We start from the raw sequence: 57,671 nt of genomic DNA on the forward strand, positions 1-57,671 counted from the left end.
GTTATAGAAACCTTCTTCCATCAATTGATGTTCGTCCATACGTGTTGGTGGAGCCAACCATAAACGAGTAGACAATGAACCACCAGGTACTTTATCAAGTAATTTACCAGCAGCACGGAAGTGACCAATATTCGTCATACAAGAACCAACGAACACTTCATCGATCTTAACGCCTTGAACGTCAGAAAGAAGTTTAGCGTCATCTGGATCGTTCGGGCAGCAAAGAACTGGTTCTTTAATGTCAGCAAGATCAATTTCATACACTTTAGTGTATTCAGCATCAGCATCAGCTTGAAGAAGTGATGGATTTGCTAACCATTTTTCCATGTTCTCAACACGGCGTGCCATAGTACGTGCATCGCCATAACCTTGAGAAATCATCCACTTCAACATTGTGATGTTAGAGTTCAAGTATTCAGCAACTTTCGTTTCAGAAAGTGTGATTGAACAACCAGCAGCAGAACGTTCAGCAGAAGCATCAGAAAGTTCGAATGCTTGCTCTACAGTTAGGTCAGTTTCCATTTCTGTTAAGTCGATTTCTAAGATACGACCAGAGAAAATGTTTTTCTTACCTTTTTTCTCTACAGTTAAGTCACCCGCTTGAATCGCGTAGTAAGGAATTGCATGTACAAGGTCACGTAGCGTGATACCAGGTTGCATTTTACCTTTGAACTTAACAAGTACCGACTCAGGCATATCCAACGGCATAACACCAGTTGCAGCAGCAAACGCGACTAGACCAGAACCCGCTGGGAATGAAATACCAATTGGGAAACGTGTATGTGAGTCACCACCAGTACCAACTGTATCTGGAAGAAGCATACGGTTTAACCAAGAGTGAATAATACCGTCACCTGGACGTAATGAAACACCACCACGGTTCATGATGAAATCAGGAAGCGTATGTTGCATTTGAACGTCAACTGGTTTTGGATATGCAGCTGTGTGACAGAAAGATTGCATCACAAGATCAGCAGAGAAACCTAAGCAAGCTAAGTCTTTCAATTCATCACGAGTCATCGGACCAGTCGTATCTTGCGAACCAACAGTCGTCATTTTCGGTTCACAGTAAGTACCTGGACGAACGCCTTGACCTTCTGGAAGACCACAAGCACGACCAACCATTTTCTGAGCTTGAGTAAAGCCTTTACCAGTGTTTTCAGGTTGAACTGGAACACGGAATAAAGTAGATGCTGGAAGACCTAAAGCTTCACGCGCTTTAGTTGTCAAACCACGACCAACGATTAAGTTGATACGACCACCCGCACGAACTTCGTCAAGAAGAACAGGCGTTTTCAACTCAGATTCAGCGATTTGCTCGCCTGCTTTAAATGCAGTTACTTTTGCAGCAGCATGATCAATTTTAAGAACGATTTCATCGCCCATGTTCATGTTAGCAACATCAATCTCTACAGGTAATGCACCAGCATCTTCCATTGTGTTGAAGAAAATTGGAGCGATTTTAGAACCTAAGCAGTAACCACCGTCTTTTTTGTTCGGGATGTGAGCAATGTCATCACCAAAGAACCAAAGCACTGAGTTAGTCGCAGATTTACGAGAAGAACCCGTACCAACAACGTCACCAACATAAGCAACTTGGTTGCCTTTTGCGATGAGTTCTTTGATTTGGTTTAATGGACCAACTTCACCAGGAACTTCTGGGTTGATACCATCACGTACGTTTTTAAGCATTGCGTTTGCATGCAATGGGATATCTGGACGGCTCCAAGCATCTTGTGCAGGAGACAAATCATCAGTATTTGTTTCGCCAGTTACTTTGAAAACAGTAAGTTTGATTTCTTCTGGAACGTCTTTACGGCTAGTAAACCATTCAGCATCAGCCCAAGATTGCATAACGGCTTGTGCATTTGCATTACCCGCTTTGGCTTTTTCAGCAACGTCATGGAACGCATCAAATACAAGAAGCGTTTTTTTCAATGCTTCAGCAGCTAAGCTTGAAAGTGCAGCATCATCAAGCAATTCAACCAAAGGTGCTACGTTATAACCACCAAGCATAGTACCTAGTAAGTAAACCGCACGCTCTTTAGAAACCAATGGAGAAGTCGCTTCACCTTTAGCAACAGCAGTCAAGAAAGCAGCTTTTACATATGCAGCTTGGTCAACACCTGCTGGAACACGGTTTTCAAGCAAATCTACTAAAAATGCTTCTTCACCCGCTGGTGGATTTTTTAGTAATTCAACCAAGTCAGCAGTTTGAGCATCGTCAAGTGGCTTCGGTGGGACTCCGAGTGCGGCACGTTCTGCAACGTGTTGGCGGTAAGCTTCTAGCACGGTGTAATTCCTCTTTTTAAAAATTTACCTGTGAATTCCTGCTTATTAAAGCTTCACAGGCAATATGGACTGTCAAATTTTACTAAAAATCAAGCCAAAAGTTAATGCAATGAGCGTATTAATTCGTGATGACCATTATTTTATAAATAAATACTCATCACTTTTCGCTTCATTTAACTACAGATCTACACAGTACGCTTTCATCAGACGTTTATGTAAATTATTTCTCAAATTAATTTGAAAAAGCTCTAAAAATATAATCTTTGTAAAACATGAACTTCACTTTAATAAGATTGAAGTTATGTTTACCTTGCCTTTAGACTATTTCAGCCATAAAAAAAGCAACATATGTTGCCTTTTTTTTAGAACAAAGTACATTCCACCTTAGTGGACTGTCGTACTGTCTACATACTTTTGGAATTCTGTACGACAACCTTCAAATTTCATTTGCACTTCATCTTCATGAAACATTGAATGTTCAGTACACGCAAATGAAATTTTCACTTGGTATAACTTTGCTCGTTCATCAATGACTTCTTGGAAAAAAACTTGATCACCTAAACTCAGCACATAATGACTGCCGCTAATCACAGCGACACCATTGTCATCTTCTAAGAGCAAATCTGCATTATGTAAATAAGCAACTACTTCCATTGTCTCACTCCTATGCTACTTTTTGTTTTCTATTTCTATATTGTATATATGCTTTTCAATTTTTATGCTAATCATTTTTTGTGACGAGGCTTGTCGATTACTTATATATTCTCGATAACTCAACATAAAAAAACCACGTCATCGTAATCTTTATTCAAAAATACACTTAAATGGTTTAAAAGAATCAGGACTCAAAAGCCTGCATGTACTGATTACTCAAACTTCACGTTTCTAATGTACACAAATCGTATTCTTTCATTGTCTGCTAACCAAGCATATCGCCTGCTGTTGTGCTTTAAGCCATAAAAAAACCGCTCCTTAGAACGGTTTATAATCTGGCATTTTTGTCGGATCATGCGGTGTATTTAGACATTGTTCAAATGCTTCGTTCTTAAACTTTGCTTGAACTGCATCTTTATCCGCTTTTAGCTCTGCATCTGATAATGCATAGACTTTCTCTAAATACTCAAGTACAAAGCCCTTAGTTGTTGGATCAGTGACTTTATTTGCATATTCAATTGCTTCTTTCTTGGTAATCCCATTTTGACGATCTAAAGTAATAGAACGTGCAGCATTACCAATACTGGTACAGTAACCTTTCCAAATTTCTTCAGGAGTTGCAGGCTTTTTCTCAGTACAACCCGCCATCAATAAAACAGTGCTTATCGCACCTAAAATTACGAACTTCTGCATTAAAAAATCTCCAATTCCACACTATGATACTTAATTTTTCAGTAAATTGGAGAGTTTCTTGCTTTGAAATCTTACATTCCTCGCCAATCCACACGTGCATTGCGCTCAGTGGCGTAAATTCTTTTCACGTATTGCCCTAAAGGCAGTTCTAACAAATGTTGGCTAAATTCGGTAAATTCTTGAGAAATATTTTCTGCATATTCCTTTTCCCATGGTGTCGCAGGTAATTCTAATAACGGTGCAAGAATTGAACATACTGAAATATCTGCCAAACCAAGGCGATCACCAACAAAATAGCGACAACCGTTATCAATCAAGATCTTATTTAAACTGTCTATCGTCAGCTCTAAATTGTATTTAGATTCTTCGACTTTCTCTTTGTCCAATTGATAACTTTTTGAAACCATGGTTTTAAGAATAGGCTTTGAAATTTTTTCAAATTGACGTAAATAGCCTTTTTCACCAATCATAATTTCTAATGGTTCATCGCCTTCTGCTAAAGCATGTGCCAATCCCCAACGGCGTACATGAATACCTAACTCATTGGCAATCAAATCAATTTCTAAGGTTTTTTCGCGAAGCGTGTGATCTGTACGAAGCAGTCGATGTTCAGGATAAACGTCATCTAGATACAATGCGATTTGAGTCGACCCCGCAATAAAACGTTCTCCATCTTTTAAAATAGGCAGCTTGTTTTGCCCTGTTTTAAGTTGTGCAAATGCACGATGGACACCTGGGATTAAATTCTGCGCAACAAAATCCAATTCTTTATGATCAAGCAACCAACGGGCTTTTTCACAGTAATGCGAGAGTGGGAATTGGTACAACGTACGCATGTAGTCTCCAAATTATTTTTTTAATTAAAAGCTTAGATAAATCTAAAAGTTAAGATTAATCCTGAGTAATCTTGTGTACTTTAGACATTCATCACCTGAATTACAATGTACTTTTTACTTCAATCGCTCGTCATATGACCCAATGCTTATTCTATGGTTATATCAGTTTCTTTATTCTTTATTCGTGATAGGAATAACAAAGCTGCTTCAGACTAAGAGTTCGACCAGAGAAATTCAAAACAAGTTATAAATTTCAATTATTTAACATATATTCAATATTAAAAAACTTTGCGATTTTTATCCTAACAATAATTTTAGATAAGTTAAGCACAATAGTTCGTTTAATTTTTACCACAATATTGCTTAGCGTTTTGGTATCTATTGAAAGGTGCCAATATGTCTAGTTTGAATTCTTCTACCTCAGCCTTTGTGATCCAAAACGATCAACAAGCGATAAATGCAGCTTACCAAGTTGCTGATTTTGCTTTGGTAGAACGAAATATACGTGATCAACAACGAATTTTACCTGTTGATGTCATACAAGAATTAAGCCTCAAAGGATTAGGTGGAATTCGTATTGCCAAAAAATATGGTGGTGCTCAAGTTTCAAATAAAACCCTTGCGCATGTTTTCCGTATTTTATCCAAGGCAGATGCCAGTGTTGGACAGATTCCTCAAAATCAATTTGGCTTGTTAAATGCCATTGAGCATATTGCCAATCAACAGCAAAAACAGTTTATTTATACTGAAATTTTAAATGGTAAACGGCTTTCTAATGGTGGCCCAGAACGCAATACCAAAGATACCCGCACCATTGAAACACGTTTAGAACAGATCAATGGTCAATACCTTTTAAATGGTGAAAAGTTTTATTCAACGGGTTCATATTTTGCCGATTGGTTGGCGATACGCGCAATTCACCCAGATGGTCATATTGTTTTAACAATTATTGATGCGAAAGCTGATGGTGTTGAAATTGTTGATGATTGGGATGGCTTTGGACAACGTACAACGGCAAGTGGCACAGTACGTTTAAAAAATGTTGTGGTTCACCCAGATCTTATTATGGATGAAAAACCACTTGCCGATGCGTCAAAATATCGTGGGGCGTACTCACAACTGATTCAGGTTGCGATTGATGTTGGCATTGCAGAAGCTGCATTTGCAGATACTTTATCTGCAATCCATAAAGCGCGTCCAATCATTGATGCCAATGTGGATAAAGCCAGTTTTGAAGCGTATACCTTACAAGAAGTCGGTAAGCTAAATATCTTACTCGATGCATCTATTTTATTGCTCGATGAAGCTGCAGAATATTTAGATCAATTAGATTCACAAGACACCGTAAGCCCTGAACAAGCCAGTAAAGCCTCCATTATTGTTGCTGAGGCAAAAGTGTATGCCAACGATGCAGCACTCCTTATCTCTGAAAAGCTACTTGAATTAGGCGGAAGTCGTTCAAGCCTAGAAACTCATAATCTCGATCAACACTGGCGTAATGCTCGTGTACATACCTTACATGACCCTGTGCGTTGGAAACTTCATGCCATTGGAAATTATTACTTAAATGGTACGCAAAATCAGCGCCATGCGTGGATTTAAAGTTAAACGACTTTGTTACTTAACAGGGAAATATATATGACAACTTATCAAGATATCAATAAAACATTGGATGTAAACAATCATCCCTTTGCGCAAGCACATATTATTCAAAATGATCAAGAGGCTTTAGAAATCGCGCAACAATTGAGTCAGCAATTTAAACAAAATGCAGTACTCCGTGATGCTGAAAGAATTTTACCTTTTGATGAGGTTGAAGCTTTTAGTCAATCAGGGTTATGGGCGATCACAGTACCGCGGCAATATGGTGGTGCGGAGGTATCTAGTCATACTGTCGCTAAAATAATTGCTTTATTCAGCGGTGTAGATGGTTCTATTGGTCAGATTCCACAAAACCATTTTTATGCACTGGAAGTATTACGTAATACGGGTACAGAGCAGCAAAAGGAAAAACTCTATAGTGAAGTACTTCAAGGCGCTCGTTTTGGCAATGCGCTCGCTGAATTTAAGACCAAGACTGCTGCACAAAAGCATACCCAAATTAGTCAAACTGAACATGGTTATGTGGTCAATGGGGAAAAGTTCTATTGCACGGGCAGTCTATTTGCCCATCGTATTCCGACATTAGTCCGTGATGCTGAAGAACGTGAATATTTGGCTTTTATTTCTGCAGATGCACAAGGCTTACAACGTATCAATGATTGGTCAGGCTTTGGACAAAAAACCACAGGCAGTGGCACCGTTAAATTCAATCAAGTTTTTGTTGAATCTGAATATGTCATTCGTTTTGACACTGCATTTTCTAAACCCACCCTCGTTGGCCCATTTGCACAAATTATGCATGCTGCGATTGAAACAGGCATTGCGCGTGCAGCATTTGAAGAAACAATAGAACGGGTTAAAAAAGCACGCGCATGGATTGATGCCAATGTAGAACGTGCAGACCAAGATCCACTGACCATTTATGAATTAGGCCGTGTTGCTGCTGATGTAAGAGCAAGTGAGGTTTTATTAAAACAAGCTGCTCAATCTATTGATGCAGCAAAACCACAACCTACAGTTGAAAATATTGCCAAAGCCTCACTAGATGTGGCTAAAGTCCGTGCACACAGTACAGAAACAGCATTAAAAGCGTCTTCAAAATTGATCGAGTTGGCTGGAAGTCGTGGTAGTCAACGTGCCGATGGTTTAGATCGACATTGGCGCAATGTACGGGTACATACACTGCATGATGCATCACGCTGGAAATATTATTTTATTGGAAACTATGTATTAAACAACATCCTTCCACCACGCAGAGGGACATTGTAATGACAATTACATCTCAACATACAGCACCTAAAAAACAAATCTTACTCAATGCTTTTGACATGAACAGTGTCGGCCATATCAATCACGGTTTATGGACCCATCCACGTGATGAATCTCATCGTTTTAATGAGCTCAATTACTGGACTGATCTCGCCAAGACTTTGGAGCAAGGTTTATTTGATGGGTTGTTTATCGCAGACATTACCGGTGTTTATGATGTCTACCAGAATGGTATAGATTTAACCTTAAAAGAGTCCATCCAACTGCCGAGTCATGACCCATCTACCCTGATTTCCGCAATGGCAGCGGTAACCAAAAATCTAGGTTTTGGCGTGACCGTAAACTTAAGTTATGAAACACCGTACCAATTCGCACGGCGCTTCGCGAGTTTAGATCATCTGACACAAGGTCGGATTGGCTGGAATATTGTGACGGGGTATTTGGACAGTGCTGAACGCTTAATTGGGCAAAAAGGTTTAAAAGATCATGACTTACGTTATGAACAAGCTGAAGAATTTTTAGAGCTTTGCTATAAGTTTTGGGAAGGTTCTTGGGAAAATGATGCAGTACAAAAAGATAAGCAAAAGCGTATTTTTACTGATCCTAAAAAAGTTCATCAAATTAACCATCAAGGGCGCTTTTATCAAAGCCAAGGTGTTTTCCAAGTCTCACCTTCACCACAGCGTACCCCTGTGCTCTTTCAAGCAGGCGCTTCACCACGCGGTTTAGCATTCTCCACACGCCATGCAGAATGTGTCTTTATTGGAGGTGATCAACCTGCAAAAATCAAACAACAAGTGGATAAGATTCGAGAATTGGCTGTGCAGCAAGGCCGTAATCCAGAAGATATTAAAATCTTTGTGGGAATCACAGTGGTTACAGCAGAAACAGATGAATTAGCACAAGAGAAATTAGCTGAATATGCCCGCTATGCAAGTCCAGAAGCAGGTTTAGCACATTTCTCAAGTTCAGTCGGTATAGACCTCTCCAAATATGCTGATGATGAAGCCATCCCATATCAACAAACCAATAGTATTGCTTCAGTCAATAATAAATTTAAGGAAAACCAGATCACGCCTAACGATCTTAAAGCACAGCATCAACTCGGTGGTCGTTATCCTCTGATCGTTGGAAGCGGTGAAACAATTGCTGAAAAATTAATTCAGTTGATTGATGAAACAGGTATTGATGGCTTTAACCTAACTCGTACTGTTGCGCCTGAATCACATCATGACTTTATTCGTTTTGTTATTCCTGAACTGCAACAACGTGGCAGATTTAAAACCAAATATGAAAATGGTTCTTTACGCAACAAAATCTTTAAACAGGGTGATCATTTAACCCAACAACACCCTGCTGCTGATTTTCGATGTCAAAACTCAAATCATAACAACAGCATCGAAACGGCAGTTCAGCAAAAGCAAACTGCCTAAATAACCTAATCAGCAAACATGATGAATTGAATAATTTCACTTTAAGGGGTGTCACATGACTCAAATAAACTCACCTGCAAATGGTAATCCATCCAAAAAATCAGGCTCCAAGAATAAATTTATTTTGCTTGGTGTGATCATTATTGCAGTGATTGCAGGACTTTTTTATTGGAACCAACATAAAAAAGCCGGTTCAGAAGAAATCACCATTGGTATTAGCCCACCCTTTGCCAAGCCTTTACAGGTTGCAGCAGAGGAAGCCAAGAAACAAGGGATTCATATTAAACTGGTGGAATTTTCAGATTGGAACACACCGAATATCACACTAAATCATGGTGATATTGATGCAAACTATTTCCAACACCAACCATTTTTAAGCAATGCGTTAAAAGAAACTGATTTTAAACTGAAACCGATTGCCACAGGTGTTGCAACTCATGTGGGCTTATATTCTAAAAAATATGATTCTTTAGCGGCGGTACCTGAAAATGCACGTGTAGTAATTCCAAATGACCCAGTCAACCAAGGTCGTGCACTGTTACTTTTACAACAGGCTAAACTCATCACCTTGAAAGATCCGAATAACCATTTATCAAACTTACAAGACATTAGCTCAAATCCTAAAAACTTTAAATTTATTGAAGTTGAAGGACCTCAAACTGCGCGTGCTGTAGATGATGCTGATTTAGTATTTAGCTACCCACTTTATTTACGTCTTGCAAAAACCATTGATCCAAACAAAGCATTATTACTCGATGATAATACCAATACACGTTATGCCATCTTGTTTGTTGTAAAAGATGACTATGAGCAAAAGCACCCAGAAAAAGCCAAACAGTTAAAAGAGTTTGTAAAAATTTACCAAACTTCAGACAAGGTCAAACAGGCTTTAAATGATGATATTGGTGAAAATTTATGGTTCCCAGGTTGGAAATAAGGAATAACTCATGTCCCAAGTTTCCAAACTCAAAAACAAGAACCTGCTGATTGGTCTTGCTGTTGTCATCGTATTATTAGGACTTTTTGCCTATCGTTATGTACAAAATCAACAAAAGGATAATGTACTCACGATTGGCATTAGCCCACCTTATGCCGAATTACTACAAACGGTTGCCAAAGAGGTAGAGAAAGATGGTATCCATGTCAAACTGGTCGAATTTTCAGATTGGCAAGCACCCAATGTTGCGGTACAAAACCGTGACATTGACGCTAACTTTTTCCAACAAAGTGTTTTTTTAAAGAATGCCATTAAACAAACCAATTACGATTTGCATGCTTTTGGTACAGGTAGCGGCAGTCATGTCGGTTTATATTCAAAACAATATAAATCCTTAGCGGCTTTACCTCAAAATGCTCGTGTTGTCATCCCGAGTGACCCCGTCAACTCTGCGCGTGCTTTGATCTTGTTACACCGTGCGGGGTTAATTCAAATCAAAGACATCAACAATGAACTTTCCACACTTCAAGATATTGTTTCAAACCCAAAACAGTTGAAGTTTTTAGAAGTTGAAGGTCCACAAACAGCTTTAGCTTATGATGATGCAGATCTGATTTTTGGTTTTCCGCATTACTTAAATATGGCAAAAAAAGCCGATCCGCATAGTGCCCTGTTTTTAGATCCCATTGATAAAAAGTACGCCATTCTTTTTGTGACACGTACCGATTATCAAGACAAAAATCAAAAGTTAGAGAAATTTATTCAAGCTTTCCAAAACTCACAGCAAGTTCGAGATATTTTAGATAAAGATTTCGGCAAAGATATGTGGTTTGCAGGCTGGAAATAAGGAGAATAGAAATGGTGAGTTTCGGTTCGCATGTTGATTTTTCAGTCCCTCATATCAAAATTCGTGATCTGAATAAATACTATGATGGGCAAGATCAACAGATCCATGCGTTAAAAAATATCAACTTAGATATTCCTCAAGGCAAGATTTTCGGCATCATCGGTAAAAGTGGCGCAGGTAAATCTTCCTTGATCCGAACCTTAAATGGTTTAGAAGGTATTTCTGAGGGCAGTATTCATATTCATCAACAAAATTTGGCTGAACTCAGTCATGCTGAGTTGATTCAAACACGTCAAAGAATCGGGATGATTTTTCAGCATTTTAATTTAATGTCTGCCAAAACAGTTTGGGACAATGTGGCTTTGCCCTTAAAAATTGCCCATGTCGATAAAGCTGAAATTGAAACACGTGTCAACGATGTTTTAGAACTGGTCGGATTGGGAAATAAAGCGCATAACTACCCTTCACAGCTGTCTGGTGGTCAAAAGCAACGTGTTGGTATTGCTCGTGCGCTGGTGCATCATCCTGAAATTTTATTATGTGATGAAGCTACGTCTGCACTTGATCCTGAAAGTACCTCAGTGGTGTTATCTTTGCTGAAAAAAATCAATCGAGAATTGGGGATTACCATTGTTTTAATTACCCATGAGATGCAAGTGATTCGTGAAATTTGCGATCAAGTGGTGGTGATTGAACATGGTGAAATCGTTGAGTCAGGACAAGTCTGGTCCGTGTTTTCACAGCCTCAGCAGAAAATCACACAAGAATTGTTAAACCTAGAACAACTCGATTTGCCCTTCCCAGTGCATACAGAGCTGCAACAAGATTCAACCCATAGCATTTTAAAACTACGTTATGAAACCGATCCGAAAAATTCACCTGATTTAGTGGAACTTTTTCAAGTTTTTGAAGAATCCGTACATTTATATCAAAGTCATATCGACAATATCCAAAACCATTTGATTGGAACGCTGATTGTCGGTACTGAACAAACCCATTTAGACCTGCATAATTTACAAGAAAGGTTAAAACATCAAATTGCGCAAATAGAGGTGCTTGGCTATGCAAGACCAACTCATTGATTTATTGCTGACCGGAACCATAGATACCTTACTGATGGTTGGCGTATCTGCCATTGTTGCCTTTTTGATTGGCTTACCTTTGGCAGTGATTTTGGTCAATACATCTGAACAAGGGATTTATCCATCTAAAAAGATTAATCATGCATTAGGCACGGTGATCAACATTACCCGATCTGTTCCCTTTTTGATTTTAATGGTGGCGCTGATTCCTTTAACCCGTTGGATTGTCGGAACCAGTTACGGAGTCTGGGCAGCTGTTGTTCCATTAACTTTAGCCGCGACACCTTTCTTTGCCCGTATTGCAGAAGTTAGCTTACGTGAAGTGGATCAAGGTCTAATTGAAGCTGCACAAGCGATGGGCTGTAACCGTAAGCAAATCGTTTGGCATGTACTTTTACCTGAAGCGTTACCCGGCATTGTGGCAGGTTTTACAGTCACAATTGTCACCATGATTAACTCCTCTGCAATTGCGGGTGCAATTGGTGCTGGTGGCTTAGGTGATATTGCCTACCGTTATGGTTATCAACGCTTTGATATGCAAATGATGTTTGCTGTGATTGTGGTCTTGGTGGCTTTGGTCATGATCGTTCAAGCATTTGGTGACAGTTTGGCAAGTCAGTTGGATAAGCGGAAGATTTAAGTTTTTCCAATTAACTTCATTTGCATCAATATAAATAAAATAGATTCCGCTTTTGCCTTGTTGAATTATACAAGGCTTATCCATCTGTAGGGCGACATGGATGTCGTTGTTGGATGCAGGACAGTAACTTTGCTCAATTTGACCCACTTATAAAAATCATACTAAAACTATTGTCACTCCCCTAGAATGCTCATTTTGTTCAATAAAAGTGCTGATCTCAGGCAAATATGTAGCACTTGATATATTTGAGATGATCTGATTTTAAAACTTATAGGTCGCAGACCTGACTTTGTCATGGCTTTCATGTAAAATCATCCGCAATTTTTATATAACACTTTGTGAGTTATTTCATGGGTTTTAATTGCGGTATTGTCGGCTTGCCGAACGTTGGTAAATCTACACTTTTCAATGCATTGACTAAAGCTGCTATTGCTGCGGAAAACTTCCCATTCTGTACCATTGAACCAAATACAGGCATCGTACCTGTACCTGATCCACGTTTAGACAAATTAACAGCCATTGTTAAACCACAACGTGTTATTCCAACTACGATGGAATTTGTAGATATTGCAGGTTTAGTTGCGGGTGCATCTAAAGGCGAAGGTTTGGGTAACCAATTCCTTGCAAACATCCGTGAAACTGATGCAATTGCACACGTTGTACGTTGTTTTGAAGATGAAAACGTAATTCATGTAAATGGTAAAATTGATCCATTAGATGATATTGCAACGATTAATACTGAACTTGCACTTGCTGACTTGGAAACTGTAACTAAAGCCGTTACACGTTTGGCAAAATCTGCAAAAAGCGGTGATAAAGAAGCCCTTGCAACAAAAGCAGTTTTAGAAAAAATTCTACCTTTACTTGATGAAGGCAAGCCAGCTCGTGCAGCTGATTTAGATGATGATGAACGTAAACTTGTGCGTGGTTTTGGTTTAATGACATTAAAACCGACCATGTATATCGCAAACGTTGCAGAAGATGGTTTTGAAAATAACCCACACCTTGAAGCTGTGAAAAAGTTAGCTGCTGAGGAAAATGCAATCGTTGTTCCGCTTTGCAACCAAATCGAAGCTGAAATTTCATTGTTGGATGATGAAGATCGTGCTGAATTCCTTGAAGCATTAGGCATGGAAGAACCAGGTCTAAATGTGGTGATTCGTGCAGGTTATAGCTTACTTGGCTTACAAACTTACTTTACAGCAGGTGTTCAAGAAGTGCGTGCTTGGACTGTAAAAGTGGGTGCAACTGCACCTCAAGCTGCGGGTGTAATCCACACTGACTTTGAGAAAGGCTTTATTCGTGCAGAATGTATCGCTTATGACGATTTCATCCAATACAACGGTGAAAACGGCGCTAAGGAAGCAGGAAAATGGCGTTTAGAAGGTAAAACTTACATCGTTCAAGATGGTGATGTCTTGCACTTCCGTTTTAACGTATAAGCAGATCTCATGCTTTGATGAGACAGGTTGAAGACTTCTTCAACCTGTTTTTTTTCATCATAGAATCTTTCGCTGGTTCTAGTTTGGTTTATAAATGTCTGACGAATATTTAAAACTTGTTTTCTAAATGTAGATTCAACGATCTTTTGATTGATTTGCGGATCACTTTCACCATTCTCCTTATCGATCTAATTTTAACTCTGCTTTTTAATGAAACACGTATTCAGGTTTTTATAAAAAAATATCAACATTTAAAATTACAATATTCCAGTAAATATACGCGATATTTATTTACATCTTAAAACGCACCAAGCCTCTATCGCTAAGCCCCTGCCTCAATTGATCATTTCTATTTTGAAATCAGCTACACAATAATAAAGTTAAGTAGGTTGCACTTTTGATGCTCATATATAATAATGATAATTATTAGCATTATCACTATACTTAACATCACAGGATTGATTCATGGCTTACTCGCTTCCACAACTGCCTTATGCATACGATGCACTTGAACCTAATATTGATACAAAAACAATGGAAATCCACCATACCAAGCACCATCAAACCTATATCAATAATATCAATGCCACAGTTGAAGGCACAGCATGGGAAAAGTTGTCGATTGAAGAACTGGTTTCAAAAGTGAATGAAGTTCCTGCTGATCTTAAAAATAGCGTAATTAATAATGGTGGTGGGCATGCTAACCACTCTTTATTCTGGACAGTAATGAGCCCTCAAGGTGGTGGAGAGCCAATTAAACAAATCGCTGAAGCAATTGACAGAGATATTGGAGGTTTTGAAAACTTTAAAGAAGCCTTTACTAAAGCAGCACTGACACGATTTGGTAGTGGCTGGGCATGGTTAAGCGTAACCCCTGAAAAGAAAGTCATCGTAGAAAGCAGTGCCAATCAAGATTCACCACTGATGAATGGCAATATCCCGATTCTGGCTTTAGATGTCTGGGAACATGCTTATTATTTAAAATACCAAAACCGTCGTCCCGAATATATTGCGGCATTTTATAATGTTGTGAATTGGGAAGAAGTGAATCGCCGTTATTTAGAAGCAATCCAATGAAATACTATACAGACCATATGACGATGCCAATGTTCAATTCTTCACTGATTAAAAAAATAAAATTTTATATTGGTTGCGCCATTTTTTTCTTTGGTTTAGTGATATTTATCAAAGAATTCTTATTCTAAAACAAACAAAAATATAGAAGTCGATACCCTTTAAGTCAGTTTAAATTACTGACTTAAAGGGTTTTATCATGAACTAGATTCTTTATCTTTCAAATTATTTCGCGTGTAAAGCGTCTAATGATTTTTCATCCATTGCAGTACGTTGCTTTCTGGCTTCTGCTAGCATTTTTTCTTGTAAATCTTTACGAAAACCCAGCAAGAATACAAACTCAGCTAAGACAAATAATGGACCAATCGCTAAACCGACTAAATCATCAACAAATGCAGGTTTTTTCTTTTCATAAAAATGCCCTACAAATTGGAATACCCATCCTACAACAAAAGTACCAATGCTGATACTTAGCCAAGTTCCCATGCCTAATTGAGCAATTTTATAGGCAAATGGATAGGCTACTGCATAAATAAGCAACATTAAAAAGCCGAATAATTTATCCAGACTAAAATAATAAATCACACTTAAAACCATTAGAATCAATGCCAAAGTGATTTCAAAACCTGAAAGCATCACCCCTGCTCTAGCCGTTAGACACATGATTGAAAATACGATCATCGGAATACCAATAAAATGCGTAAATACATTTTTATGGTCTAAATGATAAGCTGCGTACTGGCTAAGAAGTTGCTCTAATCTGTTCATTTTCAGCGTCCTTGTTAATCTCTTCATTTCACTATATAAAAGCGCTAAGATAAAAGTTGTCGTCTAGCTGACAAGTTGAATTGATTTTTCATTTAAATTTGCAAAGAAGTAAATAACAACAGCTTTCACAATAAATTTATTGATACATTATGGCCAGTGACTCTGTCATATTCACGCTAAATTGCTGCCCTTAAAGGAGGATTGTAAATGGTTCTACTCAGTGCTTATCGCTACTGATTTTATCTAAGGAACTTTCTATCCTACTGACTATGCTGTTAGATATATTTGAAAATCAAAGCAAAGATTAACAATGATACATAAAAGGACATATTGTGCTGAATTCAACGGACCTTGAATTATTATCAAAGAATTTATGGTATTCACAACTGCCTATTCCTTTTCAACAATTGATTCAACAACAAGCCCATTATCAAAAATTTGAGCGTGATCAAGCGATTTTCAGATCAGGCGATCTATTTAATGGCATCTATGCGGTCTTAGATGGTCGGGTACGCTTAGGCTATATTGATATTGAAGGAAATGAATCCGTTGCTGCTATTGCAGAACCGATTATGTGGTTTGGAGAAATTTCTTTGGTGGATCAGCAACCACGTTCTCATGATGCCATTGCTGTTGGAAAATGTTTAATTTTACATCTCCCCAGCCAAGCGATTCAGAAAATTTTAAATGACTATCCGCAATATTGGTTCCATATCGCCCAATTGACCAGTCAAAAACTTCGCTTTGCTTTTTTAGAACTCATTTCAATTCAAACCCAGCATATACGACAACGATTAGCTCAGCGTTTGATGTTTATCTTAAACGGCTATGGCAATCATATCTGTATTGAAAATAACATCATTCATTTATCTCAAGAACAATTGGCATTGCTGCTCAAATGCTCACGTCAGACCATTAATCAAGAATTACATTTACTCGAACAACAAGGTGTTTTAAAAATTGCCTTTAAAAAAATAGAAATATTAGATATCAATCAATTACATTCTATTGCTCACTCACTCGGCCAACTCTAATTTAACTCATCACTTTTCCACTTTTAGACAAATATTAAATTCACCTTAAACAGCTGGAATATATAATCATTTTATAAATAAAATATACAAATAATCTATTCTACTTTGTGAAAAATACAATTATATTTTAGCGAGGCGCTAATGCCATCTCAATAAAAGTTGAAATAAATGAAAAAAATCACAACATTGCTCACAGCGGGATTATTCACTGTACTTAGCGCTTCTGCTTTTGCTTGCCCTAAAGGTACAACATTGGTTGGTGGTACAGGCCCAAACCATAAAGGTGGCAAATGCGTCGCTGCAAATCCTGCAGCTCAAGCGACTCAAAAAGCGACGGCTGCAAGCACAAAAGCCAAAACTGATGCAACTCAAGCAAAAGACAAAAGTGTAGCTGCAACAAAAGCTGTTGAAGCGAAACCGAAAGAAGCAGCGACAAAGCTAAAAACTGAAACTGCTGCAAGCAAAGCAAAAGCTGAAGCAACAACCAAAGCAGTGAAAAATGACGCTGCTGCAAAATCAACTGCTGCTAAAGACAAAGCAGTGAAAACAGCATCGACCAATCCGTTAAAACCTTAAGTAACACCGAACGTACTGAACATAGATCTGTATCAATAAAAAAATGGCGCATATTTGCGCCATTTTTTCTAAAATCTTTTAAAAAATATTATTATTTGCTTTGGTATTACCTAAACTTGGATTTTCAATTGCATCTTTGCACTGGGCTTTATCACGTTCATATTGCGCTTGATTTTTTTGCATTTCACCATCTTTTTCCAATGTCGATCTTGCCCAAGTATCTAAACTGGTCATGGCTTTACGACACAACGCGTATTTACCTTCTGTCACTGAATCGGTCATTTTGACATTGATACGCCAGTCGGTACTTAATTTCCGTAAAGGTTTACGTACATTGTCTTCAATCAAATTTAATTGCTTACGGTAGACAAAGGGTTCCACCTGATTGATCAGTTTCCATGCTTCGTTGGCATAGGTTGTCGCATCATTGGTTAGTTTTGGCGCAGCTTTAATTTCAACTTTTTCTTTAGGTTCAGAAGATGAATTACCACATGCTTGTAAACCTAAAACACCTAACACCAAGGTCATACTCAATAATAATTTCGACTGATTTGCGAACATAAAGTTACGCCTAAATAAACATTTCGCTACTATGCTAGTAAATTCGGGTAGAATACACAATCTTGATTTTACCTTTTGTTTTACTCTCGTTTTAGGTGTCCTGTGTCAGAGCACAATCCTTCAGTCCAAACTGCTGGCTTTTGGCAAGGCGCTAAAGACAGTCAAGCCATCATCTTTACTTATCTGCCTGTATCTTTTGCCTTTGGTGTATCCGCGACCCAATTTGGTTTTAGTGCATGGGAAGCCTTATTTCTATCTTGCTCTATGTACGCTGGTGCTAGCCAATTTCTTGTGGTTGCATTATTGGGCAGTGGCACATCTATTTGGATGACAGCACTTACAGTCATTGCACTGGATATTCGCCATGTACTTTATGGGCCAGCCTTACAAAACCTGATTCAAGACCGTTTAAACCTAAAAAAGACCGCAGTATGGGCATGGGGTTTAACCGATGAAGTTTTTGCGGCTGGAATGATTAAACTTTCCCAACGTCGTCAGGAATGGTCAGAGTCTTGGATGTTAGGACTCAGCTTGTTTAGCTGGATGTCATGGGCCTTAGGTTCCTTTTTAGGTGGTTTATTTGCAGATCAAGTCAGCGACTTGCCGCAATTTTTACAAGCCGCTTTAGACTTCTTGTTACCTGCATTGTTCTTAAGCTTCTTACTAGCAGCCTTTGAGAAAAAACATACTTTTGTGGTTGCCGTATCTTTAGTGGTTTCCGCATTGGCCTGTTATTTTATCAACATGTCGGCAGCAATTTTTATTGGGATTGCATCTGGGATTTTAGCGGGATTATTTAAACATTATGTTTTAAAGCAAACTGATGAAGTGAGTATTTAAAATGGATTTACAGATTATCTTGGTGGGGATATTGGTCGGTATTGCAAATTTTGCTTCACGCTTTGGTCCATTCTATCTGCTGCAAAAAAGCCAACAACACACACAAACTCGTGGCGCAACATGGTTAAAAATTGCATTAGGCAGTATTGGAATTGCAGCAATCAGTTCAATGTTAATTGTCGCCACTCTTCCAGCATTGATCGAAACTCCAAATAAAAGTTTTGCGATGTTGGTGGGCTTTCTTGTACTCACAGGATTGTATTTTAAATTTAAAAGAATCGTTTTGGCGACACTCACAGCAGCATTGGCCTATGGCTTGGTCTATACCTATCTGTAGTTTTGTTGATTAAAGCATATTTTAATGCATCAGCAGATCAGCGTGTAAATTTAAAGTCTTTCGGATTTAAAATGCTTTCATCTAATTAATTTACAATAAAAAACCATGTGAATTAATTAGTTGTGTATGATTGCTTTCAAATAAAATATTTAAAATACGCAACTTGATATGTTTATCGCACACTTACCTTCTGGCTATATACTGGCTAAACTTTTACTCAAGAAATTTAAACAGACAAAAATCACCAATAAAGCTTTTTTTACGCTGATTATGCTTGGTGCAATTTTTCCTGATATTGATCTATTCTATTTCTATTTATTCGATCATAGATCGGTACATCACCATAAGTATTTTTTACATTGGTTTTCATTTTTGATTCCAATCTTTCTAATCGCTTTATTTTATTTCATCCATTCAAAATACACGGCTAAACCTGCCCTGATGATCAGTCTTTTTTCGGGTGCTGCCCTGCTACATATCGGCTTGGATACTTTTGTAGGTGATGTTTGGCTTTTTGCACCGTTTATTGATCAACCCTATGTGTTTTTTGAAGTCAGCTCACGTTATCAGCCGTGGTGGCTAAACTTTATTCTGCATTGGTCGTTTTTTGTAGAATTACTGATCTGCCTCATTGCGTTGATTCTGTTGGTTCGTAAAAAGAATTGATCAAAAATTATTGATCAGTTTTCTTGCGCAAATTCAAAGCCACTTCATTTGTAGTGGCAAACCGCCTATAAGCTAAAAACTTTATAAAAAAATCTGTTAGACAATATCATTATTTTATGTCAATCAGCCCTTAACACACGCCTGAGTTCTGCTATGCTAACAGTCCATAAGACAAGCATGGAAGAATAGCATGAGCGTTACTATTGGTACCCCACTTCAATCATCTGCATTTAAAGTTTTACTGTTAGGTTCAGGAGAGCTTGGTAAAGAAGTGGTGATTTCATTACAACGACTTGGTGTTGAAGTTCACGCAGCAGACCGCTACGAAAACGCACCTGCCATGCAAGTTGCTCATTTCTCTTATGCCTTAAACATGGCAGATGCAACAGAATTAAAAGCTTTAATTGAAAAAGTAAAACCCAATCTTATTGTTCCAGAAATTGAAGCGATTGCTACTCAAGTATTAGTCGAAATCGAACAACAAAATATTGCAACCGTGATCCCTTCGGCAAAAGCAGTGAATTTAACCATGAACCGTGAAGGGATTCGTCGTTTAGCGGCGGAAGAACTTGGTTTACCCACTTCCGCTTACCGTTTTGCCAATACCTTAGAAAGCTTCCGTTCTGCATGTGATGACATTGGTTATCCGAACTTTGTTAAACCTGTAATGTCTTCCTCTGGTAAGGGGCAATCTCGTGTCAAAGAATATGCAGAAGTAGATGCGGCTTGGGAATATGCTCAAACTGGCGGTCGGGTAAATCAAGGTACAGTCATCGTTGAGTCACAAATTGACTTTGATTTTGAAATCACCTTACTCACTGTACGTTCGAAAAATCCAGAAACAGGTGAAATTGAAACCGCTTATTGTGACCCAATTGGGCATCGTCAAGATTCAGGCGACTATGTAGAAAGTTGGCAGCCCCAAGCAATGACAGAAGCAGCTTTAAATGAAGCCAAACGCATTGCCAATAAAGTCACTGTAGCACTTGGTGGCTGTGGGATTTTTGGGGTAGAACTGTTTGTAAAAGGTGATAAAGTATGGTTTAGTGAAGTATCACCGCGTCCACACGATACAGGCTTAGTCACACTTGCATCACAATTCCAAAGCGAATTTGAATTACATGCACGTGCAATTTTGGGTTTACCTGTCAATACTGAACGACATAGTATTGCTGCAAGTGCTGTAATCTATGCAGGTGTAGATGCAAAGAATCTTTCATACGCTGGCTTAAATCTTGCTTTGCAAAATCCTGCGACAGACTTACGCCTGTTCGGTAAACCTGAAGGATTTAAACGTCGTCGTATGGGCGTGGCAACAGCACGTGCTGAAACAACAGACCAAGCACGTGAACTTGCACAAGAAACGGCTGCAAAAGTCACTGTTCATTTAAACAACTAGCCAATATATTTGCGGACAAGACATCCATGATCAACACCTCTCCTCTGTTGGAATATGTAACTGATATACATGACATTAAAGCGATTAATCAATGGCGTAGCGATGTTGAGCAACAGTTAAATGAGGCCTATGATCATGGTACAACAATACGCGAAATTGTCCGTACCCGTTCAAATGTGGTAGATGAAGCCCTTATGTTTCTCTGGAAGCATTCAGGGCTAGATCAAACAGATCTCGGTTTATTTGCTGTTGGTGGCTATGGGCGACGCGAAATGTTGCCCTATTCCGATGTCGACATCATGATTCTTTCAGAAGAAGATCTTTCCCCTGAACAAGAACAAACGGTGACGCAATTTATTTCTACACTTTGGGATGTGGGGAATTTTAAACCGGGTGTCAGTGTACGTACCATCCGAAGTTGTTTTGAACAAGCCACCAATGATCTCACTGTGGCAACCTCGCTGATTGAAGCGCGATTAATTATTGGCAATCAACATCTGGCAAGATGGCCTCGTCGTGTCGTTTCCCAAACTTGGACAGATAAGACTTTCTTTGATGCCAAGATGGATGAACAAGCGCAACGTTATGCGCAACATAACAATACTGAAAGTAATTTAGAACCCGATATTAAAAATGCACCCGGTGGTATTCGGGACATTAACCAAATTGGCTGGATTGCCAAACGGCATTTCCGAGTCAATCGTATTTACGACTTGGTTCATTTGGGTTTTATTTCTGAATTTGAATTGGGCGTCCTAGAAGAAGCTGAAAACTTTCTTTGGGAAATCCGCCATCATTTACACCGTTTAACCAAACGTGATGAAAATCGCCTATTGTTTGATTATCAACGTGATATTGCAGCTAAATTTGGCTATACACGAGAAGATGATCATCATCCAAATTATCCAATTGAACAGTTCATGAAGCGTTATTATCGTACCGCGCAACAGGTTTCGACCTTAAATGAAATGTTATTGGCTTATTTTAATGAATCGGTGATTACCCCACGCTTACCCGACTATGAACGTAAAATCGAAAATATTAACGAACATTTTAAATTGGTTGATGGCAAGCTTGCCGTTCAACAACATAAAACCTTTTCCGAAAATCCAAGCGCTATTTTAGAAATTTTCTATATCTTAGCGAATCGCCCTGAAATCGAGGGTATTCGTGCACGTACATTGCGTCTTTTGACTTTAGCGGCAAAACGCATTGATCAAGCATTTCGTGATAATCCGACCCATCAAGCATTATTCATGGCGATCATCCGCTCTCCATATCGTTTATATGAAACCATGGTGGCAATGAAGCGTTATGGTGTATTAGGAAATTATATTCCTGCATTTGGTCAAATCATGGGGCTGATGCAATATGACTTGTTCCATATTTATACCGTCGATGCACATACCTTACTGTTAATTCGTAACTTAAATCGTTTTAAAGAACCCGGCTTTGCCAAAGACTATCCTGTTGTCAGTTCTGTATTTCAACGCTTAGTCCGTCGTGACATCGTATTCCTTGCTGCATTATTCCATGATATTGCCAAAGGCCGTGGTGGAGATCACAGTGAACTTGGCGCTGAAGATGCAATTGAATTCTGTCTTGCGCATGGGTTTACTGAGCGCGAATGTAATCTGGTTGCTTGGCTCATCCAAAATCATTTACTGATGTCGATGACCGCACAGAAAAAAGATATTTCTGACCCAGATGTGGTGAAAGAGTTTGCTGAAAAGCTTGGTGATATGGAGCATTTAGATTATCTCTATACGCTGACAGTTGCCGATATCAATGCCACCAATCCAAAACTTTGGAATACATGGCGCTCTTCTTTGATGCGTCAACTCTATACCCATGCGCGTGATGTAATTCGTTCTGGTTTGGGTCGACCTGTTGATTATCAAATGCTGATTGAAGATACCAAATTCTCTGCAAGCGAAGTCTTGGTGGATGAGTTTCCACTCGATCAAGTTGAAAAGGTTTGGCAAGAGCTTGGGGACGAATACTTCCTTAAAGAATCCGCAGATGAAATTGCATGGCATACTCGCGCCATTTTGCAACACGGCGACAACCCTGCACCATTGGTGCTCATGCGTGCGCACCGTAAAGCAGCACAAGATGCTGTACAGATCTTTATTTATACTCAAGACCAACCCAATCTGTTTGCCACTACAGTGGCAATTTTGGATCGTATGAATCTGGATGTCCAAGATGCACGGATTATCACTGCAACCAAAGCCTTTAGTTTAGATACTTATGTGGTCTTGGATCGTTTCGGTACCTTATTAACCGATCCTGAACGTGAAGAAACAGTCAAACAGGCGTTAATTAAAGCCTTAAGCGAATCAGATAAATATCCGGGTTTGATGCAACGTCGTATTCCACGTCAACTTCGCCACTTCGATATTGAAAATACCGTGGATGTAACACTTAACGAAGCTTTGCAGCAAAATATGGTAGAAATCTCTACCCTCGACCAACCGGGCTTACTTGCACGCGTTGGTGGTTTATTTATGATGCAAGGTTTAGACATACATTCTGCTAGAATCGCCACGCTGGGTGAAAAAGCAGAAGATATTTTCTTTGTCACCAAAAAAGATGGCACCCCCCTCACTGAAGCTGAGGCTGAAGTCTTTACCGCAAAATTAAAAGCGGCATTAGATGAAGCATCAAATCAAATCTGTGGGCAACATTAATCTTACTTTCTATCGTGGTAATTGTTTCATGAACTCTAGTTTGTCTTTATTACATCCTTATCCATTTGAAAAGTTAAGCCAGCTTTTTCAGGATGTAAAACCTGCAGATTTACCTTTGATCCCACTTTCAATTGGAGAACCAAAGCATCCTGCTCCTGAGTTTGTGAAGCAAGCGATCATTGATAATTTTCAGCACCTTTCAACTTATCCAAACAGTAAAGGTTTACCAGAACTTCGTGAAAGTATTGCTCAGTGGCTAACCCGTCGTTTTAAACTGAATGCGATCAGTGCCGAAGATCATGTCCTTCCGGTAACAGGTACACGTGAAGGGATTTTCTCCTTTGTACAGGCCTTGATTAATCGTGATGATGCACCTTATGTAGTAATGCCTAATCCGTTCTATCAGATTTATGAAGGTGCGACTCTTTTAGCTGGTGCCAAGCCATACTTTGTCAACTGTACCGAAGACAACAATTACCTCGGTGATTTTGATGCTGTACCTGCTGAAGTTTGGGAAAAAACTGCACTTTTGTTTGTTTGTACGCCGGGAAATCCTACTGGTGCGGTACTTTCAAAAGCACAATTTAAAAAGCTCATTGCACTTTCTGACCAATATGACTTTGTGATTGCGTCTGATGAATGTTACTCAGAATTGTGGTTTGATGAAGCACCGATCGGCTTATTGGAAGTCTGTGCTGAATTAGGTCGTGACGACTATAAAAATTGTATCGTATTCCATTCTCTGTCTAAGCGTTCAAACCTACCGGGTATGCGCTCAGGTTTTGTTGCTGGGGATGCAAACTTACTTAAACCTTATTTAAAATTCCGTACTTATCACGGCGCTGCAATGCCAGTCCAACATCAATTGGCTTCAATTGTTGCTTGGAACGATGAAACACATGTTGAAGAAAATCGCAGACTGTATCGTGCCAAATTTGAGTTGTTCCAAAATGAACTCGGTCATCTTTTACCATTACAAAAGCCTGATGCAGGTTTCTATTATTGGTTAAAAGTCGATCATGATGAAAACTTTGCCAAAATGTTAATGGAAAAAGCCAACATTAAAGTTTTACCGGGGCGTTATTTGTCTCGTGATACTGAACAAGGCAATCCTGGTGAAGGTCATGTCCGTATGGCATTGGTCGCGGATATTGCTCAATGTGAGCAAGTGATTCAACGTCTAAAAACCATTTTATAAAAATATACTGTTATAAAAAATGCCCCAAATTTGGGGCATTTTTTATGGTGTTTAAAAATCAAAGGTTGCACTTAATTTAAAGGTACGGGGATCACCTAAAGACAAATAGGTATAGTCATTTACAGATGCTGAAGCCCAATAATCCTTGTCTAAAACATTAGTAACTGAGAAATTGAATGTTGTCGGAACTTTATTAATTTTGGTTTTATAATTTGCACCAACATCTAATCTCGTCCAATCGTTAATTTTCAACGTATTGGCATTATCGGCATATGTTGAACCCGTATACACAACACGACCATTTACACTAATATCCTGTTCAACTGGCAATTTCCAATCTGCTTCTAGATTCGCTTGAAACTTTGGAACGCCAATAACTTCATTATTATTGTATAAACCTTGATAAGTATCCTTCTGTTTGGTATCAATCCACGTCGCACCACCCAAAATCTTAACGAAGTCAGTTAATTGACCATAGGCATTAAATTCAAGACCTTGATGGATATTGGTTGCCTGACTCAATTGTGGAGTTCCAGAAGTATTCACAGAAGCTTTTCGACGGTCTGTATAGAAGTAACTCAATGCACCACCGAGGTGATCATTTTCGAACTTTAATCCAACTTCTTTCTGCTTAGATACAAAAGGATCAGCAATATAGTTATTACCGACACTATCCTGTATCGCATCCCCTTGTACTAAAGCTTCTATATAATTAGCGTAAATTGCCATTTCAGGGGTTAATTTATAGCTTACACCTAATGCTGGGGTAACTTTGTTTTTATTAATATCGTACTTATAGGTACCATATGAATAAACATCTTGTTCAATTTCTTGATAGCGCGCACCAAGCATTACAGTCAAACGATCATTTAGAGCAGAAATATTATCGCCTAAAGCTACACTTTTTAAAGTATTCACCCCTGCTTTGGGATATGTACCAGCGGCACCTAGCCATTTATTAATATTTGAGCCATCTGTATAAATAGGATTATAAAAATTATCGTCTAAACTTGTTGCATAACCATAACTATATCGTTTATCTGCTCGATAGATCGACCCAGAAAAAACTACATTATGCTTTAAAGTACCTGTATCAAATTTCGTTTTTACCCCAATTTCTGCACTGTTATTGGTATCTTTTCGTGGAATGGTCGATGCCGATAATTTGGCAGCTCCTGTTTGAGTATTACTTAATTGCTGACTTGAATAGACACCATCTTCTTCTGTTTTACGGAATCCATAAGCAGCATATGCAGTTGTTGCATCATTTAAATCATATTCTGCACGGAAGCTACCAAAAATATCTTCTTCATTTGAATATGTCCATGACTGACCATGATAATTCGCATACTGTGATGCACTTGGTAATGCAGTTACGCTATTGGTTAAACGCAAACTTGGGCGATTTTCACTTAAACGGTTGTTGGTATATCCCAAATCACCAGAGAGGCGTAATTGTTCACCTTTATAATCCATCGCAATTGAAGCTACACCTAGTGAATTATCTTCTTTGTCAATTTCTGTATTGCCACCATGATATGCCGTATTTACACGCACACCAAATTTCTCATCTTCACCAAAACGTCTCGATACATCTGATGAAATATAGCCACCATTAAAATCTGTACCTAAATTGATACGATTTAATGGCTCATTTCCCGCTCTTTTAGGCAACAAATTAATAGAACCACCAATCCCAGTTCCTCCGGGAATCGCTCCATTTAAAAACGCTGAGGCACCTTTAAATACTTCGACACGTTCAAATAACTCCGTTGGAATATATTGACGAGGAAGTATTCCATATAAACCGTTATAAGCCGTATCATCAGAAGCTAGCACAAAACCACGAATAAAATATGCTTCCTGAAAATTCCCAAAGCCCTTTGCTGTACGCACAGATGAATCTGCCTGAAGTACATCTCCCACACTCTCAGCTTGTCGCTCTTGAATATATTGATTGGTATAGCTGGTTAGATTAAACGGTGTATCTATATTTTTCTGATTGCCAAATATCCCAACTTTACCACCAGAAGCCACCTGCCCTCCAGCAAATGCTGGCATTAAACCCTCTGCTGATGCATCTGCACTTGCGACTACTGTAATCGTACTCAGTTGTTTTGCATTACCATTGCTCGACTGAGACAATGAAGCATCTTGTTGTTCAGCATGCGCAATTGCAGCACTTGTCGCCACTGCCATCATCACAATTAAGGGTTTAATTTTTCGCATAGGAGGCTCTAAAACAGTCATCTAAATTAAGCCGCCATATTAAATGATAATCACTCTTACTTAAACTTGCTTTCTCATTTTATAAGCATGTTTTTTTAAATAAAAAAACAATATCTCATGGTATTTATTTATTAAAAAATATTATAAATTAAGCGTAGTCTTGTAGTTTTTATACAAAATTATGCTGATCTTGATGGTTTCTATATTAAAAACATATAAATAATTTTATTGATTCAAGTGATCTAATAATCAGGGTTTTAAAACAATAAATGTTACTAAGTTCAACGACCTCTCTATAGCAAAATTTAACCGCTTAACTTTCAAAAAATCACATTAAGCACTGTATTGCAACTTGACCAAACATAGAGCCTTTAGAGATACTCAACTTATCTCTACTCATTTAAAAAACTAAAATGAAATCGCATGACCCAATGAAAAAAAAACGCATAAACTCAAAACTCGGGATCATTATTGCAATTATTTTTATTGTGCTAATCGTGGCTTTTATTGGATGGAAATCTTCAAATAAAAAGCAGCCTTCTCCAGAAAATGCAGCAACATCCGCTTCTAGCGCAAAACCAGCACTGACTGTAACGGTGATACAACCCGAGCTACACAACTGGAAGCAAAACTTTACAGCCAATGGCAATATTGCTGCATGGCAAGAAGTGGTGATTGGCAGTGAACTTTCAGGGCAACGAATTACCAAAGTCAATGTCAACGTTGGAGATAGCGTACAACGTGGGCAAGTTTTAGCTGAAATTAACAGTGAAAGTATTCGCGCTGAATTGGCGACAGCAAAGGCCAATTATGCAGAAGCGAAAGCTGTGCTAGCTGATGCCAGTATCAATAATCAACGTATTCAACAACTCAAAAATACTGGTGCAATTTCACAACAAGAAGCGACAAAATACCTGACTTCTCAAAGTACAGCACAAGCCCGTTTAGATGCTGCCAAAGCCCAAATTGACAGTAATCAGCTTCGTTTAACACAAACCCAAGTGATTGCACCCGATCATGGGGTTATTTCAGCACGTACAGCAACAGTTGGCTCATTGGCACAAACGGGACAAGAACTGTTCCGCTTGATCCGTGATAACCGTTTGGAATGGCGTGCCGAAGTAACCTCGACAGACTTATATAAACTTAAAAAAGGCATGACAGCGCATATCACCTCACCTGATCCTAGCCGTTCAGCCGTTTCAGGTAGCGTTCGGATGATTGCACCAGTCATTGACCCGCAAACACGTTATGGCTTGGTCTATGTGGATATACCTACCACTGATGCTGTTCGTATGGGTATGTTTGTCAAAGGTGAGTTTGATCTAGGCGAAAAGCCAGCACTAACAGTGCCTCAAACCGCAGTACTTTTACGTGATGGTTTCTCTTATGTGTTTATTGTCAATAAAGATAATCGAGTAACTCAACAGAAAGTCACACTTGGTCGACGTTTAAATGATCGTGTTGAAATTGTTGATTTAGCAGCAAACACTCAACTGGTTGCATCTGGAACAGGATTCTTGTCAGATGGTGATTTAATCAAACGTGGGCAAGCGATTCCAGATACACCATTGACCAAACAACTTGTTAGCACGCAGGAGAAATAACATGAATTTCTCCGCTTGGTCGATTAAAAATCCGATTCCCGGTATCTTGCTTTTTATCATGCTTGGTTTAGCGGGTTTGATGTGTTTCCATTGGATGAAAATACAACAATTTCCCGATATTGAATTACCAATGGTCACGGTCACAGCGGCTTTACCCGGTGCAGCACCGCCGCAACTGGAAACAGAAGTTGCACGTAAAATTGAGAACTCGATTGCAACTTTACAGGGACTTAAAAATCAATATACCAATATCCAAGATGGTGTAGTCACCGTAACTGCAGAGTTTCAACTGGAAAAACCACTGCAAGAAGCTGTTGATGATGTCCGTAACGCGGTTTCACAAGTGCGCTCAGATTTACCTGCAGATCTTCGTGATCCAATTGTCAGTAAAATCAACCTTTCAGGTTCACCAATTCTCACCTATACCATTCAGTCCCCTCGTATGGATGAGGAAGCGTTGTCTTGGTTTGTGGATTACGATGTTGCACGTGCAATGTTAAAAGTCAAAGGCGTTGGTGCGGTTTCTCGTGTAGGCGGCGTCACGCGTCAAGTTGATGTTGAATTAGATCCTGAAAAACTCTTAGCATTAAATGCCACAGCAACAGACATCACCCGACAATTACGCCTTGTTCAACAAGATGCATCTGGCGGACAAACCAAAATAGGCGGCAGTGAACAGTCTATTCGTACCATTGCCACAGTTAAAACTGCTGCTGAAATTGCAGCAATGGATATTGCCTTGAGTGATGGTCGCCATATTCGGCTGGATCAAGTTGCTAGCATTCGCGACGGCATTGCTGAACGACGTTCTGCTGCACTGTTAAATGGCCACCCTGTGATTGGCTTTGAAATTACTCGCAGTAAAGGTGCAAGTGAAGTTGATGTTGAAATCGGAGTAAAAGAGGCACTTGAAACATTAAAAGCGGCGCATCCTGATATTAAAATCACTGAAGCATTTAACTTTGTAAATCCTGTGGTTGATAACTATAAAGGCTCAATGTCCTTGCTGTATGAAGGCGCACTTCTTGCAATCTTGGTGGTTTGGTTATTTTTACGAGATTGGCGTGCCACGATCATTGCGGCTACTGCCCTGCCTTTGTCCATTCTACCTGCCCTAATTGGCATGTATTACTTAGGTTTTACTTTAAATATTGTCACACTGTTAGCCATGTCGTTGGTTGTGGGAATACTGGTTGATGATGCCATTGTAGAAATTGAAAATATCATCCGGCATCTTCGAATGGGGAAAACACCTTATGAAGCGGCCATGGAGGCAGCCGATGAAATTGGTTTAGCCGTGATTGCCACCACTTTCACCTTGATTGCAGTGTTCTTACCCACTGCCTTTATGAGTGGTATTGCAGGTAAATTCTTTGTGCAATTTGGCTGGACAGCGGCTTTGGCTATTTTTGCCTCACTCTTGGTGGCACGCTTACTGACGCCTATGATGTCAGCCTATATACTTAAACCTTGGGTTGGTAAAGTTGAAAGTCATCATGACAATCAAGTATTAGATGATCAAAGCCAACCAATCAAAGATCATGGTGATCTTGAACTTCAACATGATCGTGCCAAAGATGGTCGGGTGATGCGCGCATATATGCGGATGGTCACGTGGTGTTTAAATCATCGTTGGATCACCTTAAGCAGTGCCATCATATTTTTTATTGCGTCTCTCATGCTCATCCCTTTACTCCCTACGGGCTTTGTTCCACCACCTGACACTGGGCAGACCCAAGTGCGTGTTGAGCTTCCACCAGGTTCACAATTTCCAGACACCTTAAAAGCAGCAGAATACGCCCGTAGTTTAATTAAAGATCATCCTGAAATTAAAAGTGTCTATACCACGATTGGTGGTGGTTCAGCAGGTACAGATCCTTTTGCGGGTGGTGCATCAAGTGAACCAAGAAAAGCAACCTTAACCATTCAAGTCACAGCACGTTCAGACCGCGCTGCGAGTTTGCAAAAAATTGAAAATGACTTACGCCAACGTTTAGCTCCACTGCCTGGTGCACGAATTCAAGTCGGTATTGCAGGCAATAACAGCCAATACCAAATTGCGCTGTCAGGTGATGACCCTGATGTATTAATCACGACAGCACGTCAAGTAGAACGAGAAATCCGTACTATTCCAAATATTGGTAGTATTACCTCAAGCGCAGCATTGATTCGCCCTGAATTGGTGATTCGCCCTGACTTTGCAAAAGCTGCGGATTTAGGCATTACCACACAAAATATCGCTGAAACTGTGCGTATTGCCACGGCGGGAGATTTTGATCAGAACTTGGCAAAATTAAACCTTTCGCAACGACAAATTCCGATTGTCATCAAACTGCCATTGTCTGCACGTCAAGACCAAGATCTGATTAAACGCTTGATGATTACTGGTAGTAAAGGTCCAGTGATGTTAGGCACCATTGCACAAGTCAATATTGAAAGTGGTCCTTCACAAATTGACCGTTTTAACCGTTTACGTAACATCAACTTTAATATTGAGCTCAATGATCAGCCTTTAGGCGATGTTGCGGCTGCTGTAGATAAACTTCCAACCATCAAAAACTTACCTCCGACAGTAAAACGTACCAATCTGGGTGATGCCGATGTGATGGAACAGCTCTTTGCAAGCTTTGGTTTAGCTATGCTAACAGGCGTATTGTGTATCTATGTGGTCTTGGTGCTCCTGTTTAAAGACTTCTTACAACCGATCACCATTTTAGTGGCATTGCCTTTGGCACTGGGTGGTGCGTTTGTGCTACTGCTTTTAGCAAAAAGTAGTTTTTCGATGCCAAGTTTGATTGGCTTAATCATGTTGATGGGAATTGCCAGTAAAAACTCGATTCTTTTGGTCGATTATGCAATTATCGCCCGTAATGAACGGCAGTATTCACGTATGAATGCGCTCTTAGATGCCTGCCATAAGCGTGCACGGCCCATTATTATGACCACTTTAGCGATGGGTGCAGGCATGTTGCCAATCGCATTGGGGATTGGTACAGATCCAAGTTTTAGAGCACCGATGGCAATCTCTGTAATTGGTGGACTGATTACCAGTACCTTTTTATCATTATTGGTTATTCCTGTTGTGTATACTTTTATTGATGATATTCACAACATGTTATTTAAGCGCAATAAAACCAATAAATCGAACGAAGCAAGCGTATCTCATTCTTGATTTTTAAAATTGAATCAGATGACAACATAATGTAAAAGAAAATGCCTATCTAGATCTTTATTAGATAGGCATTTTTTTATTTGAGCTAATTTTATTTGATTAATTCAGCAACAAAGCCGCAGCAAATAAGCCAAAGCATAAGGATGAAAGATAATAAATATATTTGATTTTGGTTTTAAACCAATGCATAGCTTTATTTTGAGTCATCAATCGCACCAGAAACAAGTTCCAGATCAAAACTACATTCACCATCCACAGACAGATTAAAGTCAGTTGAACAAAATTATAGTGTTGATAAATTGCCATAATAATACTGCTATAAAATAGAATATTTTTAGGATTTAATAAACTCGACTGTACCCCCAGTAAGACATATTTTATCCATGCAAAGGTTGGTTTATTTTGGTGTTCTAGATGATAATCCCCTATTAGCTTAGCTTGTTGTGCAAATATGAAACACCGATAAGACAAATAACTTAAATAAGCAATACAGCCCCATTTTACCAGCTTTAAAATTTCATCATCGAGTTTGCCAAGAAAAAACAATGAGCTCAAAATAAGACCAATCACGGCAACATTTCCCAAGACGATCCCTAAGCAAACAGCCCTCGCTGCATGTGGTCCATTTCGAAACAACGAAGTTAAAATAAGAAAAAAATCAGGGCCCGGTGAAAGCAAAGCAATGAAATGGGTGACAATCACAATAATGAACAGTTGCATTACTCGATCCAAAAAATATTTAGATAAGCTTAAATATTTTTAGAACCTATTATCTTGTAGATAATTGCGCAGTTAGAGCATGACAAACTGAGCTTGAAACTGCTTCGGTGTGATTCCAGTATGCGATTTAAACACATGATGAAAATGACTTTGGTCTGTAAATCCCAAATCATGTGCAACTTGAATAATTGCTTCTCCAGACTTCAAACGCTTTCTGGCTATATTTATTTTTTGATTTAATTGATACGCATGTGGTGTTAAGCCAAAATTATTTTTAAACAAGCGAATAATGGCATAACGACTAATCCCTAGACTTTGACTGAGATCTTCTAAAGAAAGCATCTGTTTACTGTGATTCATATCATCAATCATTGCACCCAAATGCTTTTGAAAATAATCAGACTGCTTTAATAACGTAAATTCAAAATTGGGCAATAATATTTCACTCAGGACTTCAATTAATTGTTGTTGTTTGAATAAAATCGATATGGTTGGATCAAATAACAGCTGATTTAACTGCGTAAATGCTTGGTATATATGTGGGTTTGTTAAAATTTGTGGTTTTAGCAACGGAATATGATGGGGATAAAGCTGCTCAATATCTTTGACTAATTCTGAAAAAAGTTGAGCAACCCAATGTGCATCTAGATGCATCATTTGATAACTCCATGCTTGATTTTCCAGTGGATTACATGCGTGTTCCACCTCAGCAGGAATGATTACTACGCTTCCTGTTTGAATTTGCTCTTCACTGGCAAAATAGCTACTAAAGCGACTTATTCCACAATCCACAGCACCAATCGAAAAGGTCGGATGGCTATGTGATCTATAGCAAATACGGCTTTGACATGCCCTACGTGTTTCGACATAGGGCATTTGCGGATCAGTCCAAAATTCAACTGCAGTGTCTAATTGCATCATATCCTCAGTCTTATTTTGGTCTGTACAACAGGTTATTCTGCTAAAGCTTTTTCAATATCCTGTTCTATATCCTCAGGCTTCGTGGTTGGTGCATAGCGGTTAATCACTTCACCTTTCTTATTTATTAAGAATTTGGTGAAATTCCACTTAATGCCACTGCCGAGTATGCCCTTACTGTTATTGGTTAAATAACGGAATATCACATGCGCTTCAGGTCCTTTTACATTCACTTTAGCGAACATTGGAAAAGAAACACCATAATTGCGTTGGCAATAAGTGCCGATTTGCTCATTTGTACCGGGGTCTTGTCCACCGAACTGGTTACAAGGAAATCCTAAAACTTCAAGACCTTGGTCTTTATATTTCTCGTAAACCTTTTCTAATCCTGCAAATTGTGGAGTAAAGCCACATTTACTTGCAGTATTTACAATCAATAAAACTTTTCCTTCATAATCAGAAAAAGATTTATTTTCACCCTCTAACAGCTCAGCCTCAAACTGATAAATGTTGGTCATGGATACGTTTCCTCGTCGCCTTTTTCTTGTGATTTTAATTCTAAAGAAGCGGAATTTACGCAGTAGCGTAAGCCCGTTGGTTGTGGTCCATCTTCAAATACATGCCCCAAATGAGCGTCGCAATGATGGCATATAATTTCTACACGTTCCATACCATGTGAATGATCATCTTGTTCTTCTATAACAGTATTATTGATCGGTTTAAAAAAGCTCGGCCAACCACAACCACTGTCATATTTGGTTTCTGAAGAGAATAATTCTTCCCCACAACATCGACATACATAGGTTCCATGCTGCTTGGAATTCCAATACTTTCCAGTAAAGGCAGCTTCTGTGCCCTTTTGTCGAGTGATTTTAAATTCCTCTGGTGATAACTCTCTTTGCCATTCTCGGTCTGTTTTATTGAGTTTTCCCATCATTAAACTCCTTTAAATCTTTGACATTCAATGTCATGCTTCAGTACTTCCATATTTACGCTAGAGCTTGGAAAATTTCTAGCTAAATTTCAACATAGATTGTGATATTTCAGTAATCTATTTTTTTAACTCAAAATAATTGGATAAAATTATGTCCGTTTTAGGTAACACAACCCCACGTGAAATCAAGAAATCGTCAAAGCTAGAGCATGTTTGCTACGACATTCGTGGACCAGTGTTACGAGCGGCCAATGAGATGGAAGAAGCCGGTCATAAAATTATTAAATTAAATATCGGTAACCCCGCCCCGTTCGGCTTTGAAGCCCCTCAAGAAATTATCAATGATGTGGCTTTAAATTTGCCTAATGCTGTCGGTTATACAGATTCAAAAGGGATCTTCCCTGCGCGTAAAGCCATCTGTCAGTATTATCAGCAAAAAGGTATCTTGGATTTACATGTTAAAGATGTGTATATCGGGAATGGTGTATCTGAACTGATCGTTATGGCGATGCAAGGTTTATTGGATGATGGCGATGAAATGCTGGTTCCAATGCCGGATTACCCATTATGGACGGCAGCCGTAAATTTATCAGGTGGTACAGCGATTCACTATAAATGTGATGACCAAAACTACTGGTATCCTGATATGGCGGATATGGAAAGTAAAATCACCCCAAATACTCGTGGTATTGTGGTGATTAATCCAAACAATCCAACGGGTTCAGTCTATCCGCGCCATGTTTTAGAACAGATTGTTGCATTGGCAAAAAAACATGATCTAATTTTATTTGCAGATGAAATTTACGACAAAATTGTTTATGACGGTATCGAACATGTCTCTGTTGCAGCATTAGCAGGAAACCATTTATGTGTTTCTTTTAATGGTTTATCTAAAGCCTATCGTATTGCAGGTTACCGTTCTGGTTGGATGGCGATTACGGGTGATAAGTCACGTGCAATGGATTACATTGAAGGCTTGGACATGCTTGCCTCTATGCGTTTATGTGCCAACCACCAAGCCCAATATGCGATTCAAACCGCTTTAGGTGGCTATCAATCAATTAATGATTTGATCCGCCCAGGTGGTCGTTTATATGAACAACGCAATATTGCTTGGGAAATGCTTAACGATATTCCTGGCGTGTCGTGCGTAAAACCAGAAGGTGCAATGTATTGTTTCCCTAGGCTGGATCCTGAAATCTATCCAATTGAAGATGATGAAAAATTCATGTTAGATTTCCTCAAAGCTGAAAAAGTTTTACTGGTTCAAGGAACAGGTTTTAACTGGCCTACACCTGATCATTTCCGTGTGGTATTCCTTCCTGCAGAAAATGAATTACGTGAAGCAATGAACCGCTTAAGTCGTTTCTTGGCAAAAATGCGTTAATCTTTATAAAGTAAAGATAAGCTCAAAAAGGCATTCAAAATTGAATGCCTTTTTTAATTGCTCAATTCATCTGTACAACTAAAAACTTAGTCATTGACGTTATATTGCACAACATCTTCATTGAATGCTGAAAAAACGCACTGGCAAGCACTTTATCCAGTTTTAATAGTATGTAACTATAAATTTGAGTGATTATTTGAAAAATTACATTTTTAAATAAGTATGGGCAACAGCTCAGTATTTATATAGATTTAAAAACTGGTACAAAAAATGCTTATGACCAGAACAATGATTGAAAAGGATAGTTTATGAAAAAGACGGTTACTGCACTTACACTTGCAATTGGCATGCTTTTACCCTTTACGAGTTATGCAAAAAATAATGTCGTTGTCGTCGCAACTGGCGGTACGATCGCGGGTGCTGGAGCAAGTTCTACAAATAGCGCAACATATACTGCTGCGAAAGTTCCTGTAGATGATTTGTTGAATGCAGTTCCGCAAATTCAAAATCTTGCCAATGTTACAGGCGTACAGGCTTTACAGGTTGCTTCAGAAAGCATCACTGACAAAGAGCTTTTAACCATTGCACGTAAAGTAAATGAATTGGTTAAAAAGCCTGATGTGAATGGCGTGGTGATTACCCATGGTACAGATACTTTAGAAGAAACTGCTTATTTTCTAAGTCTTACAGTTCATACAGATAAACCAATTGTCGTTGTTGGTTCTATGCGTCCACCTTCAGCGCTTTCAGCTGACGGCCCTTTGAACCTTTATAGTGCTGTTGCGCTTGCTGCCGCAGACAGTGCCAAAGGCAAAGGCGTTTTTGTGTTAATGAATGATGATATTTTTGCAGCACGTGATGTGTCAAAGACCATCAATATTCATACCGATGCTTTTGTCAGCCAATGGGGTGCTTTAGGTACACTGGTTGAAGGTAAACCTTATTGGTTTAGAAACGTTGCAAAACGTTTTAACAATAGCTCTGAGTTTAATATTGAAAACATTCAGGGTGATGCGTTACCAATCGTTCAAATCGTTTATGGTTCAGGCAATATGCTTCCAGATGCCTATGTGGCCTATGCGAAAGCGGGTGCTAAAGCCATTATTCATGCGGGTACAGGTAATGGTTCCGTTGCCAACTATATTGTTCCGACATTAAACCAACTCCAGCAACAAGGTGTACAGATCATTCGTTCTTCACGCGTTCCACAAGGTTTTGTGTTACGTAATGCTGAACAGCCTGATGATAAATATGGTTGGGTGGTTGCTCACGATTTAAATCCGCAAAAAGCAAAACTTTTAGCTGCTTTAGCACTGACCAAAACCAAAGATGCAAAAGAAATTCAACGGATGTTCTGGGAATACTAGTTTAATATCTGAATCAAGCTTAATACTTGAATCAAGTTTAAAACCAGCACAAAGTTAATCGTAAATACATTCATTAAACCGCCAAATTAATTTGGCGGTTTAATTTTATCTTGAATGAATAAATACTTAATCTACTGTTAAATCCAATTGATCAAGGATATAAAGTGTATTGCCATCAATGATATTTTTATCGTGATCCAAATACTTTTGTTCCAATACTCCATCCGTTTCAGAAAAAGCATAATCATCATCATTGAGAAGCCCTAAATGCTGTTCATCAATCACCCATAGACCTTCAATTTTATCGTGCGGATAGTGTAAACGCGCAACCAAATCCACCACTAAGGTTTTTTCTACTGGGTAGATACCCTGTTGAGCCAGACCACTCCAGCCTGCTGTTAACACATATTGTTCTAGGGTTTGTTCCGCTATCAACAGACCGAATTGTTCATCTTGCCGAATCGTTGAACTTGGCTTTAGCTTTTCCAAATCAGTGGCATGTTGCAGATTGATTTTATAAATCCGTTTAAATGCTTGAGGATTATCTTTATAGAAATCATCATCACGTTCTGCGACTAGAAATTGCGTGGAACTCAAGGCTGTAATTGCTGTATTTGAATAGGTCTTTGCACCCCCTTCTTGTTGATACAAATACTGAGAAACGACTTTGCTTTCTAAATCAATCATCACAATACGCACAAGATCTGATTTGCTTACTGAAGCATCGGGATTGCTCATGGTGGATTGCATAATGCCCACCAGCTTTTTTTGATCGGGTGTAATGGTTAAACCTTCCATTCCTCGATTCTGGCGTCTATTGGCATATTCTTGAGGCAATAAATAACCCGATGTTCTTCGCTCATCTAAAACATAGGCATTGATACGATCAATTTCTAGCCCATCTGCATTAAAATGCACAATATGAGGACCGTATTCATCACTGACCCAAAAAGTACCATCTTTGAGTGCAACCAAACCTTCAGCATCCAATCCAAATTCATCTGTCCCTATGGCTAATTTCTTTCCATCTTGGTCATAGGCGATTTCTTTACTTGCGCCAAAATGCTGATTAGGCAAACCTGTAATATTTCTGCCCGTTGGATCTTTTAATAAAATTTCTTTTATTTTCTGAATAGTTCCATCTTTTTTTAACTCAAATAATCCAATTTTAGGGGTATAGTCAGGATCTAAAAAGATTTTGCCATGATCTTGATTAACGTTATACGTGGTGTTCGGCCCACGATCTGTAAGTGCATAGAATTGATACTTTTCTGTGGGGTGTGCTGAAATTTCTGAACCAAACCCACCACAACGAACCTCGATAAAATGGCCGGGTTTTGCACCATCAGGAATATTGCGAATGTTTAAAACCTCATAAGGTAAACGCACGCCTTGGCTAAATTTTTTATAAAGCTGAAGATCTGTGTCAATATTGTTTGGGTTGATATGCTGTTCAGAAGACAATAAGTCCATATGCCAATCTCATTTTTTAATATTCTGATTATTTTCTATCATGAAATCAGATAAACCACAGTAAAAGAAATGCGATAAACTGTATAAATACACATTCAAAGTCAGTATAAATGAAAAGATTTTTTGCCCTATCGCTGATTGTTTGTTCTGCATCACTACAATTGGCATATGCTGGGACGACGTTTAAAAAAGTTTCTGAGTGTCAGAGTGATTATTTTAATGGCGATTATTGTTCTAAAGCCAACCTTGCCAAATACAAAAATGCGCTTAAATCAATGCAGCCTAATTTTGATAAAAAATATATTTTACTCAATACGGGAACTTCAGATTCTTTAGAAATGGTTGCTATAGATACCCAAACAGGGATTGTCTATCCACTCAATTATCAGTTCACGGGTTGGGAAGATAATGAAGGCAATGTCAAAAAGAAGCCCACATATACATTTGGATTGAATGACGCCAAATTATGCTTAATGGGTTCGCAATTCGATGGTGATCATCCTGGCACACATGAAACTTATAGCAATATCAAAAATTGTTTTAGCATCAGTCATCAATATGGCCATACAAAATTTGAATCAAATTACGATGATCAGGTTCAATATAACTATGATAACAAAAGCAAAACGTGGAAGCCTTATTCGCGTTAAATTTTAAATCCATAAAAAAAGAGGCTTTCGCCTCTTTTTTAAATTTAACAATCCGTTAAATACCAGACTTAAACTAATTCAGGTTTAGTCAATTCAGTCATTGGCCAACGTGGTGTTGTCGTCACCGATAAACCATCTTTTTGTCCAGCTTTTAAACGCTGATAACCTGCAAACGCTATCATTGCGCCATTATCTGTACATAAAGCAGGTTCTGCATAATAAACCGTTGCTTTAATTTTAGCTAAATCTGCTTCTAAACGCTCTCTTAAACGTTTATTGGCACTGACACCGCCCGCAATCACCAAACGTCTTAAACCCGACTGTTTTAAGGCTTTAATCGACTTTTTAACCAAAGTATCCACCAAAGCTTCTTGGAATGAAGCCGCAACGTCTGCATCACGTTGTTCTTCACCTAATTTTTTTAACTGCACTGAAACAGCAGTTTTTAGACCACTAAATGAAAAATCTAGCCCTTGATGCAACATTGGACGTGGAAATTCAAACGCGTTTTTGTCACCTTGTTCCGCCAATTTTGAAATATTTGGACCACCCGGATAAGGTAATTTCAACATTTTTGCGACTTTATCAAAAGCTTCACCAGCGGCATCGTCAATCGACTCACCTAGAATTTCGTACTCACCAATTGCGTGTGCTGCCATCAATTGAGTGTGTCCACCTGACACTAATAATGCGACAAACGGAAATTCAGGTGGATTTTCGGATAATAATGGAGCAAGCATATGACCTTCCATATGATGCACGCCAATCGCGGGTTTATTCAGCGCAAAAGCCAAGGTGCGACCAAATAATGCCCCTGTCATCAATGCACCCATTAAGCCAGGGCCGCGCGTATACGCCACTGCATCGATCTCTGATTTTTTCACACCGCTTTGCTCAAGAAGTTGATTAATCAAAGGAATTAACTTTCGAACATGATCACGAGAAGCCAACTCAGGAACGACACCACCATACTCTGCATGCAATTTAATTTGACTATATAACACCTGTCCTCTTAAGCCGACTTCATTGTCATAGAGCGCTAATCCTGTTTCATCACATGAAGTTTCTAAGCCCAGAACGATCATTAAATTGCCTTTTACCCATTTCAAAATATTGCTAAAGCTATTATAGACTTGTGGTATGAGATGTAAATGAGTAAAATACTGACCTTCACTTGTGATCTAGGGTAATTCGACCCTGATCTTATCCATAACTTAATGAGGATTCTTCATGCCACAAGTTAAATTGAAAGAAGGCGAACCAGTAGACGTAGCTATCCGTCGTTTCAAACGTTCATGCGAAAAAGCTGGTGTTTTAGCTGATGTTCGTAAACGTGAATTCTACGAGAAACCTACTCAAGAACGTAAACGTAAAAAAGCTGCTGCTGTTAAACGCTACCAAAAGAAATTGGCGCGTGAATCAGTACGTACTACTCGCCTTTACTAAGATTAATTTGTGATTGATTGACTCACCTGGACAGATAAATGACTACTTTAAAAAACCAAATAACTGATGTTTTAAAAGCAACAATGCGTGCTAAAGAAATGGGTAAGTTAACGGTAATTCGTGGTCTACAGGCAGCAATCAAGCAAATCGAAGTCGATGAGCGCATAGAGCTTGACGATACTCAGGTTCTTGCGGTCATTGAAAAGCAAATCAAACAACGTAAAGAATCGGTCAAAGCCTTTGAAGGTGCAGGCCGTGAAGATTTAGCTAGTAAAGAACAAGCCGAAATTGAGGTGTTATCTCAGTTTCTACCTGAAGCTATGTCAGAGGACGAGCTTGATTCTCTCATTGCGCAAACTATTACTGCGCAAGGTGCAACTAGCATGAAAGATATGGGTAAGGTGATGAATTCTCTACGTCCGATCATAGCCGGACGTGCCGATCCAGCACAAGTTTCTGCAAAAATTAAAGCAAAACTTGGCTAAACCCAACGTTCTTAAATCTGAATTTCTGTTTGATTTGGTCTATTTAACAACTTTAATAAAAATTATTTTGCAATGAAATAGTTTCTTGTTAAATAGCCCAAAATCGTCAATCTACAATATCACTTCATTTATTTTCTATCTGATAATGGCAAATATCTCTAAAACCACCATCGACTGGATTTTGTACAGATTGATATTGAATATCTTTAAGTAAAAACCCTGCTTTTTCACATAAATTTCGTGCCAATATATTTTCTACATCGACATAAGCATTTAAACCCAAAAAATTCCATTTCGAGAATAAACTACTTACAAATAGTATTAGCGCTTGTGACATGTAGCCTTTTTGCTTAAATTTTGAGTTTCCCCAAAACCCAATAGATGCAGTATTTTGCAACCAATCAATTGCATGGATATCAACAACCCCTAAAAAATCATCAGTTTCTTTTAAACGGATAATAAATACAAAGTTCTCTTTATTTAATAACGCCACCAAACGAGATTGGCAAAATGCCATTGAAGCTGGTAAATTAGGTTCTTCCAATGCCCATACTAAACTTGCAGGAAACTTTCTAAGCTCTGTTAAACTATTTTTTATTGCACTATATAAATCTTCAGCATCAGATACTTGAATGATGTTGAGAACAATCTGATCATTCTCAATTTGAAATTGGTTAAAATCCATAAATAATGTGGCTCAGATGTAAGATGTTAAAGATAAACCTATTTCAAATCACACTGAATATTATATTTTTTAAGTAACTGCATTTCAGGTGACAACATCACTTTATCAATCACATTTTGTTTGGTCATAGATTGCGCTGATGGTGGGAGGTATTGACGATTTTCATCTGTCGTTTTATACATATCATCGACATATTTTTTAACAATGCCACAGAATTGTGACTCTTGTTGCGGGTTAAACTGGCTCAATTTCGGATCTAGACTACGTAAAAAAAATTTCATATCTGCACTGTATTGCGCCGAAATACGCTCAACTTCTCGAACATAGCTTTCTGGTACTGCTGCAAATGTTGAGTGAGCATAGAAAAAAATGCTGAATGCGATTAAAATTTTCTTCATGTGAATCAAATACTTTATTATAACTTTAAGTGATTTTAGCTTAACCTGTTCACGCAAGAATAGAAAGTAAATTTTCTTTAATGGCTCATTTAAAATCACCCATTATTTTTAGTTTTTTAACTCAAGTTTTAAGTTCTTTAAATCAAGCTTTTAAATTTTTAACTTTCGTTCATCTTGCATCACCTTTAAGCGTGTATCGATACGGGCACTCATCGCATTATTTTCTTTAGCTAAACGCTTGGCATGTAAAAGTGATTTAATTGCATTTTCTTCATCACCAGACCAATATTGAACTTCCGCCCTATTTCTCAGCACATTGACTGTACGCATTGGATTCTTTTTATCTAAATTTGCCGCTTGTTGTAACAATTGCCAGCCAATAATGTCCTTATTATTTTTATTCACAAAACGATTGACCAATTGCTCGGCTTCTTTGGGTTTCTGCTGTCGAATATAAACTTCGGCTAATTTATAACTTAATGCGCGATTTTCTGGGGTTATGATTTGCTTGCTGATGATGGTTTGATAGGCATCATCTAATTTATTTCGCCCTAAATAAATATCAGTTTGAATCAAGGTAACCAAAGTATGTTCTGCGTTAACCTTCTTGGCTAAATTCAGCTGCGTCTGCGCATTGTCATAATCACCTTGCAGCAAATAATATTCGCTTAAAGCCAATAAACCCGCTAAATTATTCGATTGTGCTAAAGCCAGCAATTGACGGTCAGTGGCTTGTCCCGAAATTACTGCGGTATACCATTTAATAATATCAAAATCAGATTGCTGGGCACGAAAAGGAACTTTTGGGAACTGATTTGCCCTTAATCTTGCTTCACTCATACGCTCTGTTGTTAAGGGATGAGTTAACCAAAAATCAGGTAAAAAACTTAAACGACTGGTAGAACGATGCATGGTTTCAAAGAAATCAGCCATACTTTCTGGGTCATATCCAGCCCCGTACATAAACTGCATACCGATCCGATCAGCTTCACGTTCTTGATTTCGGCTATAACTGAGTTGCTTGTCCATCAATGCAGCTTGTGTACCCATCATCACCGCACCACCAATATCACCATCCGCTTTGGACGCCAATGCAGCACCGACGATAATTCCTGCAAGCGCCAATAAACCTTGACCTTTAAATGCTTCCTGCGAACGGCTGTAATGACGTTGTGTGACATGGGCAATTTCATGTCCCATTACACTAGCAACTTCATCCATATTACTTGAAGCTGTAATCATCCCACTATTTAAAGCAAACATGCCCCCAGGTACTGCAAATGCATTGATCTGAGCATCTTTGATCACCACCAAGCCTACTGGCTGTGAAAGCTGGGTCTGACTGAGAATTTTTGAAAAAACCAGCATAAACTGATCTTCCAGCCAAGGATCTTGCAGAACTGGCATTTGCTGTTGAACTTGACGATAAACTTTTTCACCAATGGTTTTTTCTTTTTGTTGATCAATAAATCCCACCCCACTGCCAATTTCAGGTACTTCAAATTGAGTACTATTTTGAGTTTGCAGAAAATCATCAGCTGAGCTAATTGAAGTGCTTAAGCAGAGACAAAGGCTGAGGAAGGTCTTGTTCAATTGATCGTCCCAATTATTTTAATATTCTAAATATAACATTGAATTTAGTACAAATTCGCAATGAAGTGTTAGGGGGCTGTAAACATTTCATATGTAATTTGCATTGTCAGCAAACATTCAACATCCACTAGAAGTTTTCATTGACTAAATATCTTGGTGTGCGTTGTTCCAAAGCATCGACTAAATTTTGAAAAGCCAGTTCCGCCATTTTCTTGCGCGTCTCGGCAGTTGCTGAGCCGATATGCGGTAAAGTCACGACATTATCCAACTCAAACAATGGCGATTGTTGCAATGGTTCTTTTTGGTATACATCTAGACCCGCAGCAAAAATTTGACGGTTCTGTAAAGCCTCAGTTAATGCCTGTTCATCCACTACTGAACCACGCGCAATATTGACAAAAACAGCATGCTTTTGCATCAAGGCAAACTCTTGAGCACCGATTAATGCTTTAGATTGGCTATTTAAGTCTACTGCAACCACAACAAAATCAGCTTGTTTTAACAGTACTTCAAGACTTTTATATTGTGCATTAAACTGTTGTGCAACTTCGATTTTTTCACGGCGATTATGATACAAAATATTCATATTAAAGCCATAAAATCCACGTCGTGCAATTGCTGCACCGATATGACCTAAACCGATTATTCCTAAAGTTTTACCAAAAATTTCTTGACCAAATTGTGTCGCATTGACTGTACGTTGCCACTCACCTTGTTTGGTCCAGTGATCTAGACTCGGTACTTTACGTGCAGCACTCATCAACAAAGTAAACGCTAAATCCGCAGTCGTTTCGGTCAATACGTGTGGTGTATTCGACAACCAGATTTTCTTTTGATTTAAATAATCAACATCGTAATTATCATAGCCTACACTGACAGAGGAGATAATTTTTAATTTTTCTGCAGTGGCTATATTGCTTTCATTAATCAAACGACCCGCACCAATCATTGCGTCTGCATCAACAACCGCTTGACGAATTTGTGCATTGATATCGCCTTGCTTAGGATTCAATACAACCAACTGATATTTTTCTGCTAATTTTGCTTGAACTTCTGAGTCGATTTGACTAAATACAACCACTTTTTTATTCATATCCCAGAAAACCTCTCAGTACAGATCTTGAAAACTAATTCAGTTTATTTTGCATAAATTGCCATAGACGGCGTTTTAATAAAGGTTGCTCAATCATCTCTTGTAAACTTGCCAATTCAAACATTTCAGTATTGTTTAAATAAGGCAATTGACCAAGACTGATGACTTTACGCTCTTGCCTTAAAGCATCAACAAACCCTTGGATATACATCGCAGCCCCTCTTCCATCTTGAAGCTGCAACATTGGAAAAGGCCATTTTAAATCATAAAATTGCCCTACAAGCGCCTGCTGTATATTGCCCCATAGTGTTAATTGGTCAGCGCTGATTTGAGTACAATCGACAAAGATGACACAGCTTTCAATGCAATAGGCTTGGATTTCAAATGGCGCAATTTGTAATGCAGGCTCGACAATAAAGTTTGTCTGTTGCTGAATTTGTTCAGCCGCTGAAATTTCTTCAGTTTGCTGTGTTTCTGGATTTCGTTTTAATAAAGAAACTTCAGGCTGATGTGTTTTTTCAATCTGTGACGGCTGTACATTTTGATTTTCTAATTTTGCATCAGATTGAGTTGAATGCGTGTTCAACTCAGGCACAACAGCAATATCCCGTTCAACTTGAGCAATATCACGGTATAGCGCATTTTCATAATGACGTGTTTGAACATCAACCTTGGGGATCCAAAGCTCTATTCCCATCGTAGCCAAAATGCTACGTTGATGTTCCGATACATTCATATTCATTATGGATTCAATACACACTATTCAAGCTATATTTTAGCTGTGTTTTGACTTTTTTGTCGCACTAATCAAAGTAAAAAAACACGATAAATTAAATTTATGCGCAAGAATATGTTACGTGCTGATTTTAGCGACAATCATTGAGCACCAACTCACTATAAAGATGTGATTAAAATTCCGTACTTTGCCGTAAGATACATCCCCTGACGAATGATATCTGTACCATTGGCATGATGAACTTTGAGTTCTTGAGTCAACACATCAAATTGAAAAGCATCATAACAATCTTGATGTTGGCATAACCAATTTAAAGTATCAGCAAGATGTTCATCGACAATATAATTTTCAGCTAAAAAATCTTTAGACATTATGATGCAAAGACAATAAAACAAGAGTAGCATTATTCTAACGTAAATTTAGCAATACTTAAAAAACCAAGACAGCCTTAAGCAATAAAACAGCCATATGCAATCAAACGAGGACATCTACCACCATAAGATTGAATGAATCAGCTTGCAAAACTAGATTTTTATTATTTTCATTTAGAGATATAGCGCTTTCTAAATATCACCATATTTTATCGAATGATCATAATACAGTGATATTTTGCGATCGCTTCTAGAAAATTAATGATGAGCACCACACTTACGGCACTCTTTAACCACAATATTATGTCCAATTTCATATTCAAAACTGTGGATACACAATAATTTTCTGATCTTTTGAAACATTCTAAAACTCCTTTTAATATCTCACGTCAATATAGTTTCATCCTAAAACATCAATGCCTTAACAAGACATGTAATATGTTTAGCACATATACATATATCTGAATAATACTTTCTCCTAGTTCTTTAGTCTGATATCCCAAATTTCATCATCAAATTTTCAAATTGTGATAATCCAACTAAGCTATTGTTTTTTATTGGTTAAAAGAATAAAAATGTTGCAAAAATATATTGTTTTTAAGCTTGATTTAATCTGACTTTTATATAGGATGAAATGATAGCTTTTTCTATTTAACAATTTTTTTCACTTAGAAAGCTTCTGAGAAAAATACAATTTAAGCCTATCAACAAGATTATAAAGGAATTTTATATGCAAGGACGTATGATGCAGCAACCATTATTAATCAGTAGCCTCATTGAGCATGCTACGCGTTATCATGGTGATACTGCGATTATTTCAAAAAATACCGATGGCACGATTACAAAGACAGATTGGACACATGTAAGCGAAAACGCTAAACGCTTTGCCAATGCACTTGCTGGACTGGGTTTAGGCTTAGGTGACCGAGTTGCAACGATTGCATGGAATAATCATCGTCATCTTGAATCTTGGTATGCAATTTCCGGAAGTGGCTTGGTCTGTCACACCATCAACCCTAGACTCTTTCCTGAACAATTGATCTTTATTATCAATGATGCTCAAGACAAAGTGGTGTTATTTGATAAAACATTTTTACCGCTAATCAAAGCAGTGAAAGCCCTTACCCCTCATGTAGAACATTTCGTTTATCTGGGTGCTTTTGACCAAGATATTGCCGATGCCCTCCCAGATGTTAAGTTCTATGATGTGCTGATTGCAGAACATTCTGTACAGTACGAGTGGCCTAATTTTGAGGAAAATACTGCAAGCTCTCTATGCTATACCTCAGGGACAACAGGCAATCCAAAAGGCGCATTGTATAGTCATCGCTCAACCATTTTACATACCTATGCGATCGCGCTACCCGACTCTCTAAATTTATCTGCAAAAGATATTATGTTACCTGTGGTTCCCATGTTCCATGTCAATGCTTGGGGTACACCTTATGCCGCAGCAATGGTTGGTTGTACGTTGATACTCCCGGGGCCGGGTTTAGATGGCGCCAGCTTAGTACAAATGATTGATGAATATAAAGTCAGTATTGCACTTGGTGTACCAACGATTTGGCAAGGCCTGCTTGCAGCAGCAAAACAATCTAGCAGTACTCTTGAAAGTCTTAAACGCAATGTCGTTGGCGGTTCAGCCTGCCCACCAGCAATGATGAAAGCATTTAGAGACATCTATCATTGCGAAACTATTCATGCATGGGGCATGACTGAAATGAGCCCATTGGGTACAGGTAATCAGCTCAAAGCCAAACACTTAAATTTAAGTGAAGAAGAACAATTTAAAGTTCGCCTATCTCAAGGTCGCCCACCTTTCGGCGTAGATTTACGTATTACCGATGAAGAAAATGGCTCACATGAAGTTGCTCGTGATGGACATAGCACGGGGAATCTGCAAGTAAAAGGTCATTGGATTATTGAGTCTTATTATGGCAAATCTGAAAAAGCGTTAAGTGCTGATGGTTGGTTTGATACTGGTGATATCGCCACGATTAATGAAGATGGCTATTTGCTTTTAAGCGATCGTGCCAAAGATTTAATTAAATCAGGTGGTGAGTGGATTTCTTCTGTTGAGCTTGAAAATATTGCCATGAATCATCCTGAAATTGCGATGGCTGCCGTCATTGCAGCAAACCACCCGAAATGGGATGAACGTCCAGTGGTGATTGCGATTAAACAGCAAGGCACTCACATTACTGAGCAAGGTCTACTGGATTACTATGCTGATAAGATTGCAAAATGGCAAATCCCCGACAAAGTCATTTTTGTTGAATCCATTCCTTTAACAGGGACGGGTAAGATGTTAAAGCGTGATTTACGTGAACAATATGGTGATGTGCTATTAACTGAATAACACGATTGAAGTGCTTTAGCGTGTAACGCCATCTTCAAATCAGTTTTAAAAGCCCAATATTTCATTGGGCTTTTCTATTTCTAAAAAATTAGATATTCAACCCATGATCAGCCTTAAATAATCAGTGTAAATCAGCAAAACAAATGCATATAAAGATCCTTAATATATTCACCTATTGGCTTTGCAATAGCATGTGCAAAATCTTTGCACTACTCATATTCCATGCATTTTACGATGTGCTTTGTTTAGCTCCATGATTCATCTCATTTGATATAAATATAAAAAACTCGGATCGTAATCCGAGTTTTTCAATATTGATCAACTACATTTCAATGCCAATTGCATCTAAAATGTTTTATCCATAGCTAGAATCTCCAATGATAGAACACGTCAATGGCTTTTTCTAAAGACTGGCTGGCTTCCAGATATAAACGTTTATTCATTTGATAACGTAAAGTCAGTTTATTCACTGGTGTAAACACCCCCACACCATAACGAATATACAAGTCTGGCGTAATATAACCCGTCAAACTGACCTGAGTATCATCGCCTGTACCTTGTGCATCAAATGACAAACCACTTAAACCAAATGTACGTCCAATTTGGTTGGTAAATGCACGTGTTCCACCTAGCCCCAAACTGATCCCTGCTGCTGCAATCGTATTGTTTACATCCGATTTAAATCCTTCAGCATTACTTAAACCACTGGACCCTTCATTAATACGTCCTGTAATTAAAGCATTCATCGCTTCCTGATCAGACAAACCAGCATCATTATAAACTTGAATGTTTGGACTAGAAGCTGTGCCTGTAATACGTAGACCTACCGTACTGCCAGAAATACTCTTATTGGTATCGACATCCAATGTAGGATTAGACAATGGGCCATTAAAACGAGCAATGGCACGATTTAAGTCTAAGCGCTGACCATAAGCCTCAACGGTTACTTTTTGACTGACACCAATCGCACCATTGGCACGCATTGCAGTTTCCAAACCACGTTGAGAAAGATAAAGACGACCCACCAATGGAATACGACTGTTAAAGCCTTGGAAAATAACTTTATCGCCCAAGTTTACTGAAACATCGGCACGTATAGACCACGGCTGTGCTGCTTTAAGCACGGCCAGCTGATTTTGACCTTCTTTTACAATACGGACATCAGGTGACACATTGACTACGGTTGCACTGGATTCAGGCATTGAAATTAATGCACTAGGTACATCAACTTTACCTTTAACCGTAAGTTTCTTACTTAAAGGTAAAGCATCCAGTTCAATATCGGTATCGACAACCGCAGTAATCAACGGTGCTTGACGAATCAGCAATTTATCGCCATTGAGACGTAATTGTATATGTGGGTCATTTTTCCAATCGATACTGCCATTAATTTTACCGACACCACGACCACTGTTAAATGCACCGTTAATTGTTGCGACATCTTGACGAATTGAAGTGTAAATCTGAACATTATTCAAATTCACAGGCAGTGAAATCATACTAATTTCACCATTTTTCAAGCGCATTTCACCATCAAACAATGGTTGTGTCAGCGTACCGTTAATTTTTCCTGCAAGCGACAAAGTCCCATCGAGTTTACGTACATCGGCAATAAATGGCTTTAAGATTTTCAACTGAACTTCATTAAATGCCACCTCACCACGCATCGGCTTAGACTCGACATATGGGTTGACAATGACGCTGGCATAGCCTGTTCCGACATTCGGTGCTTTTAAATCAACACGCAACAACAAGCCATCTTTTATGCTTTTCGCAATTACACTGGCTTCGTCATAGTTCATCGAAGTTGAAGGGTCATTTGGATCTTCTGCAGCAATACCAATTTGCCCATTCCGGGTAACCAGCTTAGCATCTAGCTTAGGTTGTGCACCTTTCGCCCATGATGCTTTTGCATAACCATTTAACTTACCTGTCAGTGCCAAACCTTCTGGCATAAACGCGGCAAAATCATTCAGATCTAAATTTTTAGTAACAAAGGAAACATTACCATTTTGCTGACTTGCGCGGATCGGTTGATCAAAACACAATTGGCTTTGCTGACTTGACCAACAATGCTGTCCAACATATAACTCCGATTTTGACGCGTTAAAAATAACAGGAGCATTTTGTTGTTGTAATAAGTGTGCTCTTACTGAGTCAAACTCACCTTTTTGAATCTGCCCTAACCAATCATTTTGCGCATTAAATCCACCTGCAAGCTGTACATAAAACTTAGAATAATAGTTCCATGCCTGAAGCTGTAATAAATGTGCTTTACGTGTGCCAGAAAGTGTAATTCCTGCATGCTGAATTTCACGGTTTCCACTGCGTAAAGTATTCATTTGCGCCACCATTTTCGACGCTACAGTTTCAGAGGTTGGCAATTCACCCTTTAAGCTTAATTTTTTAATGCTTAGACTATCATTAAAACTAAAATTATCGACTGTGAGGTTTGCAGTTGCACTCAAACGTGGCTGTGCTTGTAGATTCAAATAACCATATGCTGTGCCACGTAATCCCGGATAAAGCTCATATAATGCAGGTGCATTGACTTTTAATCGTAGATTCTGTGCATTTCCTGTCGCCTGAACTTGGTTATTGGCATAAGACAAAAATAAGTTATTGGCTTCAAATTGCTGTGGCATCAAGCCTTTTAAATCAGAATTTAAAACAACTGCAAGGTTACCTCGTCCTCTCAATGGTTTGTTATTGATCATGCCTGCAATATTCAATTGTTGAATATTAATTCTCTTCAGACGATCTGACCAATTCCCCTGAGTCTTCACATTCCCAGAAACTTCACCACGCACAGAAGAAATAAAATATTGCGGTTTAAAACGCACCAAAGATGCGTTGATATCCCAACCGATGCCATTGCTGATATGCACCAAGCCATTGGCTAAGATTTTTCCTGCAACACCATCATGCTGTAGCTCAGATATTTTAATTAGCTCTGGTGTACCCGCAACTCTAATCTTTAATAAGCCACTGCCTTGTTTCAGCTGTGACGCATTTAATGCGCCATCATAATTCACTGCAAAGCCTTTAAAAGCACCACCTGCATTGGCATCGTTAAAAATAACTGCGGCTGTACTTTTACCAGTCAATTGGATTGTTTCAGGGTTGGCTTGATTTGCAAGTCGGCCGGTTAAATTAATCGCATCAAAATTAATCAATTGTTGATTTGGTTTTGCAAAACCATTGGCTTTTATCTGCCCATTGATTAAATCTACTGGTGCTGTTGCGACAATACTTTGTGGATTAAAATCTTTTGCATTGAGCAAGGCATTCCATTTTAACTGGCGTTTTTCAGTAGGTAATTCAACGATTGCATTTCCAGATAAACTACCTTTCGTTGCCACATATTCAAATGCTGGTACGTGTAGATCATTGCCTTTTAGGTCTAACTGAGCTGTGTATTTGCCCTCAGGTAAACTGCCTTTTTCATGTTGACGTACAACGGTTGCCACATGAATATTTTGCTGATCGTCAACCAGTGCAACTTCAACCTGACCTTGTTCACTGCTCAACCAGCCCACATAAGGCACTGCTCGGTCAATATTTTTCCAGTTAACACCCAATAACATCGGTTCAGGCTTTTTACCCTTTTGTTCAGCTTGATCTAATTTAACGTTCCAAGCTTCATATTTATCAAAATCAACATTGGCGGTTAAATGCATGCCTTGTTTTAATTCGCCCACTGAACCAATTTTGGCATCAAGCGAAACAGGTAAAAAGTCTTGAATCACTTGTGGGATAATTTTGTCTTTTGGATTGATTCGATCTAAACGGCCTTGCACATCCCAATGCACATGATCTTGCCAACTGACCAAACCTGCAAGATTTAAAGCACCACCCATCAATTGGCCATTTAAATTATTAATATTCAACTGATTGGTTAAATCGGTATGTGCTAAAGCAGTATATTGACCTTGTGGGATATTTTTACCACTAATGTCTGTATTAATATCTAAGTTTAGGCCTTTAACATCGCCTTGAAATTTCGCCAAGCCATTTTTAGACAGTAATTCTTGTTCCTGCAACAACGGCCAATGATAATCTTTAAAAACCAAAGCACCATTCATTGGAACATCATGACGCATCGGATGGATCACCGCCCAACCCGTTAAAAGATCGGGCGTTTTAGTCGCAACACCTGCTTTAATTGTGTCGAGTGAGCCACGCGCATGTACATAAATATCTTCAACATTTAAACTTTTTAAACTTGGGATCCGCAAAATTGCCTTGGCATTCAGCGGATAATCGCCTTGTTTAAAATTCATATTACCTGTCGCGTCTTTTACAGATAAATAGCCCATGTCCATTTTAGAGTTTTCAAACTTCAACTCTGTACCAGACCACAATGCATTTTCTAAATGAATATCGTTAAAATCAATTTTTGTAGATGCGGTTTGAAACTGCATATGATCTACATTTGCTTCATCTAAACGTAAAACAAAGGGTAACTTGATTTCGCTAAACTTAAAGGGTTCATCGCTTGGTGGTGTTTTGCTGATAATTCTTAAATTGTTAACATCAGCATGGCTCAAATGAATTTCTTTATCTAATATTGCGCGCCAACCCAAGGAAACATCCGCACGATCAATTTTGACATCAACCGCAGCGAGAGTGACCAAAACATTTTTAAGTATGATCCCTTGAAGCAAGTTACCGCTTTCATATTGGTAATCAATAATTTTCTGGCTTGAAGCAACCCGATCCAATAAAAACTTACTGCCTTTATCGGTACTAAACATCACAGCCAATGCAGCAATCAATAAAATAATGACCAAAAGCAATGACATCAGAATATTACGCAATATATTGCGCTTCTTCGGTGTCTGCTCTTGCTTTAGTTGATCATTTTGCTGTTCATTTTGAACATCTTGATGTTCTTCATCAGCCATAATATTTCCAGTAATTCTCTTATATTTTTAGTTAATTAAAGTTGTGAACCAATAAAGAAGTGCAGTCGAATTGGGCGAGCAGGATCTGAAACACCTGATGCAACATCAATTCGAATCGGACCAATTGGTGACTTCCAACGGATTCCTAAGCCTAAGCTATATTGGGTATCGTTACTAAATGATTTATCGTAAGCATTACCAAAGTCACTGAATATTGCGCCACGCCAACCCTCTTTAAATTGGTAATTGTATTCCAATGAGCCGACAGCCAAACCTTGACCACCGACTTTATAACCATATTCCGTTGGAGATAAGCTCTTATAATCGAAGCCTCGCAAACTCTGATCTCCACCAGCAAAATATCTTAAATTATAAGGAACTTGTTCAAAATCTTTGGCAAAAATATAGCCGACATTCAAACCACCAACCACCTGATGATTATCATTTTGACCAAAAGAATATAAACCTTTCCAATCTGCACTGGTGATCGCCATATCCGTATCTGAAAGTAAAGATTTACTGCCAAGCTGAATTTTATAACTTTGCTTATATCCGCGTGTTGGATTGATCCGATTATCACTGGTTGTTTTGGTTGCTTCATAACCCAACAACAATGACTGCTGTTCTTGATTTGAACCAGGAATTAAAAAAGCATCAGGAATATTGGCAATATCTACAGGACCATTTTGAGTAACACGGTCTAAGCGGTAACGCACACCAAGAATATGCTGCCACTCTTTTCTTGAACCTTTAATAATACGGTCTACCCCGGCTACCGCAGACTCAATAACCAAATCCATGTCATTACCAATACCATCACGGGTTTCTCGTTCATAACCCGCAACCAAACTGAAATAATCATTTAATGGATGCTTATAAGGAATGTTATAGCGAGCATCAATCGCTTGACGAATTTGTGACAATTCCATATTGGCATCAAAAGAATGCCCTAAATGGTTAACAATCGCACGTCTATATTGGCTACGTAAACGTACCCCTGTATCGGTCCCATAACCAATACCTGTCTCTAAACTGTTTAAGCGATCTGCATTTAAAGTCACAATCACAGGAATCTTTTTATTCTCACGTGCCTGATCTTTTAATAGATCATCATCAGATTCTTTTTCTTTCTGCTGCGCTTGAAGCTGCTTTAAGTTCGGATTGACTTCTTCACCTTGCGTTCCCGCAAACTGATTTTCATTGACCACATTTTGGGTCACTTCTTTATCTGACAAATGTGTTTTATCGGCATTGGTTTGCGCAGACAATGTTGTTTCAGTGATTTTTTGCTGATCTACTAAGGCTTGCAGATCAGCAGGAAGCTCAAGTGGTTTTACAATTGCATCCGGTTTAATCGCATCAACCAAGGTATAGTTAAAATAACGTGAGTTGGTTAAGTTATTGGCCAAACCATTAACACGCCATGCAGTGTAATCCGCACCATCTTCCCACGGCGCTAAAGTTTTTAAGATTTTTAAATCGATTGGGAGCGGCTTAGAAGGATCACTCATTCTGAACTCTACATCTTCGAGTTTATAACGATCGCCCGTTTCGTATTTTAAATCAATTTTGGCTTTGTTTTGTGGTTGTTCAACTTTGACATCATGTAAACGCCAATAACCATCAAAAAATCCATTATTCGATGCTGCATCCACAATTCGGTTTTTGGTAGATTCATAAGCACCGTGATTGAGAATATCACCTTCTTCTAAATCAGGAAGTACGCCAATAACTTGGAACTGTGCCAGTTTAGAGCCAGCCCCTGTAAACTCAATATTTTGTTCAGCCACTTTGACTGGATCATGTGGAGTGACTTTAACCCCTAAATGAGTATCATCAATTTTAGTAAACTTGAATTCTGCATTGTAATAACCTACTGCTTGGGCAGCCTGTACCGCCAATGTTCTTAACTGTGGCACCGAGCCATTAAAATCAGAATATGCTTCTTGGGTAAAGGTTCCTAATTTTGCTTTTAAGTTAGTTGCAAGAACTGTAGGCGCACCCGTTACGGAAACACCGATTTTTGGAATTGGTACACCGTTGTCTTGCGGCCCACGGATTTTATTGACTAAACTTTTAAAGAAACCAGGTTTAGCCTTTTCTTCATCGCTATTACTCTGTGTATTATCAACCAAGGTTTTACCCGATTGATTTTCCTCTACAGAAATTTTATTGTCCGCACGAATAGTTTGTATAAGCTGATCGACATTGACTGGCGCTTGCGTAATTTCATTCAATTCTTGCTGGGTCGCATTAGTCACTTCAACTTGAGGTGCTTTGGTCACCCCATTACGAAAATTCTGTGCATCCGTTTTTGCATCTTCTGCAACTTTATAAATTTCATTTGCTAAAGACTGATCCACAGCAACAGCGGGTAACTCTTCAAGATCTTCAAATTGGATCGGCTTAAAATCATCTTGCACCCCCATATTTTTTTCTTGTTGTTCAAGCATTTTAACGCTATCGACTTGATCAGTTTGTTGAGCTTGTTGAATTTTCTGATCTAACTGGTCGATCTTTTCGTTGGGTACGCCTTGTTGAATGGCTGCTGATTCTAATTGTTCTTGAGTATTGCTGATTTTTTCAGAACTTGTACTGATGGTTTCAGAGCTTGATGGCAAGTTCTGATTGCTTTGTATTTGATCGGCATAACTGACAGGGATCGCAAAAACACTTAAAAAAACACTTGAACATATCAGTTTATTGATATGATAACGGTCAAAGTGTAAATGTACACTATGTGAAAGCACAGATTTTTTAAAATTAATTTTTGCTGGCATACCAAGCTCGAATGACCTAAATTTATTTGTAGAAAGATCAATTATTAAAAATCTTTCAAATACCCAAACCAATTGGTTTTACACATGATTTAAGTTAAAAACATGATACATGATTTTGAGAGATAGTTACCATTTCAACACATTTCTTATATATAACTAAATGAAGTCGTCTACAATGGAAAAAAATGAGCATATTTTAGGGACAAGACGTTTTTTACCGATGTTCCTTACCCAGTTTTTTGGCGCCCTGAATGATAATGTTTATAAACAATCATTATTACTCGTCATTACCTATGGTTGGATTCATCATCAGTCTGCCAATATCAGTACACTCAACAATCTCGCTGCGTTACTGTTTATTCTACCCTATTTCATCTTCTCTGCGACCGCAGGTCAAATTGCAGATAAATACGAACGCTCATTTTTAGTCCGAAGTATTAAAATTTTAGAAATCATCATCATGCTGATCGCCTCAGCGGGTTTTTTATTGGGTAATCTTTGGATTTTACTCTTCGCCTTATTTTTAATGGGCACGCATAGTACTTTTTTTGGGCCAATCAAATATGCGATTTTGCCTGAAATTTTAAAACCCAATGAACTGATGTCTGGTAACGCCCTGTTTCAGTCAGGCACATCCATTGCGATTCTAATTGGGATGATTTTAGGCGGCGCAGTCATTTCGCTGTCACAAGGCAATATGATCTGGATTTGCTTAACCATCGTATCTATTGCAGTAGTAGGTTATTTATCCAGTCGTTTTGTCCTTAAACAATCTACTTCAAATGAAGACTTAGAGATCGATTGGAATTTCTTTCGTACCAGTTTCCAAACCATCCGCTATGCTAAAAGTTTACCGTTAATTTTTATCGTACTTTTAGGCAATTCTTGGTACTGGTTTTATGGTGCAACTTATCTCACACAAATCCCGCAGTTAACACAGCAAAACCTACATGCCAATGAAAATGTTGTTAGTTTATTGCTTACATTTTTTTCTGTCGGCATTGGCGTAGGTTCGTTACTGTGCCGTAAAATTGGCGGTGCAGAAGTGAATATCAAAATGGTACCGCTTGGTGCGATTGGCTTAACGCTATTTGCACTCTATTTAGCAGCTAGTTTGGCTTTTGTTCCAGAACGTACCGGTGATCTGATTGCGATTTCTGATATGTTTAATTCAGGGGCAATTTATTATCATGTCATGCTTGCAGTCACCTTATTGGGCATAAGTGGAGGTTTTTATATCGTTCCACTTTATGCCATGATGCAAGCCTATGCCCCAAAATCTCACCGTGCACGTGTGGTTGCGGCAAACAATATTTTTAATGCAATATTCATGGTTTCATCGGCAATTTTTTCTATTCTCATCTTAAGTATTTTGAAAATAGATATTAAAATCTTATTCTGTATCACAGCTGTGCTGAGTGCTATTTTTAGTACTTGGTTATTAATTCGTTTAAAACCATTAATAGCGACAACTCAGGTTTCTTTGGA

General features: G+C 38.6%; 47 protein-coding genes (2 of these 47 only partly in view). 26 read left to right on the forward strand and 21 right to left on the reverse strand.

Annotation, left to right across the window (positions count from 1 at the left end):
• From FHR28_RS10880 to FHR28_RS10895, 4 genes are all read right to left on the reverse strand, one after another.
• A protein-coding gene (locus FHR28_RS10880; protein ID WP_004720906.1) for a bifunctional aconitate hydratase 2/2-methylisocitrate dehydratase crosses the window boundary here: on the reverse strand, positions 1–2,292 show its 5' portion. The gene continues 348 nt to the left of window position 1, outside the view; 2,292 of the gene's 2,640 nt are visible here — the first part of the coding sequence; the start codon lies at positions 2,290–2,292; its stop codon lies beyond the left edge, outside the window.
• A gap of 384 nt (positions 2,293–2,676) precedes the next feature.
• The gene (locus tag FHR28_RS10885) at positions 2,677–2,946 is read right to left on the reverse strand and encodes a hypothetical protein (RefSeq protein WP_004720907.1); all 270 of its coding nucleotides are present in this window, start codon (positions 2,944–2,946) and stop codon (positions 2,677–2,679) included.
• A 318-nt stretch (positions 2,947–3,264) separates the two neighbouring features.
• Positions 3,265–3,639 carry a hypothetical protein gene (locus tag FHR28_RS10890; protein ID WP_004720910.1) on the reverse strand — a complete coding sequence of 125 codons (375 nt, stop codon included), beginning with the start codon at positions 3,637–3,639 and terminating at the stop codon, positions 3,265–3,267.
• Positions 3,640–3,710: 71 nt separating this feature from the next.
• Positions 3,711–4,475 carry a glutathione S-transferase family protein gene (locus FHR28_RS10895; protein ID WP_004821170.1) on the reverse strand — a complete coding sequence of 255 codons (765 nt, stop codon included), beginning with the start codon at positions 4,473–4,475 and terminating at the stop codon, positions 3,711–3,713.
• 396 nt (positions 4,476–4,871) lie between these two features.
• On the opposite strand from FHR28_RS10895, the gene FHR28_RS10900 reads away from it, so the two are divergent.
• From FHR28_RS10900 to FHR28_RS10940, 9 genes are all read left to right on the forward strand, one after another.
• On the forward strand, positions 4,872–6,077 hold the full coding sequence (locus FHR28_RS10900; RefSeq protein WP_166782574.1) for an SfnB family sulfur acquisition oxidoreductase: 1,206 nt from the start codon (positions 4,872–4,874) through the stop codon (positions 6,075–6,077).
• Between the two features lie 36 nt (positions 6,078–6,113).
• On the forward strand, positions 6,114–7,346 hold the full coding sequence (locus FHR28_RS10905) for an SfnB family sulfur acquisition oxidoreductase (RefSeq protein WP_166782575.1): 1,233 nt from the start codon (positions 6,114–6,116) through the stop codon (positions 7,344–7,346).
• On the forward strand, positions 7,346–8,779 hold the full coding sequence (locus tag FHR28_RS10910; protein ID WP_166782576.1) for an LLM class flavin-dependent oxidoreductase: 1,434 nt from the start codon (positions 7,346–7,348) through the stop codon (positions 8,777–8,779). Before FHR28_RS10905 ends, FHR28_RS10910 begins: the two co-directional genes overlap by 1 nt.
• Before the next feature lie 55 nt (positions 8,780–8,834).
• The gene (locus FHR28_RS10915; protein WP_105712791.1) at positions 8,835–9,716 is read left to right on the forward strand and encodes a MetQ/NlpA family ABC transporter substrate-binding protein; all 882 of its coding nucleotides are present in this window, start codon (positions 8,835–8,837) and stop codon (positions 9,714–9,716) included.
• Positions 9,717–9,726: 10 nt separating this feature from the next.
• Positions 9,727–10,563 (forward strand): MetQ/NlpA family ABC transporter substrate-binding protein, encoded by an 837-nt coding sequence (locus FHR28_RS10920; protein WP_166782577.1) that lies wholly within the window; start codon positions 9,727–9,729, stop codon positions 10,561–10,563.
• Between the two features lie 11 nt (positions 10,564–10,574).
• Complete coding sequence (locus tag FHR28_RS10925; protein WP_105712793.1) at positions 10,575–11,645, forward strand: methionine ABC transporter ATP-binding protein; 1,071 nt, start codon at positions 10,575–10,577, stop codon at positions 11,643–11,645.
• A complete protein-coding gene (locus tag FHR28_RS10930) occupies positions 11,626–12,285 on the forward strand; it encodes a methionine ABC transporter permease (protein ID WP_004720927.1) in 660 nt (219 codons plus the stop codon). Before FHR28_RS10925 ends, FHR28_RS10930 begins: the two co-directional genes overlap by 20 nt.
• Before the next feature lie 350 nt (positions 12,286–12,635).
• On the forward strand, positions 12,636–13,727 hold the full coding sequence (gene ychF / locus FHR28_RS10935; protein ID WP_004720929.1) for a redox-regulated ATPase YchF: 1,092 nt from the start codon (positions 12,636–12,638) through the stop codon (positions 13,725–13,727).
• A gap of 465 nt (positions 13,728–14,192) precedes the next feature.
• Positions 14,193–14,804: a superoxide dismutase gene (locus FHR28_RS10940; RefSeq protein WP_151801703.1), complete on the forward strand. Its 612-nt coding sequence runs from the start codon at positions 14,193–14,195 to the stop codon at positions 14,802–14,804.
• Positions 14,805–15,026: 222 nt separating this feature from the next.
• Here the strand turns inward: FHR28_RS10940 and FHR28_RS10945 are convergent, their stop codons facing one another.
• Complete coding sequence (locus tag FHR28_RS10945; protein WP_166782578.1) at positions 15,027–15,569, reverse strand: DUF962 domain-containing protein; 543 nt, start codon at positions 15,567–15,569, stop codon at positions 15,027–15,029.
• 332 nt (positions 15,570–15,901) lie between these two features.
• On the opposite strand from FHR28_RS10945, the gene FHR28_RS10950 reads away from it, so the two are divergent.
• Together FHR28_RS10950 and FHR28_RS10955 are read left to right on the forward strand one after the other, a co-directional pair.
• Entirely contained in the window at positions 15,902–16,603 is a 702-nt protein-coding gene (locus tag FHR28_RS10950; RefSeq protein ID WP_004720936.1) for a Crp/Fnr family transcriptional regulator, read from the forward strand.
• A gap of 168 nt (positions 16,604–16,771) precedes the next feature.
• A complete protein-coding gene (locus FHR28_RS10955; protein WP_151956841.1) occupies positions 16,772–17,179 on the forward strand; it encodes a hypothetical protein in 408 nt (135 codons plus the stop codon).
• A gap of 78 nt (positions 17,180–17,257) precedes the next feature.
• On the opposite strand, the gene FHR28_RS10960 is transcribed toward FHR28_RS10955, so the two are convergent.
• Positions 17,258–17,740 (reverse strand): hypothetical protein, encoded by a 483-nt coding sequence (locus FHR28_RS10960; RefSeq protein ID WP_004720940.1) that lies wholly within the window; start codon positions 17,738–17,740, stop codon positions 17,258–17,260.
• Between the two features lie 102 nt (positions 17,741–17,842).
• Here FHR28_RS10960 and FHR28_RS10965 point away from each other — a divergent pair, with 102 nt between their 5' ends.
• From FHR28_RS10965 to dapC, 6 genes are all read left to right on the forward strand, one after another.
• On the forward strand, positions 17,843–18,580 hold the full coding sequence (locus FHR28_RS10965; protein ID WP_004720941.1) for an AzlC family ABC transporter permease: 738 nt from the start codon (positions 17,843–17,845) through the stop codon (positions 18,578–18,580).
• A 1-nt stretch (position 18,581) separates the two neighbouring features.
• On the forward strand, positions 18,582–18,917 hold the full coding sequence (gene ygaH / locus FHR28_RS10970; protein ID WP_151956842.1) for an L-valine transporter subunit YgaH: 336 nt from the start codon (positions 18,582–18,584) through the stop codon (positions 18,915–18,917).
• A gap of 168 nt (positions 18,918–19,085) precedes the next feature.
• On the forward strand, positions 19,086–19,583 hold the full coding sequence (locus FHR28_RS10975) for a metal-dependent hydrolase (RefSeq protein ID WP_166782579.1): 498 nt from the start codon (positions 19,086–19,088) through the stop codon (positions 19,581–19,583).
• Between the two features lie 190 nt (positions 19,584–19,773).
• Entirely contained in the window at positions 19,774–20,982 is a 1,209-nt protein-coding gene (purT, locus tag FHR28_RS10980; RefSeq protein WP_004720948.1) for a formate-dependent phosphoribosylglycinamide formyltransferase, read from the forward strand.
• A 26-nt stretch (positions 20,983–21,008) separates the two neighbouring features.
• Positions 21,009–23,675, forward strand: a complete 2,667-nt coding sequence (glnD, locus tag FHR28_RS10985; protein ID WP_056510738.1) for a [protein-PII] uridylyltransferase — start codon at positions 21,009–21,011, stop codon at positions 23,673–23,675.
• A 28-nt stretch (positions 23,676–23,703) separates the two neighbouring features.
• Positions 23,704–24,873: a succinyldiaminopimelate transaminase gene (gene dapC / locus FHR28_RS10990; protein WP_166782580.1), complete on the forward strand. Its 1,170-nt coding sequence runs from the start codon at positions 23,704–23,706 to the stop codon at positions 24,871–24,873.
• 51 nt (positions 24,874–24,924) lie between these two features.
• Here the strand turns inward: dapC and FHR28_RS10995 are convergent, their stop codons facing one another.
• Complete coding sequence (locus tag FHR28_RS10995) at positions 24,925–27,102, reverse strand: TonB-dependent receptor (RefSeq protein ID WP_171527314.1); 2,178 nt, start codon at positions 27,100–27,102, stop codon at positions 24,925–24,927.
• Positions 27,103–27,515: 413 nt separating this feature from the next.
• Here FHR28_RS10995 and FHR28_RS11000 point away from each other — a divergent pair, with 413 nt between their 5' ends.
• Positions 27,516–28,709: an efflux RND transporter periplasmic adaptor subunit gene (locus tag FHR28_RS11000; protein ID WP_171527315.1), complete on the forward strand. Its 1,194-nt coding sequence runs from the start codon at positions 27,516–27,518 to the stop codon at positions 28,707–28,709.
• Between the two features lies 1 nt (position 28,710).
• Positions 28,711–31,881 (forward strand): efflux RND transporter permease subunit, encoded by a 3,171-nt coding sequence (locus FHR28_RS11005; protein ID WP_166782583.1) that lies wholly within the window; start codon positions 28,711–28,713, stop codon positions 31,879–31,881.
• Between the two features lie 99 nt (positions 31,882–31,980).
• Here the strand turns inward: FHR28_RS11005 and FHR28_RS11010 are convergent, their stop codons facing one another.
• The 4 genes from FHR28_RS11010 to msrB form a co-directional block, all read right to left on the reverse strand.
• The gene (locus FHR28_RS11010) at positions 31,981–32,601 is read right to left on the reverse strand and encodes a LysE family translocator (protein ID WP_166782584.1); all 621 of its coding nucleotides are present in this window, start codon (positions 32,599–32,601) and stop codon (positions 31,981–31,983) included.
• Between the two features lie 72 nt (positions 32,602–32,673).
• Positions 32,674–33,519, reverse strand: a complete 846-nt coding sequence (locus tag FHR28_RS11015) for an AraC family transcriptional regulator (RefSeq protein ID WP_166782803.1) — start codon at positions 33,517–33,519, stop codon at positions 32,674–32,676.
• A 35-nt stretch (positions 33,520–33,554) separates the two neighbouring features.
• Complete coding sequence (locus tag FHR28_RS11020; RefSeq protein ID WP_004720960.1) at positions 33,555–34,037, reverse strand: glutathione peroxidase; 483 nt, start codon at positions 34,035–34,037, stop codon at positions 33,555–33,557.
• Complete coding sequence (gene msrB, locus FHR28_RS11025) at positions 34,034–34,453, reverse strand: peptide-methionine (R)-S-oxide reductase MsrB (RefSeq protein WP_004821128.1); 420 nt, start codon at positions 34,451–34,453, stop codon at positions 34,034–34,036. The genes FHR28_RS11020 and msrB overlap by 4 nt, the downstream gene beginning before the upstream one ends.
• Before the next feature lie 151 nt (positions 34,454–34,604).
• Between msrB and FHR28_RS11030 the strand changes: the two genes are divergently transcribed.
• Both FHR28_RS11030 and FHR28_RS11035 read left to right on the forward strand, forming a co-directional pair.
• Positions 34,605–35,840, forward strand: a complete 1,236-nt coding sequence (locus FHR28_RS11030) for a pyridoxal phosphate-dependent aminotransferase (protein WP_004720962.1) — start codon at positions 34,605–34,607, stop codon at positions 35,838–35,840.
• A 308-nt stretch (positions 35,841–36,148) separates the two neighbouring features.
• Complete coding sequence (locus FHR28_RS11035) at positions 36,149–37,207, forward strand: type II asparaginase (protein WP_004720964.1); 1,059 nt, start codon at positions 36,149–36,151, stop codon at positions 37,205–37,207.
• A gap of 126 nt (positions 37,208–37,333) precedes the next feature.
• On the opposite strand, the gene FHR28_RS11040 is transcribed toward FHR28_RS11035, so the two are convergent.
• Entirely contained in the window at positions 37,334–38,680 is a 1,347-nt protein-coding gene (locus tag FHR28_RS11040; protein WP_105712803.1) for an esterase-like activity of phytase family protein, read from the reverse strand.
• Between the two features lie 110 nt (positions 38,681–38,790).
• Between FHR28_RS11040 and FHR28_RS11045 the strand changes: the two genes are divergently transcribed.
• The gene (locus FHR28_RS11045) at positions 38,791–39,330 is read left to right on the forward strand and encodes a hypothetical protein (protein ID WP_105712804.1); all 540 of its coding nucleotides are present in this window, start codon (positions 38,791–38,793) and stop codon (positions 39,328–39,330) included.
• Positions 39,331–39,398: 68 nt separating this feature from the next.
• On the opposite strand, the gene tsaD is transcribed toward FHR28_RS11045, so the two are convergent.
• Positions 39,399–40,415: a tRNA (adenosine(37)-N6)-threonylcarbamoyltransferase complex transferase subunit TsaD gene (gene tsaD / locus FHR28_RS11050; RefSeq protein WP_105712805.1), complete on the reverse strand. Its 1,017-nt coding sequence runs from the start codon at positions 40,413–40,415 to the stop codon at positions 39,399–39,401.
• A 145-nt stretch (positions 40,416–40,560) separates the two neighbouring features.
• Between tsaD and rpsU the strand changes: the two genes are divergently transcribed.
• Together rpsU and FHR28_RS11060 are read left to right on the forward strand one after the other, a co-directional pair.
• Entirely contained in the window at positions 40,561–40,776 is a 216-nt protein-coding gene (rpsU, locus tag FHR28_RS11055; protein ID WP_001136722.1) for a 30S ribosomal protein S21, read from the forward strand.
• Between the two features lie 38 nt (positions 40,777–40,814).
• Positions 40,815–41,261 (forward strand): GatB/YqeY domain-containing protein, encoded by a 447-nt coding sequence (locus FHR28_RS11060; protein WP_004720970.1) that lies wholly within the window; start codon positions 40,815–40,817, stop codon positions 41,259–41,261.
• Between the two features lie 124 nt (positions 41,262–41,385).
• Here the strand turns inward: FHR28_RS11060 and FHR28_RS11065 are convergent, their stop codons facing one another.
• The 6 genes from FHR28_RS11065 to FHR28_RS11090 all read right to left on the reverse strand — a co-directional run bounded on the left by FHR28_RS11065 (position 41,386) and on the right by FHR28_RS11090 (position 46,137).
• Positions 41,386–41,946 (reverse strand): GNAT family N-acetyltransferase, encoded by a 561-nt coding sequence (locus FHR28_RS11065; RefSeq protein WP_154130194.1) that lies wholly within the window; start codon positions 41,944–41,946, stop codon positions 41,386–41,388.
• Between the two features lie 38 nt (positions 41,947–41,984).
• Complete coding sequence (locus FHR28_RS11070; RefSeq protein WP_105712807.1) at positions 41,985–42,344, reverse strand: hypothetical protein; 360 nt, start codon at positions 42,342–42,344, stop codon at positions 41,985–41,987.
• Positions 42,345–42,494: 150 nt separating this feature from the next.
• Positions 42,495–43,892 carry a M48 family metalloprotease gene (locus FHR28_RS11075; protein WP_228722806.1) on the reverse strand — a complete coding sequence of 466 codons (1,398 nt, stop codon included), beginning with the start codon at positions 43,890–43,892 and terminating at the stop codon, positions 42,495–42,497.
• A gap of 172 nt (positions 43,893–44,064) precedes the next feature.
• Positions 44,065–45,030 carry a 2-hydroxyacid dehydrogenase gene (locus FHR28_RS11080; RefSeq protein WP_105712809.1) on the reverse strand — a complete coding sequence of 322 codons (966 nt, stop codon included), beginning with the start codon at positions 45,028–45,030 and terminating at the stop codon, positions 44,065–44,067.
• 34 nt (positions 45,031–45,064) lie between these two features.
• Entirely contained in the window at positions 45,065–45,772 is a 708-nt protein-coding gene (locus FHR28_RS11085) for a hypothetical protein (protein ID WP_166782585.1), read from the reverse strand.
• Positions 45,773–45,924: 152 nt separating this feature from the next.
• Positions 45,925–46,137 (reverse strand): hypothetical protein, encoded by a 213-nt coding sequence (locus FHR28_RS11090; protein WP_004720981.1) that lies wholly within the window; start codon positions 46,135–46,137, stop codon positions 45,925–45,927.
• A 730-nt stretch (positions 46,138–46,867) separates the two neighbouring features.
• Here FHR28_RS11090 and FHR28_RS11095 point away from each other — a divergent pair.
• Complete coding sequence (locus FHR28_RS11095; protein WP_166782586.1) at positions 46,868–48,496, forward strand: long-chain-fatty-acid--CoA ligase; 1,629 nt, start codon at positions 46,868–46,870, stop codon at positions 48,494–48,496.
• A gap of 365 nt (positions 48,497–48,861) precedes the next feature.
• On the opposite strand, the gene FHR28_RS11100 is transcribed toward FHR28_RS11095, so the two are convergent.
• Together FHR28_RS11100 and FHR28_RS11105 are read right to left on the reverse strand one after the other, a co-directional pair.
• Positions 48,862–53,403, reverse strand: coding sequence for a translocation/assembly module TamB domain-containing protein (locus FHR28_RS11100; RefSeq protein WP_166782587.1), 4,542 nt, complete (start codon positions 53,401–53,403; stop codon positions 48,862–48,864).
• 35 nt (positions 53,404–53,438) lie between these two features.
• A complete protein-coding gene (locus tag FHR28_RS11105) occupies positions 53,439–56,183 on the reverse strand; it encodes an autotransporter assembly complex protein TamA (RefSeq protein WP_166782588.1) in 2,745 nt (914 codons plus the stop codon).
• Positions 56,184–56,358: 175 nt separating this feature from the next.
• Here FHR28_RS11105 and FHR28_RS11110 point away from each other — a divergent pair, with 175 nt between their 5' ends.
• Positions 56,359–57,671, forward strand: partial view of an MFS transporter gene (locus FHR28_RS11110; RefSeq protein WP_004720991.1) — the 5' portion only. 7 nt of this gene lie beyond the right edge of the window; only the first 1,313 of its 1,320 coding nucleotides appear in the window; the start codon lies at positions 56,359–56,361; its stop codon lies off the right edge, out of view.

Source organism: Acinetobacter sp. BIGb0196 (assembly GCF_011759595.1).
Classification (GTDB): domain Bacteria; phylum Pseudomonadota; class Gammaproteobacteria; order Pseudomonadales; family Moraxellaceae; genus Acinetobacter; species Acinetobacter guillouiae.

Coding starts and splice junctions, on each gene's coding strand:
- FHR28_RS10885 (WP_004720907.1), bottom strand. CDS start 2,946: ATGGAAGTAGTTGCTTATTTACATAATGCAGATTTGCTCTTAGAAGAT.
- FHR28_RS10890 (WP_004720910.1), bottom strand. CDS start 3,639: ATGCAGAAGTTCGTAATTTTAGGTGCGATAAGCACTGTTTTATTGATG.
- FHR28_RS10895 (WP_004821170.1), bottom strand. CDS start 4,475: ATGCGTACGTTGTACCAATTCCCACTCTCGCATTACTGTGAAAAAGCC.
- FHR28_RS10900 (WP_166782574.1), top strand. CDS start 4,872: ATGTCTAGTTTGAATTCTTCTACCTCAGCCTTTGTGATCCAAAACGAT.
- FHR28_RS10905 (WP_166782575.1), top strand. CDS start 6,114: ATGACAACTTATCAAGATATCAATAAAACATTGGATGTAAACAATCAT.
- FHR28_RS10910 (WP_166782576.1), top strand. CDS start 7,346: ATGACAATTACATCTCAACATACAGCACCTAAAAAACAAATCTTACTC.
- FHR28_RS10915 (WP_105712791.1), top strand. CDS start 8,835: ATGACTCAAATAAACTCACCTGCAAATGGTAATCCATCCAAAAAATCA.
- FHR28_RS10920 (WP_166782577.1), top strand. CDS start 9,727: ATGTCCCAAGTTTCCAAACTCAAAAACAAGAACCTGCTGATTGGTCTT.
- FHR28_RS10925 (WP_105712793.1), top strand. CDS start 10,575: ATGGTGAGTTTCGGTTCGCATGTTGATTTTTCAGTCCCTCATATCAAA.
- FHR28_RS10930 (WP_004720927.1), top strand. CDS start 11,626: ATGCAAGACCAACTCATTGATTTATTGCTGACCGGAACCATAGATACC.
- ychF (WP_004720929.1), top strand. CDS start 12,636: ATGGGTTTTAATTGCGGTATTGTCGGCTTGCCGAACGTTGGTAAATCT.
- FHR28_RS10940 (WP_151801703.1), top strand. CDS start 14,193: ATGGCTTACTCGCTTCCACAACTGCCTTATGCATACGATGCACTTGAA.
- FHR28_RS10945 (WP_166782578.1), bottom strand. CDS start 15,569: ATGAACAGATTAGAGCAACTTCTTAGCCAGTACGCAGCTTATCATTTA.
- FHR28_RS10955 (WP_151956841.1), top strand. CDS start 16,772: ATGAAAAAAATCACAACATTGCTCACAGCGGGATTATTCACTGTACTT.
- FHR28_RS10960 (WP_004720940.1), bottom strand. CDS start 17,740: ATGTTCGCAAATCAGTCGAAATTATTATTGAGTATGACCTTGGTGTTA.
- ygaH (WP_151956842.1), top strand. CDS start 18,582: ATGGATTTACAGATTATCTTGGTGGGGATATTGGTCGGTATTGCAAAT.
- FHR28_RS10975 (WP_166782579.1), top strand. CDS start 19,086: ATGTTTATCGCACACTTACCTTCTGGCTATATACTGGCTAAACTTTTA.
- purT (WP_004720948.1), top strand. CDS start 19,774: ATGAGCGTTACTATTGGTACCCCACTTCAATCATCTGCATTTAAAGTT.
- glnD (WP_056510738.1), top strand. CDS start 21,009: ATGATCAACACCTCTCCTCTGTTGGAATATGTAACTGATATACATGAC.
- dapC (WP_166782580.1), top strand. CDS start 23,704: ATGAACTCTAGTTTGTCTTTATTACATCCTTATCCATTTGAAAAGTTA.
- FHR28_RS10995 (WP_171527314.1), bottom strand. CDS start 27,102: ATGCGAAAAATTAAACCCTTAATTGTGATGATGGCAGTGGCGACAAGT.
- FHR28_RS11000 (WP_171527315.1), top strand. CDS start 27,516: ATGAAATCGCATGACCCAATGAAAAAAAAACGCATAAACTCAAAACTC.
- FHR28_RS11005 (WP_166782583.1), top strand. CDS start 28,711: ATGAATTTCTCCGCTTGGTCGATTAAAAATCCGATTCCCGGTATCTTG.
- FHR28_RS11010 (WP_166782584.1), bottom strand. CDS start 32,601: ATGCAACTGTTCATTATTGTGATTGTCACCCATTTCATTGCTTTGCTT.
- FHR28_RS11015 (WP_166782803.1), bottom strand. CDS start 33,519: ATGCAATTAGACACTGCAGTTGAATTTTGGACTGATCCGCAAATGCCC.
- FHR28_RS11020 (WP_004720960.1), bottom strand. CDS start 34,037: ATGACCAACATTTATCAGTTTGAGGCTGAGCTGTTAGAGGGTGAAAAT.
- msrB (WP_004821128.1), bottom strand. CDS start 34,453: ATGGGAAAACTCAATAAAACAGACCGAGAATGGCAAAGAGAGTTATCA.
- FHR28_RS11030 (WP_004720962.1), top strand. CDS start 34,605: ATGTCCGTTTTAGGTAACACAACCCCACGTGAAATCAAGAAATCGTCA.
- FHR28_RS11035 (WP_004720964.1), top strand. CDS start 36,149: ATGAAAAAGACGGTTACTGCACTTACACTTGCAATTGGCATGCTTTTA.
- FHR28_RS11040 (WP_105712803.1), bottom strand. CDS start 38,680: ATGGACTTATTGTCTTCTGAACAGCATATCAACCCAAACAATATTGAC.
- FHR28_RS11045 (WP_105712804.1), top strand. CDS start 38,791: ATGAAAAGATTTTTTGCCCTATCGCTGATTGTTTGTTCTGCATCACTA.
- tsaD (WP_105712805.1), bottom strand. CDS start 40,415: ATGATCGTTCTGGGCTTAGAAACTTCATGTGATGAAACAGGATTAGCG.
- rpsU (WP_001136722.1), top strand. CDS start 40,561: ATGCCACAAGTTAAATTGAAAGAAGGCGAACCAGTAGACGTAGCTATC.
- FHR28_RS11060 (WP_004720970.1), top strand. CDS start 40,815: ATGACTACTTTAAAAAACCAAATAACTGATGTTTTAAAAGCAACAATG.
- FHR28_RS11065 (WP_154130194.1), bottom strand. CDS start 41,946: ATGGATTTTAACCAATTTCAAATTGAGAATGATCAGATTGTTCTCAAC.
- FHR28_RS11070 (WP_105712807.1), bottom strand. CDS start 42,344: ATGAAGAAAATTTTAATCGCATTCAGCATTTTTTTCTATGCTCACTCA.
- FHR28_RS11080 (WP_105712809.1), bottom strand. CDS start 45,030: ATGAATAAAAAAGTGGTTGTATTTAGTCAAATCGACTCAGAAGTTCAA.
- FHR28_RS11085 (WP_166782585.1), bottom strand. CDS start 45,772: ATGAATATGAATGTATCGGAACATCAACGTAGCATTTTGGCTACGATG.
- FHR28_RS11090 (WP_004720981.1), bottom strand. CDS start 46,137: ATGTCTAAAGATTTTTTAGCTGAAAATTATATTGTCGATGAACATCTT.
- FHR28_RS11095 (WP_166782586.1), top strand. CDS start 46,868: ATGCAAGGACGTATGATGCAGCAACCATTATTAATCAGTAGCCTCATT.
- FHR28_RS11100 (WP_166782587.1), bottom strand. CDS start 53,403: ATGGCTGATGAAGAACATCAAGATGTTCAAAATGAACAGCAAAATGAT.
- FHR28_RS11105 (WP_166782588.1), bottom strand. CDS start 56,183: ATGCCAGCAAAAATTAATTTTAAAAAATCTGTGCTTTCACATAGTGTA.